The 57,131-nt window shown below is 69.0% G+C and carries 50 protein-coding genes and 1 pseudogene; 18 read left to right on the forward strand and 33 right to left on the reverse strand.

Translation table 11 applies throughout. The annotated features are described in order from the left end of the window. Positions 1 to 56: 56 nt before the first annotated feature. Positions 57 to 512, forward strand: coding sequence for a redox-sensitive transcriptional activator SoxR (soxR, locus tag OQ968_RS04585; RefSeq protein WP_324675197.1), 456 nt, complete (start codon positions 57 to 59; stop codon positions 510 to 512). 69 nt (positions 513 to 581) lie between these two features. Here soxR and OQ968_RS04590 read toward each other — a convergent pair whose 3' ends face one another. The 4 genes from OQ968_RS04590 to OQ968_RS04605 form a co-directional block, all read right to left on the reverse strand. Beyond that, a complete protein-coding gene (locus tag OQ968_RS04590; protein ID WP_324675199.1) occupies positions 582 to 2,411 on the reverse strand; it encodes a phosphoenolpyruvate carboxykinase (GTP) in 1,830 nt (609 codons plus the stop codon). Between the two features lie 183 nt (positions 2,412 to 2,594). Continuing rightward, positions 2,595 to 4,094 (reverse strand): hypothetical protein, encoded by a 1,500-nt coding sequence (locus OQ968_RS04595; RefSeq protein WP_324675201.1) that lies wholly within the window; start codon positions 4,092 to 4,094, stop codon positions 2,595 to 2,597. Next, positions 4,091 to 5,194, reverse strand: a complete 1,104-nt coding sequence (locus OQ968_RS04600; protein ID WP_324675203.1) for a hypothetical protein — start codon at positions 5,192 to 5,194, stop codon at positions 4,091 to 4,093. The genes OQ968_RS04595 and OQ968_RS04600 overlap by 4 nt, the downstream gene beginning before the upstream one ends. 142 nt (positions 5,195 to 5,336) lie before the next feature. After that, entirely contained in the window at positions 5,337 to 5,912 is a 576-nt protein-coding gene (locus OQ968_RS04605) for a hypothetical protein (protein ID WP_324675205.1), read from the reverse strand. A 114-nt stretch (positions 5,913 to 6,026) separates the two neighbouring features. Here OQ968_RS04605 and OQ968_RS04610 point away from each other — a divergent pair, with 114 nt between their 5' ends. From OQ968_RS04610 to OQ968_RS04625, 4 genes are all read left to right on the forward strand, one after another. Then, positions 6,027 to 6,380 (forward strand): hypothetical protein, encoded by a 354-nt coding sequence (locus OQ968_RS04610; RefSeq protein WP_324675207.1) that lies wholly within the window; start codon positions 6,027 to 6,029, stop codon positions 6,378 to 6,380. 103 nt (positions 6,381 to 6,483) lie between these two features. Then, entirely contained in the window at positions 6,484 to 7,290 is an 807-nt protein-coding gene (trmB, locus tag OQ968_RS04615; protein ID WP_324675209.1) for a tRNA (guanosine(46)-N7)-methyltransferase TrmB, read from the forward strand. A gap of 11 nt (positions 7,291 to 7,301) precedes the next feature. Beyond that, entirely contained in the window at positions 7,302 to 8,024 is a 723-nt protein-coding gene (locus tag OQ968_RS04620) for an NYN domain-containing protein (protein ID WP_324675211.1), read from the forward strand. Positions 8,025 to 8,073: 49 nt separating this feature from the next. After that, positions 8,074 to 10,929 (forward strand): MMPL family transporter, encoded by a 2,856-nt coding sequence (locus OQ968_RS04625; RefSeq protein ID WP_324675213.1) that lies wholly within the window; start codon positions 8,074 to 8,076, stop codon positions 10,927 to 10,929. A gap of 4 nt (positions 10,930 to 10,933) precedes the next feature. Here the strand turns inward: OQ968_RS04625 and OQ968_RS04630 are convergent, their stop codons facing one another. After that, the gene (locus tag OQ968_RS04630) at positions 10,934 to 12,091 is read right to left on the reverse strand and encodes an AI-2E family transporter (RefSeq protein ID WP_324675215.1); all 1,158 of its coding nucleotides are present in this window, start codon (positions 12,089 to 12,091) and stop codon (positions 10,934 to 10,936) included. A gap of 91 nt (positions 12,092 to 12,182) precedes the next feature. Here OQ968_RS04630 and OQ968_RS04635 point away from each other — a divergent pair, with 91 nt between their 5' ends. Beyond that, complete coding sequence (locus tag OQ968_RS04635; RefSeq protein ID WP_420715829.1) at positions 12,183 to 13,364, forward strand: lysylphosphatidylglycerol synthase transmembrane domain-containing protein; 1,182 nt, start codon at positions 12,183 to 12,185, stop codon at positions 13,362 to 13,364. Here the strand turns inward: OQ968_RS04635 and OQ968_RS04640 are convergent, their stop codons facing one another. After that, a complete protein-coding gene (locus OQ968_RS04640; protein ID WP_324675219.1) occupies positions 13,365 to 13,808 on the reverse strand; it encodes a hemophore in 444 nt (147 codons plus the stop codon). Between the two features lie 294 nt (positions 13,809 to 14,102). Here OQ968_RS04640 and OQ968_RS04645 point away from each other — a divergent pair, with 294 nt between their 5' ends. Together OQ968_RS04645 and OQ968_RS04650 are read left to right on the forward strand one after the other, a co-directional pair. Further along, positions 14,103 to 17,120, forward strand: a complete 3,018-nt coding sequence (locus tag OQ968_RS04645; protein WP_324675221.1) for an MMPL family transporter — start codon at positions 14,103 to 14,105, stop codon at positions 17,118 to 17,120. Then, positions 17,117 to 17,620, forward strand: a complete 504-nt coding sequence (locus tag OQ968_RS04650; protein WP_324675223.1) for an XRE family transcriptional regulator — start codon at positions 17,117 to 17,119, stop codon at positions 17,618 to 17,620. Before OQ968_RS04645 ends, OQ968_RS04650 begins: the two co-directional genes overlap by 4 nt. Before the next feature lie 4 nt (positions 17,621 to 17,624). Here OQ968_RS04650 and OQ968_RS04655 read toward each other — a convergent pair whose 3' ends face one another. Both OQ968_RS04655 and OQ968_RS04660 read right to left on the reverse strand, forming a co-directional pair. Then, positions 17,625 to 18,314, reverse strand: a complete 690-nt coding sequence (locus OQ968_RS04655) for a hypothetical protein (protein WP_324675225.1) — start codon at positions 18,312 to 18,314, stop codon at positions 17,625 to 17,627. Next, positions 18,311 to 18,946 (reverse strand): hypothetical protein, encoded by a 636-nt coding sequence (locus OQ968_RS04660; protein WP_324675227.1) that lies wholly within the window; start codon positions 18,944 to 18,946, stop codon positions 18,311 to 18,313. The genes OQ968_RS04655 and OQ968_RS04660 overlap by 4 nt, the downstream gene beginning before the upstream one ends. A gap of 42 nt (positions 18,947 to 18,988) precedes the next feature. Between OQ968_RS04660 and OQ968_RS04665 the strand changes: the two genes are divergently transcribed. Further along, the gene (locus OQ968_RS04665; RefSeq protein ID WP_324675229.1) at positions 18,989 to 20,998 is read left to right on the forward strand and encodes a M13 family metallopeptidase; all 2,010 of its coding nucleotides are present in this window, start codon (positions 18,989 to 18,991) and stop codon (positions 20,996 to 20,998) included. Between the two features lie 47 nt (positions 20,999 to 21,045). Here the strand turns inward: OQ968_RS04665 and OQ968_RS04670 are convergent, their stop codons facing one another. From OQ968_RS04670 to OQ968_RS04680, 3 genes are all read right to left on the reverse strand, one after another. Then, the gene (locus tag OQ968_RS04670; protein WP_324675231.1) at positions 21,046 to 23,295 is read right to left on the reverse strand and encodes a molybdopterin-dependent oxidoreductase; all 2,250 of its coding nucleotides are present in this window, start codon (positions 23,293 to 23,295) and stop codon (positions 21,046 to 21,048) included. After that, a complete protein-coding gene (locus OQ968_RS04675) occupies positions 23,292 to 23,870 on the reverse strand; it encodes a TetR/AcrR family transcriptional regulator (RefSeq protein WP_324675233.1) in 579 nt (192 codons plus the stop codon). The genes OQ968_RS04670 and OQ968_RS04675 overlap by 4 nt, the downstream gene beginning before the upstream one ends. Positions 23,871 to 23,951: 81 nt before the next feature. After that, entirely contained in the window at positions 23,952 to 24,602 is a 651-nt protein-coding gene (locus OQ968_RS04680) for a TetR/AcrR family transcriptional regulator (RefSeq protein ID WP_324675235.1), read from the reverse strand. Positions 24,603 to 24,674: 72 nt separating this feature from the next. Between OQ968_RS04680 and OQ968_RS04685 the strand changes: the two genes are divergently transcribed. Further along, positions 24,675 to 25,892 (forward strand): oxygenase MpaB family protein, encoded by a 1,218-nt coding sequence (locus tag OQ968_RS04685; RefSeq protein ID WP_324675236.1) that lies wholly within the window; start codon positions 24,675 to 24,677, stop codon positions 25,890 to 25,892. Between the two features lie 84 nt (positions 25,893 to 25,976). Here the strand turns inward: OQ968_RS04685 and OQ968_RS04690 are convergent, their stop codons facing one another. The 3 genes from OQ968_RS04690 to OQ968_RS04700 form a co-directional block, all read right to left on the reverse strand. After that, positions 25,977 to 27,023: a L,D-transpeptidase gene (locus OQ968_RS04690; RefSeq protein WP_420715830.1), complete on the reverse strand. Its 1,047-nt coding sequence runs from the start codon at positions 27,021 to 27,023 to the stop codon at positions 25,977 to 25,979. A 117-nt stretch (positions 27,024 to 27,140) separates the two neighbouring features. Then, positions 27,141 to 28,379, reverse strand: coding sequence for an MFS transporter (locus tag OQ968_RS04695; RefSeq protein WP_324675240.1), 1,239 nt, complete (start codon positions 28,377 to 28,379; stop codon positions 27,141 to 27,143). A gap of 135 nt (positions 28,380 to 28,514) precedes the next feature. Beyond that, complete coding sequence (locus OQ968_RS04700; protein ID WP_324675242.1) at positions 28,515 to 28,805, reverse strand: metal-sensitive transcriptional regulator; 291 nt, start codon at positions 28,803 to 28,805, stop codon at positions 28,515 to 28,517. Positions 28,806 to 28,933: 128 nt separating this feature from the next. Between OQ968_RS04700 and ilvD the strand changes: the two genes are divergently transcribed. Continuing rightward, positions 28,934 to 30,631, forward strand: coding sequence for a dihydroxy-acid dehydratase (ilvD, locus tag OQ968_RS04705; protein ID WP_324675244.1), 1,698 nt, complete (start codon positions 28,934 to 28,936; stop codon positions 30,629 to 30,631). A 3-nt stretch (positions 30,632 to 30,634) separates the two neighbouring features. Here the strand turns inward: ilvD and OQ968_RS04710 are convergent, their stop codons facing one another. Then, positions 30,635 to 31,072: an SPW repeat protein gene (locus OQ968_RS04710; RefSeq protein ID WP_324675246.1), complete on the reverse strand. Its 438-nt coding sequence runs from the start codon at positions 31,070 to 31,072 to the stop codon at positions 30,635 to 30,637. Positions 31,073 to 31,218: 146 nt separating this feature from the next. Here OQ968_RS04710 and OQ968_RS04715 point away from each other — a divergent pair, with 146 nt between their 5' ends. Next, positions 31,219 to 32,202 (forward strand): nitronate monooxygenase, encoded by a 984-nt coding sequence (locus OQ968_RS04715; RefSeq protein WP_324675247.1) that lies wholly within the window; start codon positions 31,219 to 31,221, stop codon positions 32,200 to 32,202. Positions 32,203 to 32,207: 5 nt separating this feature from the next. On the opposite strand, the gene OQ968_RS04720 is transcribed toward OQ968_RS04715, so the two are convergent. Further along, complete coding sequence (locus tag OQ968_RS04720; protein WP_324675249.1) at positions 32,208 to 32,867, reverse strand: O-methyltransferase; 660 nt, start codon at positions 32,865 to 32,867, stop codon at positions 32,208 to 32,210. 88 nt (positions 32,868 to 32,955) lie between these two features. Between OQ968_RS04720 and mymT the strand changes: the two genes are divergently transcribed. After that, a complete protein-coding gene (mymT, locus tag OQ968_RS04725) occupies positions 32,956 to 33,102 on the forward strand; it encodes a metallothionein MymT (protein WP_324675251.1) in 147 nt (48 codons plus the stop codon). Between the two features lie 31 nt (positions 33,103 to 33,133). Here the strand turns inward: mymT and OQ968_RS04730 are convergent, their stop codons facing one another. From OQ968_RS04730 to OQ968_RS04745, 4 genes are all read right to left on the reverse strand, one after another. Beyond that, positions 33,134 to 35,248, reverse strand: a complete 2,115-nt coding sequence (locus tag OQ968_RS04730) for a beta-glucosidase (protein WP_324675253.1) — start codon at positions 35,246 to 35,248, stop codon at positions 33,134 to 33,136. Continuing rightward, the gene (locus OQ968_RS04735) at positions 35,245 to 35,745 is read right to left on the reverse strand and encodes a TIGR04338 family metallohydrolase (protein ID WP_324675255.1); all 501 of its coding nucleotides are present in this window, start codon (positions 35,743 to 35,745) and stop codon (positions 35,245 to 35,247) included. Before OQ968_RS04735 ends, OQ968_RS04730 begins: the two co-directional genes overlap by 4 nt. Further along, positions 35,742 to 36,491: a DUF2786 domain-containing protein gene (locus OQ968_RS04740; protein WP_324675257.1), complete on the reverse strand. Its 750-nt coding sequence runs from the start codon at positions 36,489 to 36,491 to the stop codon at positions 35,742 to 35,744. Before OQ968_RS04740 ends, OQ968_RS04735 begins: the two co-directional genes overlap by 4 nt. 97 nt (positions 36,492 to 36,588) lie before the next feature. After that, entirely contained in the window at positions 36,589 to 37,428 is an 840-nt protein-coding gene (locus tag OQ968_RS04745) for a lysophospholipase (protein WP_324675259.1), read from the reverse strand. Between OQ968_RS04745 and OQ968_RS04750 the strand changes: the two are divergent. The 5 genes and pseudogenes from OQ968_RS04750 (at position 37,376) to OQ968_RS04770 (ending at position 43,304) form a co-directional block, all read left to right on the forward strand. Then, positions 37,376 to 38,477, forward strand: a pseudogene (locus OQ968_RS04750) (sigma-70 family RNA polymerase sigma factor). The gene OQ968_RS04745 and the pseudogene OQ968_RS04750 sit on opposite strands and share 53 nt — an antisense overlap. Further along, positions 38,474 to 39,901, forward strand: coding sequence for an alpha/beta hydrolase domain-containing protein (locus OQ968_RS04755; protein ID WP_324675261.1), 1,428 nt, complete (start codon positions 38,474 to 38,476; stop codon positions 39,899 to 39,901). Before OQ968_RS04750 ends, OQ968_RS04755 begins: the two are co-directional and overlap by 4 nt. A gap of 9 nt (positions 39,902 to 39,910) precedes the next feature. Further along, positions 39,911 to 40,636, forward strand: coding sequence for a pirin family protein (locus OQ968_RS04760; RefSeq protein WP_324675263.1), 726 nt, complete (start codon positions 39,911 to 39,913; stop codon positions 40,634 to 40,636). A gap of 36 nt (positions 40,637 to 40,672) precedes the next feature. After that, complete coding sequence (locus tag OQ968_RS04765) at positions 40,673 to 42,115, forward strand: YhgE/Pip domain-containing protein (RefSeq protein ID WP_324675265.1); 1,443 nt, start codon at positions 40,673 to 40,675, stop codon at positions 42,113 to 42,115. Positions 42,116 to 42,194: 79 nt separating this feature from the next. Then, complete coding sequence (locus OQ968_RS04770) at positions 42,195 to 43,304, forward strand: phosphodiester glycosidase family protein (RefSeq protein WP_324675918.1); 1,110 nt, start codon at positions 42,195 to 42,197, stop codon at positions 43,302 to 43,304. Here the strand turns inward: OQ968_RS04770 and OQ968_RS04775 are convergent. From OQ968_RS04775 to OQ968_RS04835, 13 genes are all read right to left on the reverse strand, one after another. Next, the gene (locus tag OQ968_RS04775) at positions 43,297 to 43,998 is read right to left on the reverse strand and encodes a YoaK family protein (RefSeq protein ID WP_324675266.1); all 702 of its coding nucleotides are present in this window, start codon (positions 43,996 to 43,998) and stop codon (positions 43,297 to 43,299) included. The two genes, OQ968_RS04770 and OQ968_RS04775, sit on opposite strands and share 8 nt — an antisense overlap. Positions 43,999 to 44,001: 3 nt before the next feature. Next, the gene (locus tag OQ968_RS04780; protein WP_324675268.1) at positions 44,002 to 44,691 is read right to left on the reverse strand and encodes a hypothetical protein; all 690 of its coding nucleotides are present in this window, start codon (positions 44,689 to 44,691) and stop codon (positions 44,002 to 44,004) included. Continuing rightward, a complete protein-coding gene (locus tag OQ968_RS04785; RefSeq protein WP_324675270.1) occupies positions 44,658 to 45,215 on the reverse strand; it encodes a mammalian cell entry protein in 558 nt (185 codons plus the stop codon). Before OQ968_RS04785 ends, OQ968_RS04780 begins: the two co-directional genes overlap by 34 nt. Next, positions 45,212 to 46,198, reverse strand: coding sequence for an RDD family protein (locus tag OQ968_RS04790; RefSeq protein WP_420715831.1), 987 nt, complete (start codon positions 46,196 to 46,198; stop codon positions 45,212 to 45,214). The genes OQ968_RS04785 and OQ968_RS04790 overlap by 4 nt, the downstream gene beginning before the upstream one ends. Beyond that, positions 46,195 to 46,893: an Mce protein gene (locus OQ968_RS04795; RefSeq protein WP_420715832.1), complete on the reverse strand. Its 699-nt coding sequence runs from the start codon at positions 46,891 to 46,893 to the stop codon at positions 46,195 to 46,197. Before OQ968_RS04795 ends, OQ968_RS04790 begins: the two co-directional genes overlap by 4 nt. Positions 46,894 to 46,973: 80 nt before the next feature. Further along, a complete protein-coding gene (locus tag OQ968_RS04800) occupies positions 46,974 to 48,527 on the reverse strand; it encodes an MCE family protein (RefSeq protein WP_324675273.1) in 1,554 nt (517 codons plus the stop codon). Beyond that, the gene (locus OQ968_RS04805) at positions 48,521 to 49,702 is read right to left on the reverse strand and encodes a virulence factor Mce family protein (protein ID WP_324675276.1); all 1,182 of its coding nucleotides are present in this window, start codon (positions 49,700 to 49,702) and stop codon (positions 48,521 to 48,523) included. Before OQ968_RS04805 ends, OQ968_RS04800 begins: the two co-directional genes overlap by 7 nt. Continuing rightward, positions 49,702 to 51,312, reverse strand: coding sequence for a virulence factor Mce family protein (locus tag OQ968_RS04810; protein WP_324675278.1), 1,611 nt, complete (start codon positions 51,310 to 51,312; stop codon positions 49,702 to 49,704). The genes OQ968_RS04805 and OQ968_RS04810 overlap by 1 nt, the downstream gene beginning before the upstream one ends. Then, positions 51,309 to 52,898 (reverse strand): MCE family protein, encoded by a 1,590-nt coding sequence (locus tag OQ968_RS04815; RefSeq protein WP_324675280.1) that lies wholly within the window; start codon positions 52,896 to 52,898, stop codon positions 51,309 to 51,311. The genes OQ968_RS04810 and OQ968_RS04815 overlap by 4 nt, the downstream gene beginning before the upstream one ends. Continuing rightward, positions 52,895 to 53,935 carry a virulence factor Mce family protein gene (locus OQ968_RS04820; protein WP_324675282.1) on the reverse strand — a complete coding sequence of 347 codons (1,041 nt, stop codon included), beginning with the start codon at positions 53,933 to 53,935 and terminating at the stop codon, positions 52,895 to 52,897. Before OQ968_RS04820 ends, OQ968_RS04815 begins: the two co-directional genes overlap by 4 nt. After that, positions 53,932 to 55,236, reverse strand: a complete 1,305-nt coding sequence (locus OQ968_RS04825; RefSeq protein WP_324675284.1) for an MCE family protein — start codon at positions 55,234 to 55,236, stop codon at positions 53,932 to 53,934. Before OQ968_RS04825 ends, OQ968_RS04820 begins: the two co-directional genes overlap by 4 nt. A gap of 16 nt (positions 55,237 to 55,252) precedes the next feature. Continuing rightward, positions 55,253 to 56,122, reverse strand: a complete 870-nt coding sequence (locus tag OQ968_RS04830) for an ABC transporter permease (protein WP_324675286.1) — start codon at positions 56,120 to 56,122, stop codon at positions 55,253 to 55,255. After that, positions 56,119 to 56,841, reverse strand: a complete 723-nt coding sequence (locus tag OQ968_RS04835; RefSeq protein ID WP_420715846.1) for an MlaE family ABC transporter permease — start codon at positions 56,839 to 56,841, stop codon at positions 56,119 to 56,121. Before OQ968_RS04835 ends, OQ968_RS04830 begins: the two co-directional genes overlap by 4 nt. Between the last annotated feature and the right edge of the window lie 290 nt (positions 56,842 to 57,131).

The raw sequence follows: 57,131 nt of genomic DNA on the forward strand, positions 1-57,131 counted from the left end.
CGCCCCATACTGATAGTTAAAGTAAACTTTAAGTCAAGTGTCGAGTAGGTGGGTGCATGGACAAGCGGGACCTGTTCACCGTCGGCGAGATCGCCGGCCGCAGTGGCTTCGCCCCGTCGGCCATCCGGTTCTACGAGAGCCAGGGCCTGATCACCGCGACACGGACGTCCGGCGGTCAGCGCCGCTTCGAACGGCAGATGCTGCGGCGGCTGGCGTTCATCCGGGCCGCCCGAAACGTCGGCCTGAGCCTGGAGGAGGTCGCCGACGCGCTGGCGAAACTCCCGGATGGCCGCACCCCGACGCGGGCCGACTGGGCCGCGCTGTCGAAGACGTGGCGCACCCGCCTCGATGACCAGATCGCGGGGCTGATGGCGCTTCGCGACAACCTGGACTCGTGCATCGGCTGCGGTTGCCTGTCGCTGAAGCGCTGCACCATCTCCAACCCGGGCGACACGGCCGCGGTCGCCGGACCGGGCGCGGTCTACCTGCCGAACTCACTGCGCCGCAACTGATCCGCCGAGCAGACGCAAAAGCCCCCGACACGCCGGGCGTGCGGGGGCTTTTGCGTCTGCTCGCGGGAGCTAGTCGGCGTCGGCCAGCCGCTGCTTGAGCGCCTCGAACTCGTCCTTGACACCGGTCGGCAGCTTCTCGCCGACGAACTCGAACCACTCCTCGATCAGCGGCAATTCCTTGCGCCACTCCTCGGGATCGACCGTCAGGGCCCGCGCCACGTCCTCCGCGGAGACGTCGAGGCCGTCCAGGTCGAGATCGTCGGCGGTGGGCACGATGCCGATCGGGGTGTCCTGGCCGCCGGCCTGGTGCTCGATCCGGTCGACGATCCACTTCAGCACGCGGCTGTTCTCGCCGAAGCCCGGCCACAGGAACTTGCCGCCCTCGCCGCGGCGGAACCAGTTGACGAAGAACACCTTCGGCAGCTTGGACTCGTCGGAGTTCTTGCCCAGGTCGAGCCAGTGCTGGAAGTAGTCGCCGACGTGGTAGCCCAGGAACGGCAGCATGGCCATCGGGTCGCGGCGCACCGTGCCGACCTTGCCCTCGGCGGCGGCGGTCTGCTCGCTGCCCATCGTGGCGCCCATGAACACGCCGTGCTGCCAGTCGCGGGCCTGCGTCACCAGCGGCACCGTCGTCTTGCGGCGGGCGCCGAACAGGATGCCCGAGATCGGCACACCCTGCGGGTCGTCCCACTCCGGCGCCAGGATCGGGCACTGCGACATCGGCGTGCAGTAGCGCGAATTCGGGTGCGCGGCTTTGGTTTCCGTCTCGCGGATAACCCAGTCGTTGCCCTTCCAGTCGATCAGGTGGTCCGGCTCGCCCTCCAGGCCTTCCCACCACACCTCGTCGTCGTCGGTCAGCGCGACGTTGGTGAAGACGGTGTTGCCCGCGGAGATGGTGCGCATGGCGTTGGGGTTGGACTTCCAGTTGGTGCCCGGCGCGACGCCGAAGAAACCGAACTCCGGGTTGACCGCGTACAGCCGGCCGTCCTTGCCGAACCGCATCCAGGCGATGTCGTCACCGAGCGTTTCGGCGCGCCAGCCCGGGATGGTCGGCTGCAGCATGGCCAGGTTGGTCTTGCCGCACGCCGACGGGAACGCGGCGGCGAAGTAGTACGCCTTGTTCTCTGGGGAGATCAGCTTGAGGATCAGCATGTGCTCGGCGAGCCAGCCCTCGTCGTGGGCCATCGCCGACGCGATGCGCAGCGAGTAGCACTTCTTGCCCAGCAGGGCGTTGCCGCCGTAGCCGGAGCCGTAGCTCCAGATCTCGCGGGTCTCGGGGAAGTGGGTGATGTACTTGGTGTCGCTGCACGGCCAGGGCACGTCCTTTTGGCCCGGCTCCAGCGGGGCCCCCACCGAGTGCAGCGCCTTGACGAAGAACCCGTCGTCGCCCATCTTCTCCAGGGCGGCTTTGCCCATCCGGGTCATCACCTTCATGGAGACGACGACGTACTCGGAGTCGGTGATCTCCACGCCCAGCTTGGGGTCGTCGGCGCTCAGCGGGCCCATGCAGAACGGCACCACCCACATCGTGCGGCCGCGCATGCAGCCGCGGTACAGGTCTTTCAGGGTGGACCGCATCTCGGCCGGGTCCATCCAGTTGTTGGTCGGCCCGGCGTCCTCCTCCCGCTCGGAGCAGATGAACGTCCGCGACTCCACCCGCGCGACGTCGGACGGGTCGGACAGCGCCAGGAAGGAGTTGGGGTATTTCTCGGGGTTGAGCCGCTTGAACGTGCCCGCCTCGACGAGGTGGTCGGTCAGCCGCTGCCACTCCTCGTCGGAGCCGTCAGCGAACACCACCCGGTCCGGCTGGGTGAGCTCGGCGACCTCCTCCACCCACGACAGCAGCCCCTGATGTTTGGTTGGCGCGGTGTCCAGGCCCGGAATGGTCGCTGAGGTCATCGAACTCTCCTGAATTCTTCGTCTGCGTTCTTGCGGGGCGGGGTCCTGCGATGCGTTTGCGTTCGCCCACACAACTGTTGACATGGCCGTACGTTAACTACAGGTTATCGTGATCACCTTGCTGGGGAAGGTTCGGGCGGGTATAAGCCTCCTCACAACAACGATTCAGAAACCCTAAAGACGTCAGGAAACGCCGCTTGGGTCCTCCGGCTCGGCGGTGTTCTCGGGGTGGGGTATACCCGGTTCGCCCAGTTCTGCACGCACGGCGTCGAGCGCCGCGGTTATTGTCGGCATCTCCCGGTCCCGCACGGCGGCGGCGCGCGCGGCGGCGATCGCGTGCTCGCGCAGTTCGCTGTCGATGATGCCGACCTGTTCGGTCACTCGCGCGTTCTCGGCCTCCTCGCGGGCGATCAGCGCGGTGCTCAGCACCGACTCGGCGACCAGCACGCGGGTGGCGACCATCTCCTCGACCACCGAACGCAGCGCCGACGTCGCATCGCCCGCCCAACGGTCCAGCAAAGCGCGGTCGTGCAGCAGGCCGCGGATGTTGACCACCAGGAAGGTGGCCGCCAGGCCGATCGCCACGCACGCCGCCGCCCCGGCGATCTGCGTCACGGGGTTCAGGCCGCGGGCCACCCCGGCCACCAGCCGGCTCAGCGTGAGCGCGATCCCCAGCCCGAACCCGGCGCCCAGCAGCAGCATCAGCCAGGTCTCGGCCCGCCGCGATTTCAGGTGCGGCGGCGGGATGTCCACGGCCGGCAGCTTGTCGACGGCGGGCAGCCCGACCGGCACACCCATCGCCGCGGCGACGTCGGCGAGGTGTGTCGTGATGCCGTCGCTCACCTCGGCGACCACGTCGGCCACCCGGTTGCGGGTCTGTGCCTCGAACTCGGGGATCTTGCGACGGGACAGACCGGCGATGTCCTCCTGCAGTTCGCCGCGCACCGACGAGGACCGGTTGCGCGCGAAGTAGGACAGCTGGACCCGGGCCTGCTGGATCTGGCCGCGCAGCGTGATGGTCCGCTCGGATTTCGACTGGCGCCGCTGCTGCAGGGCCGCGCTGCGCTCCTCGCGCAGCGCCTCGACCCGTACCCGGCGTCCGGCGCCCTCGGCGTCGCGGTCGAATCGCTGTGCGGCCGTCCGGAGTCGGGATTCCCACGCCCGCAACCTGTTTCGGCGCGCGATGTCGGAATCGGCGAGTTGCGCCGAGACGGTCTCGATCAGGTCGTCGACGATCGGCTCGCCCAGGTCCGGCGCGGCGGCCGCGCCCACCCAGGGCACCCGCCCGTAGCGGGGTGCGTGCGCGGACAGGGTCTCGCCGTTGGCGGACACCGTGTCGCGCCAGTTGCGGTGCACGTCGATCTTGGACACCACGCCGACCACCGTGTCGGTGTGCTCGGCCGCGCCGTCCAGCAGCACGCAGTCGGATTCGGTCAACCGGGCCGCCGCCGACACCACGAACACCACCGCGATCGGCGCGTCGCCGGGGCCCAGGTCCGCCGACTCGACGAACTTGTGCTGCGGCAGCCGTTCGCGCAGCGCGGTGACCACGCCGGTCACCCCGGCCATCCACGGGCCGGTCACCAGCACCACGTCGAGCCGGTTGATGGCGGGCGGGTCCAGCCGGGGCCCGATCGCCGCCACCAGCGCGTCCACCCGGGCGGCCGGGTCGTCGCCGCTCACCACGGCCCTCCCTTCGCGTCGGGCGCCCGGCCGCGGGTCTGCGACCACAGCCGCAGCGATCCCCTCGCGATGTCCGCCGCACACGCGCGGTGCAGGTCGCTGACCGGTCCGCGGCCGTAGCGCCGCCAGTGGGCCGCCCGCGGCAGGTGGGCGGCCGGGTCGGTGTCGGCGGGAAACCGGTCCAGCCCGGCCGCCTTGGCGAGGTCAGCCGCGGCGGCCATCCGGGCGACGACGGTGTCGTCGCGGGTGAGGAATCCGCCGATCCGCTCCCCGATCCCCCCGTCGCCGACGGCCAGGGCCTCCAGTTCCGCGACGGCGTCCAGCACCCGCCGGTAGCGCGCCTCGGCGCCGACGGCCGACAGCTTGTCGACGACCGCGTCGAGCCGGCTCGTCCGGCGCAGCAGGGCGCGCACCTGCGCCGGGGCCCCGCCGCGGCGGATCGCGGCGATCCCCAGGGCGATGCCGAACAGGTCCAGGGTGTCCAGAAGGCGCCGCCGCGCGTCGGCCGGCACCGGGTTGTCGACCGCCAGGAACCCGTCGTAGGACCCGTCCAGGCAGGCCGCGCCGCCGGGATGTGCGGCCAGCGCCCGCAGCGCGGCCCACGACGCGGCGTCCAGGTCGTCGAGCGCGGCGACCGCGAGCAGGCCGATCATCGGCTCGATCGGGACGCCGGCCAGCGCGGCCAGCCTCGCGCAGCGTGCCCGCGCGGCGGTGATCGGCCCGTCTCCGATACCCGACAGCGAGCCGGCCAGGTCCGCCTTGTTGAGTATCGCCAGCACCGGCCGCCCAGCCGCGCGGATGGCGTCGGTGTCCTCGGGCTTGATCACCTCGGCGGTGACGTGGACGACGACGTCGACGTCGAGGTCGCGCCCCGGTGGTGAGACCGCGATCGCGCTTCCGGCGCGGTCCAGTGCGCGCGCCACGGTGTCGCGCCCCACCCCCCGGCGCCCCCGGACGGCCACGCGCAGCGGCGCGGCGGCCCGTTCGGCGATCGCCGTCACGCGCGCGTCGGCGTGCTCGGCGGCGAATCGCGCCAGCTCGTCAACGAAAATTTGGTGCCCCCGTCCCTTCCGTGCCCGGTCGGTCCCGTCGCGCCCCACCGAATGGTGGCATCTGAGTCACCGAGATGCGAGCCACCACTTACCTGTTACCAGCCGAAGGCAACTATTGGGATATAGGCGTGGGCACTGTTAACAAGCTGTGACCAGGTAAAACGATGCCAAGACGTTGCGGAACCGGGGCCTAGTGACCCGGTCTCATCATTCCGCCGGGCCCCATCATCCCGCCCATCATTCCCCGCATCATGGCCGGCATCCCGTCGCGGACGAAGCCGGTGACCTCGCCCGCGTGGGCACGGATGACATCGGTGAGGGCGGGATCGTCGGCGGTCTCCTCGGCGATCACACCCGTAGGAGTCAACGTGAGTTGGCGGCGATACCCGCTGGCATGACGGAAAAGGGTCGGCAGGCTTTGGCTCATGCAGCTGATCTCGGTTCCCTGATCGAGGTGGGCGTACATGCTTGACACATGCGCATGTAGTTGGGCGGTGAGGTCTGGAGACTTCGACTCAGTGGTGGTGCGCACGCCACCGGGTATGTCCTCGACAACACGATTGATTTCGGTGTGCCGCCTGAACATCTCCATATATCGACTCATGTCCATATGACCCGCGCCCATGAAACCGCCTCCGTCGGTGAGGCGGATAGCCGTTGGGCGCGGTTCAAAGATGCTGCGAAGGACATACCCCAGGCCCAGGACGCTGCCCGCACCGATCGCGCCGACCGCCGTGAGCGCGGTCCGCCGCGTCAACCTGGCCATCGCCGCATCTCCTCCGAGACAAGCCATCGTCAAGCTGACCAGTTATGCGCCGCGCTTTCTAGGGTCGATAGTCCCTACCCCCCTTGGGTATTTGCGTGGCACAGCGTTCAGAGCATGACGCAAAGTACTGAATCGACGGCTCAGCCGACTACGGACCGGCATGGTCGGCTGGGTCAAGCCTTCGCGTGGGTGGGCATCGTCGCCGGTGTCGTGTTGGTGGTCGCGGTGATCTTCTTCTCGGGGTTCTTCCTGGGCTGGTCCTCCTCGGGCGACCACTACGGCTACGGCTGGCACCGGGGTTACGGCGGAGGGCGGTACGGCACCTGCCCCATGATGGGACCGGGCGGCATGATGGGCCCCGGCGGCATGATGGGGCCGGGCGGCATGATGGGCCCCGGCATGATGGGCCCCGGCATGATGGGCCCTCAGCAATCGCCTACGACGACGCCCAGCACACCGCACCCCTAGCGCGTATCTTCGCGGCGCAGCGCAGCCCCTATACCGGACGAGGCCGGCCGTAAGGCAACTGTTGGGTATCAATCCGGACCAGGGGCGGCTACATCGCGCGTTCATGGGCCACGATGGACGAATGCATGCGGAACCCGGAGTGGGAGTGCGTCCCCGCGCACCGGTGGAGGAGAGAACCGGAGAGGACGTGACCCCAGCACCGGAGCCGCGCGATTCCGATCGGCGGCGGCATGGCTACCTTCCGGCAACAAGCTTTCGTTCCCGACGGTCTGCCCTGTCCGACGCCCAGCGCCAGACCTGGGAACGGCTGTGGCCGCGCCTGGGGATCTCCGAGATACCCGGGCGGGTCGAGCCGCTGGACACCCGCGCGTGGTTCGGCCGCGACGCGCCGGTGGTGCTCGAGATCGGTTGTGGCAGTGGCACATCCACGTTGGCCATGGCCAAGGACGAGCCCGGTGTCGACGTGATCGCGGTGGAGGTCTACCGGCGCGGGTTGGCACAGCTGCTGTCCGCGATCGACCGCGAAGAGGTGGGCAACATCCGGTTGATCCGGGGCAACGCCGTCGACGTGCTGCAGTATCTGATCGCGCCCGGATCGCTGAGCGGGGTTCGCGTCTTCTTCCCCGATCCCTGGCCGAAGGCGCGCCACCACAAGCGCCGGTTCCTGCAGCCGAGCACGATTGACCTGATCGCCGATCGGCTACTCCCCGGTGGTGTGCTGCACGCCGCGACGGACCATCCCGGGTACGCCGAGCAGATCGCCCGGGACGGGGATGCCGAACCCCGGCTGCGCCGTGTCGAGCCGGGCGACCGAATGCCGGTGTCGATCGTCCGCCCCACCACCAAGTACGAGACCAAAGCCCAAGAAGCGGGCAGCGCCGTGACCGAGCTGATCTGGCTTAGACGATAGAGGCGATGAGCATGAGCCTGACGGAAGAGACCGCGGCGGCACCCGAACCGCTCGATTCACCGGCGGTGCTGACCGGCGGGCTGGGCGGGTTCGATGCGCCGGCCAGCCGCGTCCTGCTGGTGTGGGACGCCCCCAACCTCGACATGGGCCTCGGCTCGATCCTGGGCCGGCGCCCGACGGCCCTGGAGCGCCCTCGCTTCGACGCGCTCGGTCGCTGGTTGCTGGCCCGCACCGCGGAGGTCAGCGCCGCCCGGCCCGGCGTCGTGATCGAACCGGAGGCCACCGTCTTCACCAACATCGCCCCGGGCACCGCCGACGTGGTTCGCCCGTGGGTGGACGCGCTGCGTAACGTGGGGTTCGCGGTCTTTGCCAAGCCGAAGATCGACGAGGACAGCGACGTCGACCGCGACATGCTCGCCCACATCGAACAGCGGCGCCGGGAGGGCCTTGCGGCGCTGGTGGTGGCTTCCGCCGACGGTCAGGCGTTCCGTCAACCGCTGGAAGAGATCGCGCGGGGCGGGGCCGGCGGCGCAATCCCTGTTCAGGTGATCGGATTTCGTGAACACGCTAGTTGGGCGTTAGCGTCGGATACCTTGGACTTCGTCGACCTGGAGGACATCGCGGGTGTGTTCCGGGAGCCGTTGCCGCGAATCGGGCTGGATTCGCTGCCTGACCATGGAGCGTGGCTGCAGCCGTTCCGGCCGCTGTCCGCCCTATTGACCGCGCGTGTGTGACACTGGGAAACCAATGCGCGGGTCCCTAGAGATCCAGTAAGGAGCTTACGTGTTCGCCTGGTGGGGCCGAACTGTGTACCGATACCGGTACATCGTCATCGGGGTCACGGTGGCTCTTTGCCTTCTCGGCGGCGTGTTCGGGCTCAGCCTGGGCAAGCATGTCACACAGAGCGGGTTCTACGACGACGGCAGTCAGTCCGTGAAGGCCTCGGTTCTCGGCGACCAGACCTACGGCCGCGACCGCACCAGCCACGTGGTTGCCACTTTCACCGCTCCCGACGGGAAGACCGTCGACGACCCGGCGTGGCGGCAGAAGGTCGTCGACGAGCTCAACAAGTTCAAGAGCGACCACCCCGATCAGGTCGTCGGCTGGGCCGGCTACCTGGCCCTGTCCAACCCCGCCGACGCGCCCCCGTTGATCAAGGGGATGGCGACCGAGGACAAGAAGCACACCTTTGTTTCCATACCGCTGAAGGGCAACGACGACGACAGCATCCTCAACAACTACAAGGCGATCGCGCCCGACCTGCAGAGGCTCGACGGCGGCACGGTCCAACTCGCCGGCCTCGAGCCGATAGCGAACGCGCTGACGGGCACCATCGCCACCGACCAGCGCCGCATGGAGGTCCTCGCGCTGCCGCTGGTGACGGTGGTGTTGTTCCTGGTGTTCGGCGGCGCGATCGCCGCCGGCCTGCCGGTGATGGTGGGCGGGCTGAGCATTGCGGGCGCGCTGGGCATCCTGCGGTTCATCGCCATGTTCGGGCCGGTGCACTATTTCGCCCAGCCGGTGGTGTCGCTGATCGGCCTGGGCATCGCCGTCGACTACGGGCTGTTCGTGGTGAGCCGCTTCCGGGAGGAGATCGCCGAGGGCTACGACACCGACGCCGCGGTGCGCCGCACCGTGATGACGGCCGGTCGCACCGTCGCGTTCTCGGCGGTGCTGATCATTGCCTCCAGCGCCAGCCTGCTGGTGTTGCCGCAGGGCTTCGTGCATTCGCTGACCTATGCAATCTTCGCCGCGGTGGGACTTGCTGCGCTGCTGTCGATTACGCTGCTGCCGGCCTGCCTGGGCATCCTCGGCCGCCACGTCGACGCCCTGGGCGTGCGCACCGCGTTCCGGGTTCCGTTCCTGCGCAACTGGAAGGTGTCGCGCGCCTACCTGAACTGGCTGGCGGACCGGCTGCAGAAGACCAAGACCCGCGAGGAGGTCGAGGCCGGCTTCTGGGGCAAGCTGGTCAACTTCGTGATGAAGCGACCGCTGGCGTTCGCCATCCCGATCGCGGTCGGCATGATCCTGCTGGTCATCCCGCTGGGCAACCTGTCGTTCGGCGGCATGAGCGAGAAGTACCTGCCGCCGAACAACTCGGTGCGCCTGGCGCAGGAGCACTTCGACAAGCTCTTCCCCAGCTACCGGACCGAGCAGCTCACGATGGTGATCAAGAGCGACAACGGCGGCAAGGTCACCGATCAGCAGGTCGCCGACATCCGCAACAGGATCTCCTCGATCACCGGGTTCACCGAAAGGACCTGGCAGGAGCGGCCGTGCCCCACCATCGCGGGCAACCCCTGCGTCAGCGGCCCGAATGGCGCATCGCAGCCCAAGGACGGCTCGGTGCGGGTGATCCAGAACGGCCTGTCCAATCGCAATGACGCCGCCAAGAAGATCGGCGAACTGCGGGCGATATCGCCCCCGAAGGGCCTCAGCCTTCTGGTCGGCGGCACACCCGCGCTGGAGCAGGACAGCATCCACAGCCTGTTCGACAAGGCTCCCCTGATGCTCGTCCTGTTGCTCGGCGCCACCATCGTGCTGATGTTCCTGGCGTTCGGATCGTTCGTGTTGCCGATCAAGGCCGTGGTGATGAGCGCCCTGACGCTCGGATCCACGATGGGCATCCTGACGTGGATCTTCGTCGACGGGCACTTCTCGACGTGGCTGAACTTCACGCCGACACCGCTGATGGTGGTGCTCATCGCGCTGGTCGTCGCCGTCGGGTTCGGCCTGGCGACGGACTATGAGGTGTTCCTGGTGTCCCGGATGGTCGAGGCGCGCGAACGGGGCATGTCCACCGCGGAGGCGATCCGGATCGGCACCGCGACGACCGGGCGCCTGATCACGGCCGCCGCGCTGGTGCTCGCCGTGGTCGCCGCCTCGTTCGTGTTCTCCGATCTCGTGCTGATGAAGTACCTGGCCTTCGGCCTGATGGCGGCGCTACTGCTGGACGCGACCGTGGTCCGCATGTTCCTGGTGCCGTCGGTGATGAAGCTGCTCGGCGACGACTGCTGGTGGGCCCCGCGCTGGGCCCGGCACCTGCAGAACAAAATCGGGCTGGGCGAGATCGACCTGCCCGACGAGCGCAAGCGGCCCAGCGTCGACGGGCGGCCCACCCGGCCGCCGGTGGCGGCGGCGAGCCTGGCTGCCGCCGCGGCCCGGCCGCCGCACGACCCGACGCATCCCGGCCCACCCCCGGAACCGTCGCGGCCGTCGGGCGCCGGCACCACGCGCAGTCCGAGCAAGCCCAGCCAGCCGACGGAGGCCAAGACCTCGCGCCTGTCGGTGCCCGGCCGCGAACGGCCGGCCGAGAAGCGCGGGCCCTCGGCGCGACCCGCGCCGCCGGCACCCCCCAAGCCGGCGGCGGGCCCGTCGGCCGGTCAGACCCGGGCAATGCCCGTTCCGGGCAGCCGCGAGAAGAACAGCGACCCGGCCGACCCCACCGCCGCGATCCCGGCGTCCCGGCCGGACGAGGACGACTCCGATGCGGCCACCGAGAAGCTGAACGCCCGCGGGCAAGGCGGGCAGGGCGACAACGGCGACGGTGGCGACGGCGGTGACGATTCACGCCCGCGCCGCCGTGGCGGGGGCGGCCTGTCCGCGCAGGACCTACTGCGCCGCGAAGGACGTTTGTAGACCCTCAGGCGGGACGGTCGCCGGGGCTGTCCGGCTCGGCCTGGACGATGCCCCCGTCGTCGGCGTCCTCGGTCCGCTTGTCGGCCTCGGCGGACGGATCCCGGGCGAGCAGCACCTGCACCGCGTTGTTGAGGAACGCGACCGTCGGCACGGCCAGCAGCGCACCGACGATGCCCGCAAGCACACCCCCGGTCGCGATGGCCAGCACCACCGCCAGCGGGTGAATGGACACCGCGCGACCCATCACCAACGGCTGCAGCAAATGGGCCTCGAGCTGGTTCACCGCGATCAGCAAACCCAGCGTGATCAGCGCGTAGACGATCCCCTTGGCCAGCAAGGCCACCACAACGGCCAGCAGGCCCGAGACCAGCGCACCGATGAGCGGGACGAAGGCGCCCAGGAACACAATCGAGGCCAGCGGCAGCGCGAGCGGCACGCCCATGATCGCCAACCCCGTGCCGACGCCCGCGGCGTCGGTCAGCGCCACCAGAAACGTGGCCCGCACGTACCCGATCAACGACCCGTACCCGGCGCGGCCCGCCTCGTGCACCCGCTCGCGGACGTCGGCCGGGAAGATCTTGACCACGTACTGCCAGATGTTGCGGCCGCCGTAGAGAAAGAAGATCAGCGTGAACAGCACCAGCACCGCCCCGGTCACCAGCTCGGTGATGGTGGCCGCGGTGGACAGCGCGCCGCTGGTCAGCTTCGACTGATTGTTGTGCAGCGCCTGGATCGCCGCGTTGCCCGCGTTGGAGATCTGTTCGCCGCGCAGGTGCAGTGGCCCCTCGATCAGCCACCTGCGGGTCGAGTCGATGCTGCGGGTCACCTGGTCGGTCAGGTCGGGCAGCCCGTAGACGAACTGGATGATGACGAACGCCAGGATGCCGCCGACGATCGCGAATCCGCTCAGCAGGACCGCGGTCACCGCGGCGCCGCGCGGCAGGCCGCGGCGGTCCAGCCAGTCCACCGCCGGCACCAGCAATGCGCTGATCATCAGGGCCAGCAACACCGGGACGACGATGACTTCGAGCTTTTTCACCACCCACAGCGCGGCGACCGCCGCGGCCAGGATGACCAGCAAACGCCATGCCCAGGCGGCGGCCTTGCGGACCAGCGGTTCGACTGACTCGGCCGCCGAGGCCTCGCCGGGGTTTGCCGCCATTGGGCCAGCGTATCTGCGGCACGATCCGGTTACGACGACGACACAGTCGGAGCTGCGGCTCGATGGCCGCGCCACCTGCGCGGTTACCCTAATGCACGTGTCGCACGACGCACCCGCCCGCAAGCTCGACTTCCCACGCCAGGACGCCCTGCGCGGGAAGTACTGGTGGGTGCGATGGGTGGTGCTCGCGATCGTCGCGGTCGTGCTCGCCGTCGAGATGGCGCTGGGCTGGGACCAGCTGGCGAAGGCCTGGACGAGCGTGTACGAGGCCAATTGGTGGTGGCTGCTCGCGTCGGTGCTGGCGGCGGCCGCCTCGATGCACAGCTTCGCCCAGATCCAGCGCACCCTGCTGAAATCGGCCGGCGTGCACGTCAAGCAGTTGCGCTCGGAGGCCGCCTTCTACGCGGCCAACTCGCTGAGCACCACCCTGCCCGGCGGGCCGGTGCTGTCGGCCACCTTCCTGTTCCGCCAGCAGCGGCTGTGGGGCGCCTCGACCGTGGTGGCGTCGTGGCAGCTGGTGATGTCGGGCGTGCTGCAGGCGGTCGGGTTGGCATTGCTCGGCCTGGGCGGCGCTTTCCTGCTGGGCGCGAAGAACAACCCGTTCTCGCTGCTGTTCACGCTGGGCGGCTTCGTCGCCCTGTTGCTGCTGGCGCAGGCGGTGGCGTCGCGGCCCGAGCTGATCGACGGCATCGGCAGCCGGGTCTTGTCGTGGGTCAACTCGGTTCGGGGCCGGCCCGCCGACTCCGGTCTGGAGAAGTGGCGCGAGACGCTGCGGCAGCTCGAGTCGGTGAGCCTGGGCCGGCGCGACCTGGGGGTCGCCTTCAGCTGGTCGCTGTTCAACTGGGTCGCCGACGTCGCCTGCCTCGGCTTCGCCGCGTACGCCGCCGGCGACCACGCGTCGGTGGCCGGGCTGACCGTCGCCTTCGCCGCCGCCCGGGCGGTCGGCACGATACCGCTGATGCCCGGCGGGCTGTTGGTCGTCGAGGCGGTGCTGGTCCCCGGCCTGGTCTCCAGCGGCATGTCGCTGCCCAGCGCCATCTCGGCGATGCTGATCTACCGGCTGATCAGCTGGCTGCTCATAGCCGCGGTCGGCTGGGTGGTGTTCTTCTTCGTGTTCCGCACCGAGAACACCGCCGACGTCGACGAGGACGAGCCGATCACCGGCCCGCTGCCCGTCGTGCGGCACCCGGGCGAGCCCGTCGCCGATCCGGCCGAGACCGCCCTGCAGGGACCCGTGCCGCCGTCCGACCCGACTCCGGAACGCGACCGCTGATCAGCCGGCGTTGTTCTGCCGCGACGGCCCCGGCAGCCCGCCCGCCGCGCCCTGCGCCTGCTGCGCCAGGCCCATCGCCTGCGGGAGGGTGATCGGCAGCTTGCACTGCATCGACAGGTTGGTCAGCGGCTGCGCGATCGACGCCATGTCCCCGGCGACCTTCGGGTTGGACTCGAAGTAGGACTTCATCGACGTCAGCGACTGCGGGCCGGCCTGCTGCCGCAGCATGGTGGTCATCGCCTGGTTGGTCTCGGGATGCGAGTCCAGGTAGTCGCCCATCGACTTGGACACCGAACCGATCGTCCTGGCGACCTCACTGGCCGCGCACGGGTCGTTGGCACCGGTCGCCGGCGGCCCCGCCGCAAGTGCGACGGCGACACAAGGGGCCGCGGCGGCCACCAGCCCGGCCAACAGCCTGCGGTGTCGGCGCGCGAGTGTCTTCATGGACAACTCCTCAGGAGTTTGCGAGAGCGGCCCGATTCATCGCGAAGTTCCCTTGATTCCCCCGGGGCTCCGCACGGCAAGCGACATCCTGCCATTCCCGACCTCGCGGCGGCCAGCCGATGTGACCGACATCCCCATCGATCACCAATCGGCAACGGCTTCGCTGCGTCTTGGCAACATCGGTGTCTGCGCAGCTCAGGAACCAGATAAGCCGCCCTCGTCCACAGCGTCCTGCGGTATCCTCGCCCTCACGCATTACGCGAGAAGACCGGGGAGCACAAAATCCAGCAGTTCATGATGCGCCTAAGCCGCAGCCTGCGCAGATACCGCTGGTTGGTCTTCACCGGCTGGTTGCTGGCGCTGGTCCCGGCGGTGTACCTGGCGCTGACGCAGTCGGGAAACCTCACCGGCGGCGGTTTCGAGGTCGCCGGCTCGCAGTCGCTGCTGGTGCACGATCAGCTCGAGGAGCAGTACCACGAGCAGGGGGCGTCCTCGCTGGCCCTGGTGGCGGCCCCGCGACCGGACGCCAGCTACGCCGACATCAACGACGCGGTGGCGCAGCTGAGGCAGATCGCCGGCCAGCTGCCCGGCGTCACCGAGGTGCCCAACCCCACCCAGCGGCCGCCGCAGCCCGACCGGCCGTACGTCGTGTCGCTGCGGCTGGATTCCCGCAACACCAGTGACATCGCCAAGCAACTGCGCAACAAGGTGGGCATCAAGGGCGACCAGTCCGGGCAGACCGCGAACGGCCGGGTGCGGCTCTACGTCATCGGGCAGGGCGCGCTCAGCGCGGCCGCGGCGGCGAACACCAAGCACGACATCGCGGCGGCGGAGAAGTGGAACCTGCCGATCATCCTGATCGTCTTGCTCGCGGTGTTCGGTTCGCTTGCGGCGGCGGCGATCCCGCTGGCCCTCGGCATCTGCACGGTCGTGGTCACGATGGGGCTGGTCTACCTGTTGTCGGCGTATACGACCATGTCGGTGTTCGTGACGTCGACGGTGTCCATGTTCGGCATCGCGCTGGCCGTGGACTATTCGCTGTTCATCCTGATGCGCTTCCGCGAGGAGCTGCGCTGCGGTCGTGAGCCCCGCGAGGCCGTCGACGCCGCGATGGCCACCTCCGGCCTGGCGGTGGTGTTGTCCGGGTTGACGGTCATCGCCTCGCTCACCGGGATCTACCTGATCAACACCCCGGCGCTGAAGTCGATGGCCACCGGGGCGATCATGGCCGTCGCGGTGGCGATGCTGACGGCCGCCACCCTGACGCCCGCGGCGCTGGCGACCTTCGGCCGGGCGGCCGCCAAGAGGTCGGCCCTGCTGCACTGGTCGCGCAACCCGGAGTGCACCCAATCGCGATTCTGGAACCGCTGGGTGGGCTGGGTCATGCGTCGGCCGTGGATATCGGCGCTGGCGGCGGCGCTCGTCCTGCTGGTCATGGCCGCGCCGGCGACGTCGATGGTGCTGGGCAACAGCCTGCTGCGCCAATTCGACTCGTCGCACGAGATTCGCGCCGGGGTGGGCGCGGCGTCCGAGGCGCTCGGGCCGGGTGCGCTGGGCCCGGTTCAGGTGCTGGTCACATTCCCCGACGGCGGCGCCTCGGCGCCCGACCACGGCCCCTCACTCGCCGCGATCCGGCAGCGAATCGCCCAGGCCCCCAAGGTGATATCGGTGACGCCACCGCAATTCGCCGACGACAACAACAGCGCCCTGCTGTCCGCGGTGCTGTCGGTCGATCCCGAGGACCTGGGCGCCCGGCAAACGGTCAACTGGCTGCGCGCCGAGCTGCCCAAGGTCCCCGACCGGGGAGCCGCCCGGGTGGACGTCGGCGGCCCGACCGCGTTGATCAAGGATTTCGACGACCGGGTGTCGGCGACCGAGCCGCTGGTGCTGCTGTTCGTCGCGCTCATCGCGTTCGTGATGCTGCTGGTCTCGATCCATTCGGTGTTCCTGGCGCTCAAGGGCGTGCTGATGACGCTGCTGTCCGTCGCCGCCGCCTACGGCAGCCTGGTGATGGTGTTCCAGTGGGGCTGGCTGGGCGATCTCGGTTTCACCCACATCAACTCGATCGACAGCACCGTTCCCCCGCTGGTGCTGGCGATGACCTTCGGCTTGTCGATGGACTACGAGATCTTCCTGCTCACCCGCATCCGGGAGCGCTTCCTGCACACCGGAAACACTCGCGACGCGGTGGCGTACGGCGTGAGCACCAGCGCGCGCACGATCACCAGCGCCGCCCTGATCATGATCGCGGTGTTCATCGGCTTCGCGTTCGCCGGCATGCCGCTGGTGGCCGAGATCGGGGTGGCGTGCGCCGTCGCGATCGCGGTGGACGCCACCGTGGTCCGGCTGGTGCTGGTGCCCGCGTTGATGGCGATGTTCGCCCAGTGGAACTGGTGGCTGCCCCGGTGGCTGTCCCGGGTGCTGCCGTCGGTGGACTTCGACAGGCCGCTGCCCGAGGTCGACCTCAGCGACATCGTCGTCATCCCCGACGACATCTCGGCGCTCACCGCGCCCAGTGCGGACCTGCGGATGGTCCTCAAGTCGTCCGCGAAGCTGAAGCACCTGGCGCCCGACGCGATCTGCGTGGCGGATCCGCTGGCCTTCACCGGTTGCGGGCGCAACGGCAAGGAGGCGGAGGCCGGCCCGGCCGATGCCCCCGACGACGGCCCCGCGGACGGTCGCGGCCGGGGCCCCGGGCAGATCCCCCACCGGGTCGACATCGACGACGGCGGCGCGGGCACCAACGGTCACTCGGCGGCCAGGAAGCTGGTCGGTGGCCTAGCCTCGCGCAACGGCATCGCCCGGGTGATCGCCGGGGGCGGGCGGGGAGTCCACCCGGTCACGCTGTGGCGGGGGCGGCTTTCGGTCGCCATCGACGCGCTGGAGACCGGCCTGGAGACCGGCGCCGGCGAGGAGCCGAAGTACGCGCGCCGCAGCCCCGTCGAGACCACCAACGTGCAGCTGCCCACCGGCGACCGGTTGCTGGTCCCGACCGGTGCGGAGGCGCTGCGCCTCAAGGGCTACCTGATCATGTGCCGTAACAGCAGCCGCGACTACGCCGAATTTGCTGACATGGTGGACACGTTGGAACCCGAAACCGCCGCTCTCGTGCTGGCCGGAATCGACAGGTATTACTGTTGTCAACCACCCCGGCAGCAGTGGATTGCCACCCAGTTGGTCCGCCGGCTCGCGGATCCGCATCCGTCCGACCTCGACGAGCAGTGGTCCGAACCGGACGCCAGGGCGGAATGGGAAGAGATCAGGCAGCGCTGCCTGTCGGTGGCCGTGGCGATGCTGGAGGAGGCGAGGTGACGTTGGCACCCGACCGACGCCGCGTCCCGCCGCCGCGGCCCCCCGCTGAACAACGCCAAGACCCCGACCAGCCGGTGGAGTTCTGGCCGACCTCCGCGATCCGCTCGGCGCTGCAGAGCGGCGACATTGACACCTGGAAGCGCATAGCCGCCGCCCTCAAGCGCGACCCGTACGGGCGGACGGCCCGTCAGGTGGAAGAGGTCCTCGACGGCACCCGGCCGTACGGCATCGCCAAGGCGTTGTGGGAGGTGCTCGAGCGCGCCCGCGCCCACCTCGAGGCCAACGAACGCGCCGAGGTGGCCCGCCACGTGCGTCTCCTGATCGACCGGTCCGGCCTGGGCGAGCAGGAGTTCGCCTCCCGCATCGGCGTGGCCCCCGAGGAGCTGGTCGCCTATCTCGACGGGAGCCGGTCCCCGTCAGCCTCGCTGATGATCCGGATTCGACGGCTGTCGGACCGGTTCGTCAAGGTGAAGTCGCCGCGCTCGGCCGAAGCCAACTGATCGGTCAGATCGCGTTGAGCGGGACCACGTCCGACACCAGCCAGTCGCCGCCCCGCTTGGCCAGCGTCACCCGCAACGCGGGCCCCGCCTGACCGGGCGGCTGGCCGGGCGTGTTCAGGGTCAGCCGCAGGATCACGACCACACTGGCCGCCGAGGAGCCGATGGCCTCGACCCCGGCCGCCAGCGTGGAGGCCTGCGCCGTGCCGTTGTGCTGCATCAGGTCGGCGTTGAGCTTCTTGTACACCTCTTTGAACGCGCCCACCTGCTCGGGCACCATCATCGCCGCGGCCCGGTCGATGGAGCTCGTCGGGGCGCCGGGGGCGAACGACTCGATCGCCTCCGCCATGCCCGTGGCGGTCTGCACCACCTCCCGGGAATCCTTCTTGAGCTGGCGGTCCGTCGTCGTCCAGTGCAGGTAGCCGGTGACCACCGCCGCCGTCAGGGCGGCCGTGCACAGGAAGACGACGGCCAATCGCAGACCCGGGGCGTCGTCGTCGGTGCCGACGCTGACCGAATCGCGCCGCAGCAGCCAGAAATTGACGCCCACGCCCTCGGCGATGAGCACCAACAGCACCGAGCAGGCGGACACCCACCACAGCGGCCAGCCCAGCACCACCCCGATCGCCAGCAGCGCGGCGATCGCGGCGGCCGGCGCCGCGATGTCGAACGCCAGCAGCCGCCACAGGTTCCTCATTTGATCGACTCCACGTGCGAGATCATCAGCTTCCCGTCCACGTCGGCGACGTCGAGCCGCAGCCGCCAGTGCACCGTCGTCGGCTTGGCGCCCGCGTTCTGGCTGACCGACGTCGCGACCACCATCACCGAATCCGACCGGCTGGCGAACGGCGGCAACTTGGTGGTGACTATTTCTCTTGGAGGCCTTGCGCCCTCCGGCTGGGTGTCGAGGTCGCGGTGCACCGTTTCGACGGCCACCGCCTGGATCTGGCCGACGCTCTGGGACTGCAGCTTCTGCACCACCTGGCGGTAGGGCTGCATGGCGGCCTCGAAGTCGGTGTTGAGTTGGCCGACCGTGCCGTCGTGCAGCTTCTGCAGGCTGGCGTCGATGTTGCCGGTGTTCATGTTGATCAGCACGCCGGTCCAGTCGGCGGCCGTCTGCATGACGCGGGTCAGGTAGCTGCGCTCGCCCGCCTCGTCGCGGTGCGCGGACCAGATGAGCACCCCGAGCACCACCGCCGCGACCGACAGCAGGCCCAGAACCGTCGACGCGATGCCGTACGGGGAAAACATCCCGTCGGCCGCGGCCTCCTCCGCGGGCTCGTCGGCGGAATCGTCGTCGGGTGCTTCGGTTGGCTGGGCGTCGGACATGGGCCGATCGTTGCACCCGAAAACAGATGGAAGGATGGCGGGGTGACAGTAGAGGCCATCCGCTCGGGCATCGACCTGAGCCACGTCGACGAGAATGCCCGCCCCCAGGACGACCTGTTCGGTCACGTCAACGGCCGCTGGCTGGCCGAATACAAGATACCCCCGGACCGGGCGACCGACGGCGCCTTCCGCCAGCTCTTCGACCGGGCCGAGGAGCAGGTGCGCGACCTGATCGTCGAGACCAGCCGCGCAGGCGCAGCTTCCGCGGTGGCAACCGCGGACGATGATGCGCAGCGCATCGGCGACCTCTACGCCAGCTTCCTCGACGAGGAGGCCGTCGAGCGCAGGGGCACCGGGCCGCTGCACGACGAGCTGACCACCATCGACGACGCCGCCGACGCCGCGGCGCTGGCGGCGGTGATCGGAGCCCTGCAGCGCACCGGGGTGGGTGGCGGCGTCGCCGTGTATGTGGACACCGATTCGAAGGACTCGACCCGCTACCTGACGCACTTCACCCAGTCCGGCCTCGGGCTGCCCGACGAGTCCTACTACCGCGACGAGCAGCACGCCGAGGTGCTGGCCGCCTACCCGGGACACATCGCGCGGATGTTCGGCCTGGTGTACGGCGGCTCGGAAGACTGCGCGGCCGACCACGCCGAGACCGCCGCCCGCATCGTCGCGCTGGAGACCAAACTCGCCGCGGCGCACTGGGATGTGGTCAAGCGCCGCGACGCCGAACTCGGCTACAACCTGCGCACCTTCGCCGAGCTGCAGACCGAGGGGGCGGGTTTCGACTGGACCGGCTGGGTGGGCGCGCTGGGCGGCACCACGGAGGCGTTCGCCGAAATAGTTGTGCGCCAACCGGATTACCTCAGCGCATTCGCGGCACTCTGGCACGGCGAGGACCTCGAGGACTGGAAGCGCTGGGCGCGTTGGCGGTTGATCCACGCTCGCGCCGCCTGGCTGACGGACGCCATCGTCGCCGCGGACTTCGACTTCTACGGCCGCCTGCTCACCGGTGCCGAGCAGATCCGCGAGCGCTGGAAGCGGGGGGTGTCGCTGGTGGAGCACCTGATGGGCGACGCGGTCGGAAAGCTTTACGTGCAGCGGCATTTCCCACCTGACGCCAAGGCCCGCATCGACGAGCTGGTGGAAAACCTGCAAGAGGCGTACCGGATCAGCATCGGCGAGCTGGACTGGATGACCCCGCAGACGCGGGAGCGCGCGCTGGCCAAGCTGAAGAAGTTCACCGCCAAGGTCGGCTACCCGAAGAAGTGGCGCGACTACTCCAGGCTGGTGATCGACCGCGGCGACCTCTACGGCAACTACCGGCGCGGGTATGCGGTCAACCACGACCGCGAGCTGGCCAAGCTCGGCGGCCCGGTGGATCGCGACGAGTGGTTCATGACGCCGCAGACCGTCAACGCCTACTACAACCCCGGCATGAACGAAATCGTCTTTCCCGCAGCCATTTTGCAGCCGCCGTTCTTCGACGCGGAGGCCGACGACGCCGCCAACTACGGCGGGATCGGCGCGGTGATCGGGCACGAGATCGGGCACGGCTTCGACGACCAGGGCGCCAAGTACGACGGCGACGGCAACCTCGTCGACTGGTGGACCGACGACGACCGCACCGAGTTCGGCGCGCGAACCAAGGCGCTCATCGAACAGTACGACGCGTACACGCCTCGTGGTCTAGACGGGAACCACCACGTGAACGGCGCCTTCACGGTCGGCGAGAACATCGGCGACCTTGGCGGGCTTTCCATCGCGCTGCTGGCCTACCGGCTGTCGCTGGGCGGCCGGCCCGCTCCGGTGATCGACGGCCTCACCGGCGTGCAGCGGGTGTTCTACGGCTGGGCGCAGGTGTGGCGGACCAAATCCCGTGCGGCGGAGGCGATTCGGCGGCTTGCGGTGGATCCGCATTCGCCGCCGGAGTTCCGCTGCAACGGCGTGGTGCGCAACATCGACGCGTTCTACGACGCGTTCGGCGTTACCGACGCCGACGCGCTGTTCCTGGAGCCACCGCGCCGCGTCCGCATCTGGAACTAGGGTCACCTTTATCGCGCGAGCAGACGCAAAAGCCCCCAATTTGGGCCCTAATTGGGGGCTTTTGCGTCTGCTCGGCAGGCTTCGATCCTGGCGGGCACGTGCTTGTGCCACGGCGTGCCGGCGTAGCGGTCGCGCCAATTCGTGGACGTGAGCATGTTCGGCGCGACGCCGGGAACGACGGTGCGGCCGTCGTCGTCGACGTAGTCGAGGCCGAAACCGTTGGGCAGGGCCGCATGCCCGGCGAGCATGGTCTCGGTGATCTCGACGGTCGCCTCCGCGGCGCCGGCCGCCGTGCTGACCCGGGCCCGGCCCCCGTCGACGAGGCCGAGCACCTGGGCGTCCTCGACGCTGACCCGCAGCGCCCCGTCGGCGTCCCGTTTGCGCCAGGACGGGTCGCGGAAGATGTCATTGGCGGTGTAGGCGCGCCGCTCGCCCACCGACAGCACGATGGGGAACTCCGGTGTGGTCAGCCGCGGTGGTGCTGCGCCCAAAGCCGTTAAGTCGTCCAGCATTTCGGGGATTTCCAGCGCGATCTTGTGATCGGCGTGGCCGATCAGCGCGAAGTCATCCTCGTAGTCGTGCACGGTGAAGGTGATTCCCGACGGGCTGTCGAGGATGGCGTCGAACAGCGCGTTGCCGTCGGCGTGGCCGGCGCGCCGCACTGCGTCTGGGTAGGTCATCGCGGCCTTCTGGGCCAGCCCCCACAGCGCGGCCGCGCCGGACAACCCCTCCGGCAGCGTGGGCCCGAGGGTTTCGTAAAGCACGTAGGGCAGCAACTTCGCGATGGTCGGGTTGCCGGCCGCCGCCGGCAGGAACGCCTCGGTGTAGGCCTGGCGGCCGCGCCGCGCGGCTTCGCGCAGGGGCCGCAGGTCCGCCTCGTCGACCACTCCGAGCGCGCGCACCAGCCGGGCCCAGATCTCCGGTTCGGGCAGGGTGCCGGGCAACGGCTCGAGCAGCGGCCGGCGTAGCTGAAAGCCGTTGTGCGGGAACTCGAAATTGAAGAACGTGGCCTCCGGCTTCTCGAACTGGGACGCCGCGGGGAGCACGTAGTGGGCCAGCCTGGCGGTCTCGGTCATCGCGACATCGACGACCACCATCAGCTCCAGCGCCTGGAACGCCTTCCGGCACGCGGCCGAGTCGGCCAGCGAGTGGGCGGGGTTGCCGCTTTCGACGATCATCGCCCGGAACCGGTCCGGGTGGTCGGTCAAAATCTCTTCGGGAACGGCGTTAGCGGGGATCAGCCCGGCGATGATGGGCGCGCCGGTGACCGGCGTGCGGCCGGAGACCGTGCTGAACAGCGGGGCGAACGTCGAATGCAGGTGCTGGCCACCCTTTTTCGCGAAGTTGCCGGTCAGGATCCACAGCAGCTTGTTCAGATACGAGCACAGCGTGCTGTTGGGCCCCTGCTGTATGCCGAGGTCTTCGAACACCGCGACGCTGGCCGCGGTGCCGATGCGCCGCGCGGCGGCCCGCAGCAACTCCTCGTCCACCCCGCAGCGCTGCGCGTAGTCGGCGACCGGGACGTCGCGCAGCGCGGCGCGCACCGCGTCGGCGCCGTGCACGTGCTCGGCGAGAAACACGTCGTCGCAAAGGTTTTCCTGGACGAGGATGCCGGCTAGGGCGGCCAGGCACCAGGCGTCGGTGCCGGGGCGCACCCGCAGGTGGAAGTCGGACATCTTGGCGGTGTCGGTCAGCACGGGATCGATGACGATCATCGACCGGTTCGGGTCCTTGGCGATCTCGTTGAGCACCACCCGGGCCCGGGGGAAACTCTGCGACATCCACGGGTTCTTCCCGACGAACACCGACACCTCGCCGTGCTCGAACTCGCCGCGGGTGTGGCCGCCGTACAGGCGCGCGTCCACCCATGCCTCACCGGTCTTCTCCTGCGCCAGCGCATTTGACCGGTAGCGCGACCCCAGGGCCTTCAGGAACGCCCCGCTGTAGGCCCCGCCCAGGTGGTTGCCCTGCCCGCCGCCGCCGTAGTAGAAGATCTTGTCCCCGCCGTAGGTGTCGCGGATGTGCTTGAAGCCCTCGGCGATCTCGACGATGGCTGTGTCCCAGTCGATCTCCTCGAACGTTCCGTCGGGCCGCCGGCGCATCGGGGACGTCAGGCGCGCGCGGTTGTTCTGGTAGTGATCCAGCCGCAGCGCCTTGTTGCAGGTGTACCCCTGCGACCCAGGATGCTCCTTGTCGCCGCGGATGCGCGCCAGCCTGCGGTCCTCGACCTGAACGACGATGCCGCAGTTGCATTCGCACAGGATGCAGGCGGTGGGCTTCCAATCGGTGCTGGTCATCGCGGGTTCCCTTCTGTCACAAGCAGATCGCGCAGCTGGCGATGGACGGCATCAAGGGGTGCCGAATCGCGCCGCACCCGGGCCAGCACGATCGCGCCCTCGAGCGCCGAGGTGGCCAACAGCGCCAGTTCGCGGGCCCGGTCGGGCCCCATGCCGTCGTCGATGAAGCGCCGCGCGATCAGGTCGGTCCAGCGGTCGAACACCGCCGCCGCGCGCTCGACCACCGGCGCCATGCGGTCGCGGTCCTGCTCGTCACCCGCTTCGACGGAGACCGCGACGATGGGGCAACCCGCGCGGTAATCGGTCTCGAGGAGCTGGCGCCGGTACGTGTCGATCAGCGTGTCCAACAGCTCGAGACCGCCGTGCGCCCCGGCAATGATGGCGCCGACGTGATCGCCGGCGAAATCGACCGCCTCGCAGAGCAATTGGGTCCGCCCGCCGGGGAAGTAGTGGTACGCCGAGCCACGGGGCGCCCCGCTGTGCTCGAGGACGTCGGAGATCGCGGTGGCGTGGGCACCGCGCTCCCTGATCAGCAGCGCGGCGGAGATCACCATCCGCTCGCGTGGGCTTCGCATCGCCGCTCCTCGGTCCGGGCTGTATGTATGATACTATACATAATCGTCGGCGCGAGGGAAGCCCCGAGCGCCGGCCACCTGTTACGGCGCCAGTTGTTCGTGTGACCGGTTCACGCCGCGGACCACGGCGACGCACAGGTCGGCGCAGACGGCCGCCAGTTCGGCAGTGGTTTCCCGCGGATCATCGAGCCAGGATTCGATGATCTGGTTGACCCCGCCGACCATGAACAGCGCGCCCCGCCGCAGCTCGGTGGCACTCGGCGTGTCGGCGCCGAGAACGTCCGGGCTGTGGCGGATCACCTGCTCGGTGATCATGTCGAGGATGTGTTTGCGGTGGCTCGCCAGACCCGGAACGCCGGTCACGTCGCCGGTGGCGATGCGGTGGACATGGGGGTCGGCAGCAATGATGTCGAGGAACGCCGTCAGGGCCGAGCGCAGTTTGTCGGTGAGGGTGCCGGGGTCACCGACGCCGGCGGCGACCATCGCTTCGAGCAATTCGTCACGAACGTCGTCGGCGACGGCGAACAGCAGCGCGTCCCGGTTCGGAAAGTGCTCGTAGAAATAGCGCGGGATCAGCCCCGCCGCGTTGCACACGCCGCGGACGGTCACCTCGGTGATTCCCGATTCGCCCCAGATCTGCCGTCCGGCGGCGAGCAGTTTGCGGCGGCGTTCGGCCCGGCGGTCGGCTGCGCTGATGCCGCCGTAGTCGCGCACCACGTCCGCGCGTTTCATTGACAGCACCATACCCGCAGCCTACATTCGGATCACATACGTTATCCAAATTCGCGCCCGAGGAGAGCGGCGATGAATGTGTCGATTCCGGCTCGCCACCCCGACCAACCTCGCGCGGTTCCGGCTGCCGTTCGGTTGTTTGCAGCATCGCTGGGCGTCCGCAAGCCCACCCCGGATCAGTGGCGGATACTCGGCGAGCGACTGACCGCCGGCGACGAGCCGATGGACCGCCTTGTCGAGTGGATGGCCGATGCCGGGATGGAGCGGACGCGCCCACTATTCGACCGGGCGCTCGCCCATGGCATCGACAATGTGCCCGAGGCACCGGCATCGTTGCGCGAGTTCTTCCTTCGGGTCGAGGCGACTCCGGACTGGGTCGACTGGAATCAGCTGCGACGAGGACAACGCGCGCTGCGCAGGGGTGGCGCCGACGGAATGTACGTCGCACGCGACGTCTCCCTCCTTGGCGGATATCAGTTCTCGGGCTTCAACAAGACGCTCCTGCGGACGGGCGCGCTGGAGAAGGGCTCGAACCAGCGTTTCGCCGAGACCATGCAGTGGGCGATGGATGTCATCGCCCCAGGCGGCTTGGCGCCGCTCGGGGTAGGCTACCGGTCCACGATCCGAGTTCGGCTGATCCACGCGTTGGTACGCCGACACGTGGCGGCAATGCCCGACTGGCGCGCCGACGAATGGGGTGTGCCGGTCAACCAGACCGATATGGCTGCCACGCTGGTCGGCGCGCTCATTGCGCCGCCTGCGGGCGCGATGGGGATGGGAATCCTGCCTGCGCCGGGAGAACTCGACGCGATCGCACACGTGACCCGGTACGTCGGCTGGCTGATCGGCGTGCGCGACGAGTGGCTACCCCACAACTTCCGCGACGGCATCCGTGTCCTCTACCACACGCTTACCGCACTCTCCAATCCCGACGAATCCACAAAACAGCTGGCGGTCCCGATGGGAGACGACCCGTTGATCTGGCACTACCGCACGCTTCCGAAGCTGCGCCGTCGTGTTGCGCGGGCCCAGCACCTATCGGTGACGAGCGGCTTCTTGGGCCCCCGCGCGATGCGCAGGCTCGGCCTGCCCTACATGCCGCCGTGGTATCCGTTGCTGCGGATACCGATCAACATGACCCGCAGCCTCGCCGCCGTGACCATCCCTGGCGGGCTGGACCGCGCAGCCGCCCGCGGCGCGCAGGAGCAGGAAACCTTGCTGCACATCATGATCGGCGACGGAAAGGCAGCGATCGGCGACTCCGCCGTGCATGTAAGCAGGGTCGCTTGACACGGGTCTAGCGGTGAGCAGACGCAAAATCGCCCTATTTCCAAGGGAAATGGGCGATTTTGCGTCTGCTCGGCGAGATAAGGGTTACGTCTGCCAGTCGTTGGACCCGTCGTTCTTGGAGTAACTCCCACCGGTGGAGTTCTTCACGATGATCGGGTCGCCCGCGCCGAAGTTGTCGTAGAACCACCTCGCGTTGGCGGGACTGATGTTGATGCAGCCGTGGCTGACGTCGCGCTTGCCCTGGTCGTCCACCGACCACGGGGCGCTGTGCACGAAGTCGCCGCTGTTGTCGAACCGCACGGCGAGGTCGACGTTCACCTTGTAGCCGTACGTCGAGTTGACCGGGACCCCGTAGGTCGAGGAGTCCATCACCACCGTGGGCATCTTCTCCTGCACGTAGTAGGTGCCGTTGGGGGTTTGGTGATTGCCGGCCGACATGCCCATCGACATCGGGATGGTCTTCTCCACGGTGCCGTTGCGGGTGACCGTCAGCTGGTGCGTGGCGTCGTCGGCGGTGGCGATCAGCGTGTCACCGGTCCGGAAGGTCGACACCGCCCCGCCCGCGTCGACGGTCACCGCGGTGTGGGCGGGCCAGAAGCTCAATGGGCGCCAGCGCAGCTGCGTTGGCGTCATCCAATAGAACTTGCCGGGAACCGGTGGGACCGACGAGACGTGGACGGCGTCTATGGCCGCGCCGGCGTCGTCGACCCGGCTCGGGAAGTTGATGATGATCGGCTGGCCCACCCCGACGGTCGAGCCGCCCGCGGGCAGGATTTTCGGCGGCCCGAACGGGGCCGTGCCGGTGAACGGCGTCGGGTTCTGCCCGGCCACGGGACCGGCGGCGGCCGGCTGCGCGAACGGGTTGGCCGCCGGCGGCGGAGGCACCAACGGATTGGGCGGCGGCGGGGGCGCCAGCGGGTCACCCGGTGGCGGCGGTGGCGGCGGCGCCACCAGCGGCGGCGGCGCGGGCGGGTCCGCGGGAGGCGCGGCAACCACGCCGGGATCGCCGGGCGGCGGGTCCGGATCCGCCACGGCGGGGCCGGCGCCGAGCACCAGCAGGGCGGCGATTCCGGCTGCGTTCAGAGCCGCGAAGAGGCCTCTCCCAGTCCAGGCCGTCATCCAGCTCGGCATATGCATCCCTCCAGTCAGGTGTGGCAACCAGTGTCGCATAGCGCGGTGGCCAGCTATCTAATCCGTGCCCGGGCAAGGCCGTTCAGCGGCGCAATTCATGCTCGTTGAGCTGGGAGTTTATGAATCGCGTGAGCTTGCCGACGGAACAGCCAGCATATGCCGGTAGGCCGCGATGCCGGCCAGCGCGGCCCCCATCAACCCGGCCGACGCGGTCAGCATCAGCGCGATGCTGCGCTCATACAACAACCCGCCCGCCAGCGAGCCGGCCATGATGCCGACCTGGAACGCCGTCACGTACACGCCGGAGGCCCCGTCGGGGTCGTCGGCGCCGCTGCGCATGGCGGCGGACTGCATCATCGGCGACACCGCCGTGGCCATCGCGCCCCACAGCACGATCGCGGCGGTGCCGATCACCGCCGTCGCCACCGAGGTTCGCCCGGTGAGCGCCAGCGCGGTCAGCACCACGAACGCCCCGGTCAGCCCCGCCATGCACAGGATGATGGCGCCCCGGGGACGGCGGTCCAGCGACCGCGCCGCCAACGGCACCGACAACAGCCCCGCCACCCCGTAGGCCGCCAGCACCCAGGCCAGGCTGGCCCCGCGCACCCCGACGACGTTGCGGATGATCACCACGATGAAGGTGTAGGACACGAAATGGCCCGTCACCGCGACCATGGCGAGCAGGCTCACCGTCAGCAACCGCCGGTTGCGGTGATGCCGCGACCGGCGGCCGACGTGCGCGAGCTGGTGCTCGGTGAGCACCATCGCCGGCAGCGTGATCCGGGCCGCCACCGTGACGATGGCCGCCGCGACGGTCACGCACACCACCGCCAGCCGCCAGCCCCACATCAGGCTCATGGCCGCGGTCAGCGGGCTGCCCACCACCAGCGCCAGGCTGGTCCCGATGTACATCGACGTGGTGGCGCGCCCGGCATGGCTGGGCGGCACCAGCCGGATGGCGATCGGAGCGATCACCGACCACAGCACGCCGTGGGTGACCGCGCAGAGCACCCGTCCCGCCGCCAGCACGGCGAAGTTGGGCGCCAGCGCCGAGATGAGCTGAGAGGCGGTCAGGCAGGTCAGGCTCATGACCAGCGTCCGGCGCCGGGGCCAGTGCGCGGTCCAGCGCACCAGCGGAACCGTGGTCAGGGCCGCCACCAGCGCGTACCACGTCAGCAGGGTGCCCACCACGACCAGGCTGACGTGCAGGTCGCGCGCGATCGCCGAAATCGCGCCGACGGGCAGGATCTCGGCGGTCACATAGACGAAGGCCGCCGCCGCCAGCACCGCCAGCTGCGCGGCGACCCGCGGCGTCCACGTGCGCGCCGTAGGGGTGGTTCCGGTTTCGGCAGTCATAGCGGCGGCATCGGCCGGGCTTTCCGGTATCTGGGGAATAGTTGCTGGCGCGCTCACAATGCCCTCACGGTACGCACCGCCGCAACGGGTTCAGCCAATCTTGGGTTTCAACACGGGTATCAACAAAGTCACCGATTAGGAACGAACGAGGCGCGCGATGGCCGCCGACGCCTCGGCGAGCTTGTCGTCGGCCTCGTGCCCGCCCTCGGCGACGGCGCGGGTGACGCAGTGGCCCAGATGCTCGTCGAGCAGGTTCAGCGCCACCGACCGCAAGGCGCTGTTGACCGCGCTGATCTGAGTCAGGACGTCGATGCAGTATTTGTCTTCCTCGATCATCCGCGCGATTCCACGCACTTGACCTTCGATGCGCCGCAGCCTCTTGGCGTAATTGTCTTTCTGCTGCGAATATCCGTGTGCCGTCGTCATTTTTTCTCGAAATCCCTCTCGAAATCCCTCTCGAAACCCCTCGGCCGATTTATCGCCAGTCTACGCTATACCCCGCTGGGGTATAACCCGCGCATTTGCGGCGCGACCGGCCCCCGCATACTTGAAAAATGCCCGCCACCCCCGACATCAAGCCGCGCAGCCGTGACGTCACCGACGGCCTGGAGAAGGCCGCCGCCCGCGGCATGCTGCGGGCGGTCGGCATGGGAGACGAAGACTTCGCCAAGCCGCAGATCGGGGTCGCGTCGTCGTGGAACGAGATCACGCCGTGCAACCTGTCCCTGGACCGGCTCGCCAAGGCGGTCAAGGAAGGGGTGTTCGCTGCCGGCGGCTACCCGCTCGAGTTCGGGACGATCTCGGTTTCCGACGGCATCTCGATGGGCCACGAGGGCATGCACTTCTCGCTGGTGTCCCGCGAGGTGATCGCGGACAGCGTCGAAACCGTGATGCAGGCCGAGCGGCTGGACGGGTCGGTGCTGCTGGCCGGGTGCGACAAATCGCTGCCCGGAATGCTGATGGCCGCCGCCCGACTCGACCTGGCGGCGGTGTTCCTCTATGCGGGCTCCATCCTGCCGGGGGTGGCCAAGCTGTCCGACGGCAGCGAGCGCGAGGTCACCATCATCGACGCGTTCGAGGCGGTGGGCGCATGCTCCCGCGGGTTGATGCCGCGCGAGGACGTCGACGCCATCGAGCGGGCGATCTGCCCCGGCGAGGGGGCCTGTGGCGGCATGTACACCGCCAACACCATGGCCAGCGCCGCCGAGGCCCTCGGCATGTCCCTGCCCGGCAGCGCCGCGCCGCCGGCGACCGACCGCCGCCGCGACGGCTTCGCGCGGCGCAGCGGCCAGGCCGTCATCGAGTTGCTGCGCCGCGGCATCACCGCCCGCGACATCCTCACCAAAGAGGCGTTCGAAAACGCGATCGCGGTGGTGATGGCCTTCGGCGGCTCGACCAACGCGGTGCTGCACCTGCTGGCCATCGCGCACGAGGCCGACGTCGAGCTGACCCTCGACGACTTCAGCCGGATCGGTTCCAAGGTGCCCCACCTGGCCGACGTCAAACCCTTTGGCCGCCATGTGATGTTCGATGTCGACCACATCGGCGGCGTTCCGGTGATCATGAAGGCGCTGCTGGACGCCGGCCTGCTGCACGGCGACTGCCTGACGGTGACCGGTGCGACCATGGCCGAGAACCTCGCCGCCATCGCCCCGCCCGACCCGGACGGCAAGGTGCTGCGGGCGCTGGACAACCCGATCCACCCCACCGGCGGCATCACGATCCTGCACGGATCGCTGGCGCCCGATGGCGCGGTGGTCAAGACGGCCGGCTTCGATTCCGACGTGTTCGAAGGCACCGCAAGGGTTTTCGACGGCGAGCGAGCCGCGCTGGATGCCCTCGAGGACGGCACCATCACCGCGGGCGACGCCGTGGTGATCCGCTACGAGGGGCCCAAGGGCGGCCCCGGGATGCGCGAAATGCTCGCCATCACCGGCGCGATCAAGGGCGCCGGCCTGGGCAAGGACGTGCTGCTGCTCACCGACGGCCGGTTCTCCGGCGGGACCACCGGCCTGTGCGTGGGCCACGTCGCGCCGGAGGCGGTCGACGGCGGGCCGATCGCGTTCCTGCGCGACGGCGACCGTGTTCGGCTCGACGTGGCGGGCCGAACCCTGGACGTGCTGGCCGACGCGGCCGAATTCGCCGCGCGGCGAAAGGGTTTCACCCCTCCCCCGCCGCGCTACAAGACCGGCGTACTGGCCAAGTACGTCAAGCTCGTCGGCTCGGCCGCGATCGGCGCGGTCTGCGGTTAGGTATTAGGAGCCGGTCTCCGCGCGCGTGCGCATGCCGAAGTAGGTGGCGTTGAGACCGAGGAACGTCATCAACGCGCCCGCAACGACATTCGACCAGATCATGCCGGCGGTCAGCGCGATGCCCGGCAGGATCCACGGCGAGACGATGACCCACACGCCCAGTACCGGCAACGTCCAGGTCATGCCGTGCGCGCGATCCAGCGTGGTCGCGAACCCGTACGCCAAGAACGCCACCGCGATCCCGGCGATCAGGTCGGAGGTGGCAAGCGATCCCGTCCCGCTGAACCCGACGATCCACGGTGACGCGGCCACGTACAGGCCCGTCAGCAGAGCCAGGCCGAAGGTGAAATGCGCACTCATCGACTCGGCAACGCGCTCGTAGCGCGCCCGCAGAGCCAACAAATCCGGATGGTGATCGATTGATGAATGGACTGTGCTCATTTTGTGACCTTTCTGTTATGCAGCAAGCCTTTTGGGCTGGCTGCAAACCACCCATCTGCTGCCAGATTACGCTCGATCGGCAACCGCCAGCAACGAAAATGGGGTCGCCGGGGGCGCACCGCACCGGCCGCGTAGCGTCGTAGCACATGGACATCGCGGACCGGCTGCACCTCGACGTTCCGATTGGGCAAGCGGGAATGGGCGGCGGGCTGGCGGACGCGGCGCTGGCGGCCGCGGTCGCCAAGGCGGGTGGATTGGGAACGCTGGGCATCACCACCCCCGCCCGGCTATGGGCGTCGATCGAGCGGGTGCGCGAAGAGGCGCCGGGGCGCGCCGTCGCGGTAAACCTGTTGATGCCCTTCGTCCGTCGTCCCCACGTCGCGGCGTGCGTCGACACCCGGGTGGACGCCGTCGTGCTGGCCTTCGGGGAAAAGCGGGGGCTCGTCGAGCACCTGCACGAAGCCGGGATCTTCGTCTTCGTGATGGTCGGCACCGAAGCGCAGGCGCGTGCCGCGATCGACGGGGGCGCCGACGGCCTGATCGCCCAGGGGCGCGAGGCGGGCGGCCACCTGGTCGGCACCATGCCGGCGCTCGACTTCCTGCCGCACGCCGTCGGCGCGGCCGGGAAGCGCCCGGTGTTTGTGGCCGGCGGCATCGCCACCGCCGCCGACACGCGCGCCGCGCTGGACGCCGGAGCCGACGGTGTCATCGCGGGCACGCGATTCCTGCTGACGCACGAGGCCAACGCGAGCCGCGAATATCAGCGACGAATCATGCAGGCGGACAAGACGATCGAGACCAACCTGTTCGGCTTGAGCTGGCCGCTGCGCCACCGCGTGGTGCCCAACGCGGCCACCCGCCGCTGGTGTGGCGACGACGGCAAGGCCAAGGCACTGCCCGCCGCCCTCAACGCCGTCAGCCGCCCACTGTCGGTGTTGGGGTATTTCGATGCGGGCGCGCTGATGCGCCTGCAATCGCCGGCCCTTCCGTTCTTCACACCGCTGGCGCCGGTAGCCGGGGTTCCCGACTCCTGGTTGGAAAGCGCCGCGCTGTATGCCGGCGAAACCGTGCTGCGCATCGACGAACTCAGCTCCGCCGCGCAGGCCGTCGCCGACCTCACCCCGCGCTGAGCGCCCTACCGCACCAACGCGAACGCGAAACCGTCCCATTCCTTGGCCCCGACCGTCTGGATCACCGCCGTGTCCAGCCGCGGGTGCTCACCCATCGCCTGCAGCGCCTGCCGCGTCGCCCGCACCCTGGCGTCGTCGCAGTCCGGCTCGAGGATCCGGCCCTCCCGAATGACGTTGTCCAGCACGATGACTGAACCCGGGCGAGCCAGGCGCACCGCCCACTCCAGGTACGCCACGTTGTTCTCCTTGTCGGCGTCGATGAACACCAGGTCGAAGGGGCCGCCGGTCACCGTGGGCAACGTGTCCAGCGCGGCCCCGACGATCACCTCGACCCGGTCGGCGACGCCGGCCCGCCGCAGGTTGGCCCGCGCGACCTCGGCGTGCTTCGGCTCGTACTCCAGCGTCACCACCCGGCCGTCCGGTCCCGCGCCGCGTGCCAGCCAGATGGTGCTGTAACCGCCCAGCGTGCCGATCTCGAGGATGCGCCGCGCCGCGATCGCCCCGGCCAGCAGGCTCAGGAACTTGCCCTGCTGGGCCGACACCGCGATCTGCGGCAACCCCGCCGCGTTGCTGGACTCCACCGCCGCGGCCAGCGCGGGGTCGTCGCCGACCACCGTGTCGTCCAGGAAGGCGTCGACGTCTTGCGGGGTTGGTTGGTGCGTCATGCCGCCCACGCTAGTCGAGGGTATTTACGGGATACCCGTATGGGGTATATAGTGGGAGTGTCCACGAAACCGGGAAGGGTGATGGGAAATGACAAACTACGAAGCAGGAACCCAGCTCACCTGCGGCCACGAGGGCTGCGGGTGTCGCGTTCGCATCGAGGTTCCCTGCCACTGCTCCGGTGCGGGTGAGCCCTACCGCTGCACGTGCGGCGACGAGCTGACCCCCGTCCAGTAACCGCCGCGGCCGGCCGCACGTCGGGCCTCGATCAGCGCCCGAACGTGCGACCGGCCAGCTCCACCTCGGCATCCAGCCGCAGCGCGACCGCCGACACGCCCACCGCCACCGAGTACGCGCCGGGCGCGACGCGCCAGCCGCCACGGGCGCCGTCGTAGCGGGCGAGCAGTCGCGGATCGGCCTCGATGGTGACCCGCCGGGCCGCACCCGGCTCCAGCTCGACCCGCTCGAATCCCAGCAACCGCAGGCATTTCCCGCCGGGGACCGCCGTCAGGTACAGCTGGGGCACGTCGGCGCCGGCGCGATCGCCGACGTTGACGACGGTGAACGTGGCCTCGACGGTGTCGCCACCGGTCACCACCAGGTCGCGGTACTCAAAGCTGGTGTAGGACAAGCCATGTCCGAAGGCGAACATCGGCGTCCGGCCCGTCCTCGCGAACCAGCGGTAGCCGACGTCGGCCCCCTCGAAGTAGTCGATGGTGATCGGCGTCCCCCAGCCGGCGCCGGGGTCGGGCAGTTCCGGGCGCGGCGTCTGGCCGAGGTCCGCGGGGAAGGTGATCGGCAGCCGTCCCGACGGATTCACCCGGCCCGCAAGGACTTCCGCGATCGCCTGGCCGCCGGTTTGGCCCGGGTACCACGCCTGCACGATGGCGGCCACCGAGTCCCGCCAGGGCATGGCCACCGGGTTGCCGGTCTCCAGCACGACGACGGTGTTCGGGTTGGCGGCCGCCACGGCGGCGATCATCGCGTCCTGACCCCAGGGCAGCGACAGGTCGGCGGCGTCGAAGCCCTCCCCCTCGGCGCGGACCGCGAACACGATCGCGACGTCGGCTCGCCGCGCCGCCCGCAGCGCCTCCGCCGCACCGACGCCGGGGTCGAACTCGATCTGCGCGTGCGGAAACTGCTTTCGCAGCTCTTCCAGCGGGCTCGACGGCAGTAGGTAGAGATTGCGCAGCGAGCCCATCAGGCCGTTACCCCCGATGGGCACCACGCCCGCGTAGCCGCCGGGCGGAACGACGGCACTCGAACCGAAACCGGCGGCGACGCCCACCTGTGCGTATCCGCCGATGACCGCGATGCGCGCCGTGCCGGGCGGCAGCGGCAGCACGCCGCGGTTGGTCAGCAACACGATGCCCTGCCGCGCCACCCGCAACGCAATCTCGTTGTGCGCGTCCAGGTCCGGGGGCGGCGACGGCTCCCCGTGGTCGACTCCGACGGCGAACATCGACCGCAGGATCCGCCGGACCATGTCCGAGAGACGCGCCTTGGAGAGCGCCCCGTTCGCGTACGCGGTGCGCAGCTGCTCGGAGAACGCCTCCGACTGCCAGAACATGACGTCGAGCTGGGCTCCGCACTCCTGGTCCAGCCCGGCCAGCGCGCATTCCCAGCCCGGGGTGCCACCCCAGTCGGACATCACCCAGCCGCGAAACCCCCACGCGCCCTTCAGCACCCCGTTGATCAGCGCGTCATTCGCGGACGCGTAGGCGCCGTTGACCTTGTTGTAGGCCGTCATCACCGCGCCGGGCTGCGACCGCTCGACGGCGATCTCGAAGGCCAGCAGGTCGGATTCGCGGTGGGCGTCGGGATCGATGACCGCGTCCAGCCAGTGCCGGTTGGTCTCGTTGCAGTTCAGCGAGTAGTGCTTGACGGTCGAAATGACGCCCTGCCCCTGTATCCCGTTGACCGACTCGGCGGCGATCGTCGCGGTCAAAAGCGGGTCCTCGGAAAGGTATTCGAAGTTGCGGCCGTTGCGCGGGTCGCGTGCCAGGTTCATCGACCCGGCGAGTTGCACGTTGATCCCCCGGGTGCGCGCCTCGCGGCCGATCACCTCGCCGGCGGCACGGGCGAGCGGCGGGTCGAAGCCCGCGGCCAACGCCTGCCCCGAGGGCAGCGCGGTGGCGGTGTCGCCCGGGCGATAGCCGAGGTTGGCGACGCCGAGCCCGGCGTCGTTCATGCGTAGCGCCGGGATGCCCAGGCGCGCAACGCCCGGTGTGTAGCCCGAGGTCGTCGCGACGTCGGGCGGGATGCGCTCGTCGCGCAGCGGCCACATTTCGCTTGGGCCGATCACGCAGACCAGCAGGGCAAACCGCTCGTCGTCGGTCATCCGGGATTCGACCTCGCGCGCCCGCGCGTCGGGATCGCTCACCGCGCGCCCTCTTTCGCGTACACGACGCGCAGCACGTGCCCGAGCTCCGGCCCCATCACCAGCTCCGCCAGCTCGCAGATGGTCGCGACGAACTCCGGCCCGTGCGCCGGCTCGGCCCGGCACAGGTGATGCGCCACCTCGTGCAGCACCACCAGCTCGCGCAGCGCCCAGTCGGCGGTGTCGCGGTCGGGAACCGCGATAACGCCTGCGCCGTCGTGGTTTTCGTAGTGCGCGGCGGTGGCGGCCCGCCGCGTCCGCACCCGCAGCGGCGACACGTCGGGCCAGCGTTGCCGCACCGCCGGTAGCGCAAGCACCTCGTCAACATAGCGCTGCGCGGACGCGACCGAGCCGAATCGGGCTTCCGGCGGCAGCGTCAGCTGGGTGCCGAAGAACTCGACGACGGGCGATCCGTGCTCGGCGGCGCGGTCGAACAGGGTCCGGACGAACTCCTCGGCGGCGTACACCCTGGCGCGCTGGGAGTCCCGGGCACCGATCACCGGCGCAATGCGCCGCGGGCACCGGGCAGCTCGGGGCTGTTGCCCAGCCGCGCCCGCCTGCCCGCCCGGTCACCCGCGCGGCGCGCCGCCGACGAATACCCCGCCGTCGCGCGGCTGACCTGATAGGTGCCCCGCGCCTTGGACGCGCTGCGATAGTAGTCGCGCAGCTCGAGCTCCTTGTCGCGCAACGCGATAGCGGTGCCCGGCGGGCGGCGGCAATCCTTGGTGGCGTCGCGCCGGGCCTCGTCGCGGGCCTCGGCCAGTCGCTGGCCCACGCGGGCGCCGAACGCCAGCTGGAAGTTGAGCCGGGCGGTGATCGTCGGCGTGGGCCGGTGCGCGCCCGAGGCGAGGTAGGCGTCCGACGCCCGCACCATCTGGACGACCAGGCTGGCGTACAGGGCGTGGGTGGCGTCGATGTCCTCGGCGAACCCGTACGCGTAGACGAACGTCGAGTTGGACGCCACGTCGCAGCGCACGTCGTTGGCCGCGGCGATCACCACGAACAGCTGCACGTAGGTCCGCAGCCCCTTGCTGCCCGCCGCCCCGATGGTGATCGTCCGCTGCGTCGGGGCCTGCGCCGCCGACCGGTTGGCCGAATGGGACCTGGCCACCGCCAAATCGATGGAGGCCGCCGTCGCCAGCCGCTGCGCGGCGCTCATGAACGCGTCCGCCTCGTGCGGGTTGTCGGTGCCCTCGGCCTGACGCAGCAGCGCGGCGATGCGCGCCAGCATCTTGTCGTCAGTCATAGCGCCGCTCCTCCTCATCGCTACGCTCTGCATCGTCGCCGGCGCGCGTCACCTGCGCCAAACTACCGGAGCCCTACGACATCTCGCGGACGGCCACTCACAGCCGTTCGGTGATCCAGGAGACCACGTCGTCGAGGACCTGGTCGCGCTCCGGCTCGTTGAACACCTCGTGGTACAGGCCGGGGTAGACCTTCAGCGTCACGTCGGTGGACCCCACGCATTCGACCAGGCGGCGGCTGCCCTCGACGGGAATCAGCCGGTCGTCGGAGCCGTGCACCACCAGCAGCGGCGCGGTCAGCGCCGGCGCCCGCCGCGGCATGGTCTCGCCGACCTGCAGCAGCGCGCGTCCGATGCCCGTCGGCACCTTGCCGTGGTACACCAGCGGGTCGGCGTTGTAGGCCGCCACCACCGCGGGGTCCCGGGATATCGCGTCGACGTCGAGTTCCTGCACCGGAAGCCCGGGCGCGACGACACCGAGGACCTTGGCCGCGACCGCCATCACCGGGTTCACCTGCTCCTGTGCGGCCACCGCCGGGCCCGACAGCACCATCATGTCGTAGTTGTCCGGGCGCTCGACGCCGTAGGCGAAGACGATCGCCCCGCCCATGCTGTGCCCGAGCACGATGCACTTGAGGCCGTGGTGCTCGCGGTGGGCGATGCCGACCAGGGTGTCGAAGTCGGCGGTGTACTCGGAGATGTCCCGCACCACCACCCGCTTGCCGCCGGAGCGGCCGTGGCCGCGGTGGTCCAGCGCGTAGGTGACCAGCCCGGCGTCGCCGAAGCGCCGCGCGACATGATCGTAGCGGCGGGCGTATTCGCCGAGGCCGTGCGACAGCACGACCACGCCCCGCGGCGGGGTGTCCGGCGTCCAGACGTCGTAGACGATGCGCACGCCGCCCAGGCCGTCGAAATTCCGTTCGCTGCGGGTCGTACTCATCATGTGGCAGCGTAGTGGCCACCTCGGCCGGGCCTGTCAGAGGCTCTGCGTAGGCTCGTGGCGTGACCGTGCTCGCAGAAAACCCTCAGCGCGAGCCCGACGGGGATTTCTCGGCCCATGCCGAGCCATTCCGCCGCGAGCTGCTGGCGCACTGCTATCGGATGACGGGGTCCGTGCACGACGCGGAGGACCTGGTGCAAGAGACCCTGCTGCGGGCCTGGAAGGCCTACGACCGTTTCGAGGGCAAGTCGTCGATACGGACCTGGCTGCATCGCATCGCCACCAACACCTGCCTGAGCGCGCTGGAGGGCCGGCAGCGCCGGCCGTTGCCGACCGGGCTGGGGAGTCCCAGCTCGGATCCCACCGCGGAGCTGGTGGAGCGCGGCGAGGTGCCCTGGCTCGAGCCGCTGCCCGACCCGGCGGCCGACCCGGCCGACCCGTCGGTCATCGTCGAGTCCCGCGAGTCGGTGCGGTTGGCGTTCGTCGCTGCGCTGCAGCACCTCTCGCCGCGGCAACGGGCGGTGCTGCTGCTTCGCGACGTGCTGCAGTGGAAGGCCGCCGAGGTTGCCGACGCGATCGGCACCACCACGACCGCCGTCAACAGCCTGCTGCAGCGGGCCCGCTCGCAGCTGGAGGCCGTCGGCCCCGGCTCCGGCGACCGGTTGGCGGCGCCGGAATCCGCGGCGGCCCAGGACCTGCTGGCCCGCTACATCGCGGCGTTCGAGACCTACGACATCGACCGGTTGGTGGAGCTGTTCACCGCCGAGGCGGTCTGGGAGATGCCGCCGTACACCGGCTGGTACCGGGGCGCGCGGGACATCATCACCCTCATCCACCAGCAGTGTCCCGCGGAATCGCCCGGCGACATGCGCATGATCCCGTTGACGGCCAACGGCCAGCCCGCCGCGGCGATGTACATGCGCGCCGGCGAGGTGCACGTGCCGTTCCAGTTGCACGTGCTGGACGTGCGCGACGATGGGGTCTCACACGTGGTGGCCTTCCTCGACGACGCGTTGTTCGCGAAATTCGGGCTGCCGAAGGCGCTATGAGCCGATCCCCCGTCGTCGAACCCGTGCCGGGGCACCCGCTGCTGCTGTTGGGCGCCTTCCCGGTTCACGACGTGGGCTACGGCGCGCAGGAGTTCTTCGTCTCCGGCACCGCGTCGTCCTACACCCCGACCGGGGACCTCGGCCCCGAAGGCGTATGGAGCGTAACACCAAGCGGCACAGCTGATTTCACGACCCGGATCGTGGCGCTGACGCCGGCCGACCGGGCGCGGTTCAACGGCACGGTGCTCGTCGAATGGCTCAACGTGAGCGGCGGGATCGACGCGCCGGCCGTCTGGATGATGGCCCATCGCGAGATGATCCGGGCGGGCTACGCCTACGTCGCGGTCTCGGCCCAGCAGGTCGGCGTGCACGGCGGCGCGAACCTGCTCGGGATCGACATGTCCCTCCAGAGTCAGGACCCGGACCGCTACGGGCGCCTGAGCCACCCGGGCGACGCCTTCGCCTTCGACATCTTCTCCCAGATCGGCGGGCTCGTGCGAAGCGCCGACTCGGGCGTCCTCGGCGACCTGCGCCCGCAACACGTCATCGCCATCGGCGAGTCGCAATCGGCGATGTTCCTCACCACCTACATCAACGGTGTCGATCCGCTCGCCCGGGTCTACGACGGCTTCCTGGTGCATTCCCGATTCGGGCCGGCCGCCCATTTCGACAGCAGTTCCCTGATCACCGAACTGGAATCGTCCGACGCGCAGCTGCCGGTGCGGTTCCGCCCGGACCTGCGCGTCCCGCTCATCACGATCATCACCGAAACGGACCTCGTCGGCCACGTGCCGCTGGGCTATTACTTCGCAAGGCAGCCCGACGACGAGTGGCTGCGGGTCTGGGAGATTCCCGGCGCCGCCCATGCCGACAACTACACGATCCACGTGGCGCCGATCGACACCGGCTCGGCGCCCCTCGACGACATCGTGGCGGCCTACGCGCCGACGAAGATGCTGATGGGTCAGCAACTCGGGCACTACATCAACTTCTCGCCGCAACACCACTACGTGGTGCAGGCCGCACTGGCCGCGCTCGCCGAGTGGGTGCGAACCGGGCGGCCGGCGCCCGGCGCCCCGCCCATAGAGATGCGTGAGACCCACGAAGCCGAAGAGCCCCAACCGATTCTGGATCGCAACGGCCTGGCCCTGGGCGGCATCCGGACACCGTGGGTGGATGTCCCGACCGCGCGGACGTCGTCCGTCGTCCCCGAGGACAACATCATGGCGGCGATCTTCGGCTCCGGCGAACCGTTCGACGACGCCACCCTGCGCCGGCTCTACCCGGGCGGCGCCGGCGAATACCTCGATCGGTTCACGGCCGCGCTCGACACCGCGATCCGGTCCGGGTTCATCCTGCCGGCGGATCGCGAGGAGATCCTCCAGCTCGCCGCGGCGACGTACCCGGGCAAGGCCGAACATTAGGCTGGGGTGATGCCCGCCAACTCCGAGATTCGGCGTGCGGCCGACCGGGCCGTCACCACCACGTCGTGGCTGAAATCCAGGCATTCGTTCTCGTTCGGCGACCACTACGACCCGGACAACACCCACCACGGGCTGCTGCTGGTGAACAACGACGACATCGTCGAGCCCGCAAGCGGATTCGACACCCACCCGCACCGCGACATGGAGATCGTGACCTGGGTGCTGCAAGGCGAACTGACGCACCAGGATTCGGCCGGCAACCGCGGGGTGATCTACCCGGGCCTGGCTCAACGCATGTCGGCCGGCAGCGGGATCCTGCACTCGGAGAAGAACGATTCGTCCACGGAGCCCGTGCATTTCGTGCAGATGTGGGTGATCCCCGACGAGACCGCGATCGCGCCCAGCTACCAGCAGCACGAGATCGGCTCCGAGCTGCGGGGCGCCGAACTTGTGACCATCGCCTCAGGCATCCCCGGTCGTGAGGCGGCCATCACGTTGCATAACCGCAGCGCCGCGCTGCACGGCGCGCGGCTGGCGCCCGGTGCCGCGGTCGAGCTGCCCGAGGCGCCCTACCTGCATCTATTCCTGCCGCGCGGGCGGGCGACGGTGGAGGGGGTGGGCGAGCTGGACCGGGGCGACGCGGTCCGGTTCACCGACGCCGGCGGCCGGCGGGTGACCGCGAGCGAGCCGACGGAACTGCTTGTCTGGGAGATGCATGCCGGGCTGGGCGGCTGAGACCACATAGAGTGGGCTCGACAGACAGGAGCCCGCATGTCTCAATCGCAGCCGCGGCACGCGGCGCCGAACCCCAAGCGAAACATAAAAGCGCTTCGGACCGTGCGGTTCTGGGCGTTGCCGATCGTCGTCACGCTGGCCCTCATGTCGGCGCTGTGTGCGCTGTATCTGGGCGGCATCTTGAACCCGACGACCAACCTGCGGCATTTCCCCATCGCCGTGGTGAACCAGGACGCCGGTCCGGCGGGCAAGCAGATCGTCGACGGCCTGGTCGCCGGTTTGGACAAGGACAAGTTCGACATCCGGGTGGTGTCCCGCGACGAGGCCAAGCGCCTGCTGGACAGGGCCCAGGTGTATGGGGAGGCGGTGATACCGCCGGGCTTCTCGTCGTCGCTGCGCGACTACGGCACGAGCGCGGTCATGCCCACCCGCGCCGAGCGCCCGGTGATCTCGATCTCGACGAACCCGCGCGCGGGAACCCTCGGCTCCAGCATCGCCGGACAGACCCTGACCCAGGCGATGGGCGTGGTCAATACCAAAGTGGGTCAACGACTTACGGCCGAGGTGGCGGCGCAAACCGGCGGGGCCCCGTTGGCGGGCGCTTCGACGATCGGGCTGGCCAGCCCGATCGACATCAAGTCCGGCGTGTACAACCCGCTGCCGAACGGGACCGGAAACGGGCTCTCCGCCTTCTATTACGCGCTGTTGCTGTTGCTGGCGGGTTTTACCGGCAGCATTGTGGTGAGCACGCTGGTGGACTCGCTGCTCGGCTACGTGCCGGCCGAATGGGGCCCGGTGTATCGCTTCGCCGAGCAGGCCAACATCTCGCGATTCCGCACGCTGTTGGTCAAGTGGGGAATCATGGTGATCCTGGCGCTGCTCACCTCGGCGGTGTACCTGGCGATCGCCCACGGCCTCGGGATGCCGATCCCGCTCGGCTGGCAGCTATGGCTGTACGGCGTTTTCGCGATCGTCGCGGTGGGCGTCACGTCCAGCTCCCTGATCGCGGTGCTGGGCTCGATGGGTCTGCTGTTTTCCATGCTGATCTTCGTGATCCTCGGGCTTCCGTCGGCGGGCGCCACCGTCCCGCTGGAGGCGGTGCCGTCGTTCTTCCGCTGGCTGGCCGAGTTCGAGCCGATGCATCAGGTGTTCCTGGGCGTGCGGTCGCTGGTCTACCTCGGTGGCCACGGGGACGCCGGGCTGGCACAGGCGTTGCTGATGACGTCCGTCGGCCTCGTCATCGGCGTGCTGGTGGGAGGCATCATCACAAACCTCTACGACCGCAAGGGTTTTCACCGGATCCCGGGGGCGGTCGAGCTGGCGATCGCCGCCGAGCATCAGGCCCAGCATCAGGCGCGCGCCAGCAAGGAGAGCGCGCGTGCCGCCAAGCCCGAGGGCGAGCAGCAGCCGGCCGACGGCAGCGAGCCGGATGACGGCAGGGAGCCGGACGCGGACGAAAGCTCAAGCGAGCGAACGTAATTCCCGCGCGGCCGAACCGTCACGCGTTTGTTACTTAAGTTGACAGTGTGGCCCGTGTGGCCGATGCTGTGCATGTTGCATCCACACTCGGTCCGAAAGGGCAACCGTGCTGACCCGCCCCCCAGGTTGGCGCCGATTGGCCGCCTGCTGCGCCGCCGTGGCCGCGTGCGCGACACTGGCGTTCGGCACCGGAGCGCCCGTCGCGCGCGCCGCCGATGGCCGGGAAATGCTCGCCGGCGCCATCAGCGCCACCCAGGGTTCCTACCTGGTCTACAACTTCGGCCCCGGCCATCCCACGCCGATGCTCAACGCCGGCGGCAACTGGTACGAGATGAACAACGGCGGCCACCTGATGATCATCAAGAACGCGTCCGGGCGGCTCGCGCCGCACCTGTTGGTGGACAGCCACCAGGGCGACCAGGCGCGCTGCGAGAACAATCCCGCGGCCCGCACCGCCGAGGGACTCTGGCAGGCCTCGGAGATCTACACGCCGCTGCAGGCGTGGCAGCGGATGGGGCAACCGACGATCGCGATCAACGCCAACTTCTTCGACGTGCGCCCGCAGCGGGGCGGCTCCTGGCGGCAGACCGGCTGCAGTTCGCCGCTGGGCGCGTTCGTGGACAACACCAACGGCCAGGGCCGGGCCAACCAGGCGGTCACCGGCACCGTCGCCTACCCGGGCAAGCAAGGCCTTTCGGGCGGCGGCGAGAGCTGGAGCGCGCTGACGACGATGATCCTGCCCTCGGGTGGCGCGCCGTATGTGGTGTGGCCCAAGGGTAAGAACGACTACGACTCGGCGACCCCGGTGATCCAGGATCTGCTCAACAAGAACGCGCGGTTCGTCGCGGTGTCCGGCATCGGGCTGCTGGCCCCCGGCAACACCGGCCAGCTCCACGACGGCGGACCCAGTGCGGCGCGCACGGCGCTGGCCTACGCGAAGCAAAAGGACGAGATGTACATCTTCGAGGGCGGCAGCTACACGCCCGACAACATCCAGGACCTGTTCCGCGGCCTCGGCAGCGACACGGCGGTCTTGCTCGACGGCGGTGGATCGTCGGCCATCGTGCTGCGCCGCGAAACCGGCGGCATGTGGGCCGGCGCCGGGTCGCCGCGGGGATCGTGCGACACCCGGCAGGTGCTGTGCGACTCGCACGAGCGCGGGCTGCCGAGCTGGCTGGCCTTCAACTAGCCGCGGCCGCAGCGGTTTTCGTGACGGTCGGACCGAACCGGAAGATCAGCAGGCTCGCGGTCACCACCGCCGCGGTCACCCCGAACACCGGGGCCACCACGAACTGCGACATCGTGGCTCCGGCGAATGCGCCGGCGCACATGGTGGAAACGACGCTGAAGCGCAGCCTTTCGCGGGCGCCCGTGCCACCGGCCAGGCGGCTGTCCAGGCCGAGGCTGACGATCGTCGACGTCAGGACCGTGGTCGACAGTTCCTGAATCCCGAACTGCCGGGCGCTCGAGTGCTGCAGGCCGAACGTCACCGCGAGGACCCCGATCAGGATCAGCTTGGTGTTGTCGTGATAGCGCAGCGCCCCGGTGCCGCCCAGGATCGACAACGCCGTCAACAGCGTGATTTCGGTCGCCAGCACCGTGGTGATCCACGACCTGGTCCGCTCACCGAAATGCCGCAACAACCGACCGCTGAGGATGGTGGTGCAGACGAAGGTGGGCAGCGCCACCACGACCGCGGTCAGGTCGATGCTGGTTTTCGGGACGAGCCAGAAGCCAAGGAAGATAACGTTTCCGGTCATGTTGGCGACGAAAACGTGGCCGAGCACCAGGATGCTGATCGAGTCGGCAAGGCCGGTGGCGAAGGTCAGCAACAGCAAGGCCGCAACGGTGAGCCGCTCCGACACCGGTGAAGTAACGGCCATGGGCTACGGGTGCGGCGTCAGATCCAGTGAGGTGATGGTCGTCATCCTGGTGACCAGCCAGCGCCCGTTGATCCGCTTCATGAACAAGCGGTAGGAGTAGTACTTCATCGACGGGATGTTCTTGGTCAGCGGGCTGGTCGACGTGGTGTTGGTGTACACGATGACGACGGCGTTGGGGTCATCCAGCGACTCGACCGCCGCGCCGGTGACCTGGGTGTTGCTGGTGACCTTGGCCTGCCTGGTGGGCGCGACGATCGAGTCCGCGAATTTGCGGTACTGGGCCTGGAAGTCGCCGCTGAGATAGGCCGCCGCGCGATCGGCCAGGCGATCCATGTTCTCCGGCGTGTAGGTCCACAGCGCCGTGATTGCGTTGGCCGCGGTCCGCGCCACGTTGAGTTTGGTTGCGTCGGCGGCGCGGTCGGTCAGGTAGGGCTGCAGGGTTGCACCCGCGAACGCCGCGGAGCCGACGAAGAGCACCGCCGCGATCGAGATCGCGATGGCCCTGCCCTTTCCGGCGAGCCACCCGATGCGGATGCGCCTCGCCCTGGCCGGCTTCTCGATCTCGGCCGTCTCCTCGGACTCACTCGCCTCTTCTGACGCCTCCTCGGAGGCCGCTTCCGTTGCCGCGGGGGCGGTTTCGTCCTGCGCCGCTTCGTCGGTCAGATCACCTGCAGCAGGTTGCTGATCTTCCACTGCTTCCCTTCCTGCGTTGCGGTTACCGTCCAGCGATTCGTGTTCTCGATGACCTGTTTCTCGTCGGGCGACTTGGAGGTGACCGCGGTTGCCACCATGACGGTGACGCTGCCGTCGTCGTTCCACCGTTCGACGCCGGTGCCGAGCACGGTGCCCGTCGCCGGTTCGGCGCGGGCCACCTGCAGCAGGATCTCGTTCGCCTTGGCCGTGTACTGCTTGGCGAATTCACCGGTGGCCTGGGCCAATACCCGGTCGATGTAGTTGTTGGCGTGAAACGGGTCGATGGAGGTGAACTCCGTCATGAAGCCCGTCACGTAGCTGAGCACCTGGCGGTCCCTCGAGGCCTGGCGCTCCCTGGACTGGTGAGAGATCAGCATCAAGGCGGACACCGTGATCGCCGCCACCATCAGCAGCGCGGCAAAGGTGAGCGCGAGCGGGTATGCCCACGACCGGGATCGCGGGGGCGGCGGATGGGCGACGAGCAGCGCCTCCTCGCCGGGCCGAAACTTGCGGCGGGGACTCATTTTCCGTTCCCCGGCGGCTTCGGTTTGGTCAACACGGTGAGGTCGTCAACGAGCCAATGGTCGTTCCCGGATTTGGCGAAACTGACCCGAACGGTCGCGCTGATGTACCGTTCGCCGGGTGCCGCGCCGCGCCGGCCCTGCATGAACAGCAGCATCGTCGCCCGGTCCGGCGTCGCCGATTCGACGGCGCCGTCGGTCACCCAGTACTCGTTGATGACCGGCTTGCCCTTCTCCACGACGTCCTGCTGTTCGGCCAGCTTGTGCCGATACTTGTGGGTGGCGAGCGATTGGGCGCGGGCGAAGTCGTCGTGCAACGATTTGGGGTCGTACGTCAGCATCTGCGCGACGATCTTCGGTCCCTGCGTCTCGATCTGGGCCCGGGTGTGTTCGGTCGCCCGATCGCGGGAGTACACCACGGCATAGCTGACGTGGGCGCCGTCCAGGCACAGCAGCGCCGCGATCAGCGCCGTCACCGCGGTCCAGTCCCGTATGTTGCGCGGCCGCCCGTCGGTCTCGACGCGCCGCACCTCGGTGCGCAGCAGCATGTCGGCGAACGTGCGGCGGCCCGAATCCCACAGGGGCCACAGCCATCCCACCACCGATGCGGTGTCGAGGAGGTGGGCCAGGTCCCGGAGTAGCAGCCCCCACGCCCCGACGGTCTCGCCGTCGCGGCGCACCACCGCGATCCCGCACAGCGCGCGTCCCAGGCTCCAGCCGGTGACGGTCGGCAGCACCAACCGGTTGACCAACGTCAGCAGGATGGCCAGCCCGCCGACCGAGGCGCACACCCACAACCACACGCTGTCCACCGGCACCGTGAACGACACCAACGCCATCGTCGTCGCCACGGCGGCGCCGGGCAGCACGTCGACGGCGAACGCTCCCACCCGAACATGCCAGGGCGCCAACGCATTCGGCGGTGCCTCCGAAACGGCCGCCGTGGTCTGGATCTGGGTCGTAGTCTCCTCGACCACCACCGTCACTTCGTCACCTGGTCGAGCTTGGAGATCTTCCACTGGCCCTCGGCGGTCGCCATCTTCACCCGCAGCCGGTAGCCGGTCTCGTTGTCCGCCTTGTCGCTGACCACCTTGACGCGCATCGCGACGAGCACATCGACGGAACCGTCTTTGTTGTTGCGCTCGACGGCGGCGCGCACATCGGACACCTGCACGTGGATGTTGGACGCCTGATACGCCTGGACCAGCATGCTCGTATAGAGCAGCGCCTGGGAGCGGAAAGCGTCCGTGCCGCAGTCGATGATCTTCTGCTCGCTGGCGATCATCGCGTTGGTGTCGGGCGCCTGGGTCGCCGAAACGCACTCGACCGCCGCCTTGAGCGCCGCGGCGTTGCTGCGCGCCGTCACTTGGCTTTCGTGGTGGTAACGCAGCGCGAAGTAGCCACCGGCCCCGATGCCGCCGGCGGCCAGGACCAGCACCGCCGCGATGGCGGCCAGCCACCCGCGGCCCATCCGCGACGGCCGCCGTTCCACACCGGTGTCTCCCGCGTCGGCCGCAACCTCGGCCGCAGCCTCGGCTTCACCCGGCTCCTCGGGCTCCGGCGCGGCCTCGGCCGTCGCCTCGGTGCTGGTTTCCTCGGCGCCGGGTTCCACCAACTTCTCGGGCTCCGGCGCGGCCTCGGCGGTCACCTCGGTGGCCACCTCGGTTTCGTCGGCTCCCACGTCGGAGTCCTGGCGGTTCTTCCGCCCTGACCTTCTGGAGAGGCTGCGCAGACGACGAGCAAGCGGCATTCGTGGGGGGTTCAGCCGGCCGGTGCCAGCATCTCCTTCCATCCGTCGTCTCCTGTTTTGGTCGAGTTTTCGACGGACCATTTGACTCCGTCGGGCCCTACCAGTTGACCGCTCTGCGGACTGTATACCGCCGAGGGGGGCCCGCTCGGAGTGTAGACACACGGGTTGGGCTGTTGTCCGTTGCACTGCACGCTACCGCTTCCCGGCCGCGACAGCGGGTCGCTGACCGGTGGGGGTGTCCCCGCCACCCGGTCCGCCGGCGCCGGGTTCATCCCGTTGTTGACCGACGGCGCCGGGATCACCATGCCGGGCCGCACCGACTGGTCGCAGCGCGCCGCAGGCGCGGGGCAGGTCAGGATCTGATTCGGGTCCCCGTACCAGGGGTTGGTTCCCGCCGGAACGTACGGCTTGGGGTCGCGGCACTCGCGCGGCGTGGCTGCCCGCTTGCCGGGGATGTCGATGCACGGGATGTTGCGCGATCCGCGCACCCCGTTGGCCGGCGTTTCCATCGGGATCTTGCAGTAGGTGCCCGACGGCAGCGGCTGCACGCTCGTGTCGGCCGGGGACCGCCACTCCGAGGCCGGGACGAAGCCCGTCAGGCACGGCGGCGGCCAGTTGATCGACAGGGCCAGGTCGAGCGCCGCCTGGTTGGGGAACGGCGCGGCCACCGTCTGCGCGATCGACGCGCCCTGCGGCAGGAACACCAGCACCTGCTCCAGCCCGGTGTGGTAGCGCTTCAGCAGGTCGAACACCACCTCGAGGTTCGCCAGCGTCTGCGGCAGCGAATCCCGGACGTCGTTGAACACGTCGTTGACCTGATCGGCGGTCGGCGCCGCTTGGGACAGAATGCTTTTCACGTGCGAGTCGTTGGCCGCCGACTGCGCGGCCAGCGTGTTCAGGTTGCGCGCCCAACGCTCGATCGCCGCATTCGAGTTGACCTGGCTGTCCAGGATCGGCCCGGAGTTCTGGATGATGTCGTTGACGTTGGTGATGTTGGTCCGGAAGTCACCGACGATCGCCTGGGTGGAGTCCACCAGCCGCTGCAGCGCCGGTCCCAGGCCGCCGACGGATTCCGCCGTCTCGTCGAGCAGCTGGCCGATCTTGTCCTTGGGCAACACCGCGAGCCCTCGGTTCGCGGTGTCCAGCGCCGGCCCGATCTCGGAGGGCACCGTGCCCAACTTGGGCATCGTTTGGCCCGGCGACAGGGACCTGCCGGGGTTCCCGCTCGGCACCAGGTCCAGATACTGCTCACCGACCGCGGACACCGAATGGACGTTCGGCACCGCGTCGACGGGGATGCGGTAGCGACTGTCGATGCTCATCGTCGCTTCGGCGCCCTGCTCGGTGGGCTGCACGTCGGTGACCTTGCCGATGGTGATGCCGCGGTAGGTCACGTTGGCCGTGGGGTACAGCCCGCCCGACGCGGGCAGCTCGGCCTTGAGGGTGTACCGGCCGACCCCCATCAGGCTCGGGATCTGCAGGTAATAGATGCCCAGCACACCAAGCGAGATCACCGTCAGGATCCCGAACAGCACCAGCTGGCGCCGGACGAAGGGAGTCAGCATTGGCTTCTGTCCGCCCTTTCCACCAGCGGTCCGCCGGGCGCGTCATTCGGGTTCGGCGTGTAGCGGACGTCGGGAATCATCGTCTCGGGATCACGCCCGAACGACTGCTCGAGCGCGCGCAACGCGCCCGACAACCCGGTGCCGGTGAGGAATGCGTTGTCGATGGCGCTGTAGGTCAGGTCGAGCGTCAGCGACACGTTCATGTAGTCACCGCGGACCACCTTCGGCACGCTGTCGATGTCGAACGGCTGGGTGAGGATCAGCTTCAGCGCCCCGATCAGCATCGGCGAGGCGCGGCCGAGTTCCCGCAGCGGGCATTGCAGCGATTCCAAATCCTGATGCAGGGGCCCGCGCGCCTCGGACAGGTACTTGTCCGCGGCCTGGCTGAGCCGTCCCACCGAGTCGACGGCGTTGATGAGCAGCTGCTTGGTGTCCGCGAAATGCTTGATCAGCGGGGGGATGTCGGTCAGCACCCGGTCCAGGACGTCCGCGCGGCCACCCACGTAGACCAGCAGCCGGTTGGTGGAGTCGATGGCATGGGTGATGTCGTCGCGCTGCTGGTTGAGCTGGTCGGTGAAGGTGTCCAGCTTGCCGAGGAAAGCCCGGATCTGCTCCCCGCGCCCGTGGAAGATGTTGTAGACCTCGTTCTGCAGCACCTCGAGGTTCGGGATGCCGCCACCGCGCAGGATCAACGCAAAACTGGCCAGCGTCTCCTCTGTCGAGGGGTACGCCGACGAATTCTTCAGCGGAATGGTGTCGCCGTCCTTGAGCAGCTGCGGCGACGGGTTCGGCGGTGCGGCCAGCTCCACGTGCTGCGAACCCAGCAGGGAGGTCTGGCCGATCTTGGCGGTGGCGTTCTTGGGCAGCTTGACGCTCTTGTCCAGACCCAGCGCAAGGGTGGCCACCCAGTTCTTCAGCTTGATCTCTTTGATCGAGCCGACGAGGACGTCGGCCACCATGACCTTGCTGTTGTTGTTGATCGCCAACGTGTCCGGCATCTGCACGTAGACGGTGTAGGACCCCGCCCCGGTTCCGGGACCGCCCGGGATCGCGACGTTGGAGATGCCGCGCCAGCCGCACGAGCTCAGCACCACCGCGGCCACCGCCAGCACCAGCCCCTGCCACGCCCGGTGGCGGATCAGGTGCGCGATCCGTCGCGCGCTCACGCCGCGCATTACTGGCCACCTCCTTCAGCGGGTACCGGCGGGCCGCCGGCGTTGGGTGCCGGCGCCGACACCGGTGCCGGCGTCGGGGCGATCGGGCCGGGGGCTACCCCCGGTCCGGGCGGCGGCGGCGAGATCGGCACCGGCGCCTGCACCCCGATCGGCGGCACTATCGGGTTCTCGTCGTAGGAGTTCGGCGGCCCCGGCGGCGTCTGCAGATTCGATTGAACGGGTTCGATGTTCGGCCCGCCCATGAGCTCGGCCAGCGACTCCGGCGTCATCAGGCCCGCGGTGATCGGCCCCACCTGCTGACCCTGCATGCCCGGGGCGACGATCCAGCCGGTCTGGGTGTTGCGGTGCGACGTGGGTGTGTCCGGCACCCAGATACCGGGGACGGTGGTGTCCTTGTACCCGGGGGGAGGCTGCAGCCGCGGCTCGGAGTAGGCGATCTCCTTGGGCAGCGTCTCCGCGGTGCTGAACAGGTTGATGCCGAACGGCGGGTAGTTGAACTTGATCGCGTCCAGGATCGGCGCCAGATACTGCGCGCACAGCTCGGCGGACTCCTGGTAGCCGAGCCGGCTGCCGGCCTGAATCGAGCTGCAGATGAACTGCATCGGGTTGGCGAAGTTGGTGATCGCGGGAATGGCGACCACCGCGCCGTGCGACGGGTGGTAGATCTGGTTGATGTTGGCCGCGGCCGTCGGAAGGACGTGCAGGGAGGTTTCGATCCCGTTCAGCGAATCCGGTTGCAGCAGCGTGTTCGTCGCGGTGGCCAGGTTGTTGACGTCGGTGGTCAGCACCTCGCGGTTCTTGTCGAGGAACGGCCGCAGGGTGGAGAGCAGGCTGTCGAACTGCTGAGTCGCATTGGCAAGGTCGCTGTCGTTGTGCGCGAGCCGGGTGGTGAGATCCGCCAGGTTCTGGTTCAGCGCCACGAACTGCTGATCGTCCTGATGCAACGCGTTGACGAAGAGCGCGAGGCTGCGCACCACCGCGAAGAAGTCGCCGCGGCCCTCGTTGAGCGCGTTGAGCGCCTGCGACAGGTTGTTCAGCGTCGTGTTGATCTGCTTGCTCTTGCCGGCCAGCCCGTTGGCGAAGGACGTGATGACCTCACCGAACGGCCCCGTCGGCTGCTCCTTGGTCGGGCCGAGCTTGGTGATGATGTTGGTGATGCTGTTGCGCAACTGGTCCCACTCCACCGGGACCTGGGTGCGCTCCTCCGGGATCACCGCGTTGTCGGCGAGCACCGGGCCGCCCTTGTAGACCGGCTCGAGCTGGATGGCCCGCGACGCCACCAGGGTGGGGTTGAGGATCACCGCCGAGGCGTTGGCCGGAACCTTGTACTGGTTCTGGTAGTGGAAGGTCACCTTCATCTTGTCGCCGGTCGGCTCGATCTTGTCGATCGCGCCCACCGGCAGACCCATGATCTGAACCTTGTCGCCCGGGTACAGCGCGTTCGCCGCCGGGAAGTAGGCGACCACGGTGTTGTTGGTCAGCTTCTCGTAAAGCCGGTAGCCGACATAGCCGACGACGAGCGCCAGCACCACCACGAGCGACCCGATGATGACCGTCGTGCGCGACAGCTTGGGTAGCCGCAGGTTGCGGATGTCAAAGACGGTGCTCAATTCTGAGTACCTCCCATGACGCCGCTACCTCCTGCTCCACCGGGGTTGATGAACGGAGCCGGCAGCTGGTCCCCCGGCCCGGGTGGCGCCGGCGGGCCCGGCGGCAGGCCCGGCGCGAACGTCGACGGTGGTGGCGCCGGCCCGGCCGGTGCCAGGTTCTCGGTCCGCGCGCCCGGCGGCGCCTGCGGCGGCAACGGCACCGGGGTGCCCGGAACGTTCGGCGGCGGGTCGCCCGGGCGCCCGGCGATCGGCATGCCCGGCGTCGGCGGCAGCCCGTTGGGGTTCGGCGGGGACGTCTCGACATCGATGGGCGCGGGGAAGCCGACGCCGCCGAACGGGCCGATTGCCGTGCCCGCGCAGGGCAGCGGATTCCACGGCCGCGGCAGGCCCTCGTCCCCGACGGTGATGTTGCCGCCGGGATTCGCCGGGCTGTACGAGCACGGTGACCCGGGCGGGACGGCCGGTCCCGGATGGTCCGGGGTGCCCTCCAGCACCGGCGGGGCCGGCGGCGGTGCGCCGTTGGGGAACCGGGTGCCGTTGGGGTCGGGCCACCGGAAGGACGGCAACGCCGCGCTGCGCCAGAAGTTCTCCGGGTCGAGGCCGCGCTTCTTGAAGGCCGCGTCGACCCACGGCTGAACGATCTGATACAGGGCCAGGTTGTGCAGCACCACCTTGAAGAACGGGCCCGACGCGATGGCCTCGTTCAGCGAGGGCAGGAACATGCCCACCTCGGTGAGGCCCGCGGCCAGGTCGTCCTTGCGCTCGACCAGGATCTGGCTGACCGTGCGCAACTGCTCGAGCACGTGATTGAGGTTCGGGTTGTCGTTGATGAAGCCCTTGACCTGCTCCGAGAACGCGGCGACGTTGGCCAGCAACGCGTTGATGGCCTGGCCGCGCTCGTTGAATGCGGCCAGCAGCGTCTTGGCGTTGACCAGCGCACGGTCGATCTGCTCGCTGCGGTCACCGAGGACGCTGGCCACCTGGTTGGCCTGGGCGAGCAGGTGCTTGACCTCCTCGTCGCGCTTGCCGATCGTGTCGGAGAACTTCGCCACACCTTCCAGCGCGGGGCTCAGGTGCGGGTAGGTCTGGTCAATGGTCTGCGACAGCACATGCAGCGATTCCTTGACGGTGTCGATGTTCCAGCCCTGGGCGGCCTTGGTGACGTCGAAGAACGCGTCGTAGATCTGGTACGGGGTGGTGCTCTGCCCGGCCGGGAGGGTGGCCCCGGGCCGCAATTGCTGGTTGCCGCGCGGCTCGATCTCCATCACCTTGCGGCCGAGGATGGTGTCGGTGCGGATCGCCAGCCGGCTCTCGGTGCCGATCTTGTTGGTGCCGATCGAGAACTTCATCAAGATGTGGTCGCCATCGATCTTGAGGCTCTCGACCTTGCCGACGTCCATGCCGGCGATGCGCACCCGGTCGCCCGTGCTGATGCCGCCGGAGTCGGTGAACTGCCCGTAGTAGGTGGGCCGGGCCATCAGCATCGGGATGTTGGTGAAGCTCTGACCCACGCCGACGACGAGCACCGTGACGATGATGCCCATGAGCCCGATGCGCAGGCGGTTCGGGGGTTCCAGCGTTCTCATTGCGGCGTGCACCTACCCGTCGGCTGCTGGAAGAGCCGGACCGTGCGGATGGGCCCGCCGGGCTGCAGCCCGTTGATCTTCAGCGTGATGTCGCAGGCGTAGAAGTTCACGAAGTCCCCGTAGGACCCGATGGCGCGCCCGATCATGTTCAACCCGTTCGGCACCTTCTTGAGGTAGTCCTGCAGCTGATCCTGCTGGTCGATGAGGGGCTGCTGAACGGCGTCCAGGTAGTTCAGCGTCTTGTGCAGCAGGCCGCGGTCCTCGGCCAGCAGGTCGGCGACAGTGCCGGCGGCGTTGCTGATGTGCGCGGTGCCGGCGGCCAGCGGATCGGCGTGGTTCTTCAGCCCGGTGATCAGCACCTCGAGGTTGTTGATGGTCTGGTCGAATTGCTGGCGATGGCGGACCGTGGTGTCCAGCACGATGTTCAGGTTCTTGATCACCTCGCCGATCGCCTGGTCGCGCTGCCCGAGCTGGTTGGTCAGCTGCGCGGTGTTGTCCAGGATGTCGTTGATGGTGCCGCCCTGGCCCTGGAACACGGTGATCAGCGCCGACGCGATCGTGTTGACCTTCTCCGGGTCCAGCGCCCGGAACAGCGGCTTGAACCCACCGATCAGCGCGTCCAGGTCCAGCGCAGGCGACGTGCGCGACACCGGGATGAATCCGCCCGGCGGCAGGATCCGGTCGGAGCCCTCGCCCTCGCCGCGCTTGAGCTCCAGGTAGCGGTCACCGATCAGGTTGAGGTACCGGATCTGCGCGGTCGTCGACTGGTACAGCGGCACCGAGCGGTCGACGTTGAACTTCACCCGGACCCGCTTGCCGCCGTCGACCAGCTCCACCGAGTCGACCTTGCCGATCTCCACCCCGGAGGCGCGGACGAACTGGCCCTGCCGCAGCCCGCTGATGTTGCTGAACTCCGCCGAGTACGCGCTGGTGCGGTCGAACCGCATCTGACCGAACACCACGATGATCATCGCGGTGAACAGCAGCAGCACCAGCGAGAAGATGCCGAGTCGGACGATGGTACCGGTGATTTTCATGGGTTGATCGTGTTATCCCCTACCTGACGGCCCCACACGAACTCCATCGCATAGGGCGAACCGGTGTCGATGTGGTTGTACGGCGCGATGCTGTTGCCGGTGTCCATCACCAACTCGGGTGCGGGCCAGAGGTCATGGGTGATGTGCTGCCAGCAGCCCGGCGCGCCGCCCGGCCCACCGCGGGCGTTCACCCGCGGCAGGTTTTCCGGCCAGGTGTACGGGTTCGGCGCGCCGCCGACCAGGCCGGCCAGCCCGCCGACCAGGGAGGCGATCAGGACCGTCGCCGACAGTGGGTTCAGCAGTGCGCTCAGCCCCGACAGCGCCTCGGTCTCGGTGTTCAGCGAGTAGCCGTTGCCGCCCAGGAACGTCCGGACCGTGGGTTCGACGTCGTGGTAGTTGCGGATGGTGCAGAACAGCTCGGGGCTGTAGGTGTCCAGCAGCTGGGCGGTGGGCACCAGGTCTTCGGCGCCGCGGGCCAGGTACGGCCCACCCCGCTCGAAGATGTCCGCGCCGGTGTTGCCGAACCCGGCCGCCGACAACAGCGCCTGGTCCAGGTCCTTCTGCTGGGCGTTGATCGAGCGCGACGTGACCACCGCGTTGTTGAGGAAGTCGAACAGGTCCGGCGCGGCGTTGGCATAGGTGTCACCCAGGCCGGCCAGCTGCTGGATGTCGTGGCGGGCCTGCGGCATCTGCGGGTTGACGTCGTCGAGGATCGCGTTGGCGTTGACGATCGACTGCCCGAACCGATCGCCCAACCCGGCCAGCGACTGCGCGGCCGCGCTCAGCGTCAGATTCAGCTTGACCGGATCCACCTTCTGCGCGATGTCGGTGATTGTCTGGAACAGCGTGTTGATCTCCGTGGTCACCGACCGCGCATCGATCACCGTGTGCGACGTGATCCGTTGCGGCGACGGGTTTTTCGGCGTGGTGAACGACACGTACTTCTGGCCGAACACCGTGGTGGCCACGATCTTCGCGTCCACGTTGGCCGGAATCAGCCTCAGATACTTGGGATCGATGTCCAGGACGAACCTGGCCGCGGGCCTGCCGTCCTGCTGCACCTCGGAAATGGTTGCCACTCGGCCGATCTGCACCCCGTTGAGGGTGACCTTCGCCCCCGGGTCCATCACCAAGCCCGCCCGCGAGGACAGCATCGTCACCGGAGTTTTCGCCGTGAAATCCCCCCGGAACTGCTGGTAAACCAACCACAGCACCAGCGCGGCGATCAGGAACACCGCGACACCGACCAACCTGTAGGGCCGGGTCGGCGGCTTGTTCACCTTCACTCGCGGAGTCGTCATGGCGTATCCCGTTGCCTCACACCGTAAAAGCGAAGTTCGGGTTGACGCCGTAAAGCGCCATTTCGGCCAACAGGACGACGACATTCACCGAGACGAGCGAGAAGCGCATCGAGCGGCCGACGGCCTCACCGACGCCGACCGGGCCGCCGCTCGCGTTGTACCCGTAGTAGCAATGGGTGAGCATCACGACCGCCGCCATGATGATGACCTCCCCGAACGACCAGAACACGTCGTTGGGGCGCAGGAATGTGCGGAAGTAGTGATCGTAGGTGCCGGTGGCCTGTCCATACAGCACCGTGGTGACGACCGCCGGAGACAGGAACGACATGATCAGTCCCAGCGAGTACAGCGGGATGATCACCACCAGCCCGGCCAGCATCCGGGTGGACACCAGGTAGGCCACCGAGTCGATGCCCATGACCTCCAGCGCGTCGATCTCCTCGCTGATCCGCATGGCGCCCAGTTCGGCGGTGGCGCCGGCGCCGACAGTGGCCGCCAGCACGACGCCGGAGACGACGGGCGCGACGAGACGCACGTTGATCAGTGCGGCGACGAACCCGAGGAGCGCCTGGATACCGATCTGGCTCAGCGACGCGAAACCCTGGAGGGCGACCAGCGAGCCGGCGGACAGCGTCACGAACGAGATGATCACCGCGGTGCCGCCGACGACCGCCATGGCGCCGGTGCCCATGCCGACCTGGGCGATCAGCCGCAGGATTTCGGTGCGGTAGCGGGTCAGCGCCCACCCCATGCCGCGAGTGCTGGTGACCGTGAACCAGCCCAGCTTCCCGGCTTCTTCGAGCGATCCGGTCGCGGCGCCACCGACTCGACTGATATCGGCGGCCAACCGTGGGAAGCGGGAGCGGAATACTGCGGCTGATGTCATTTCACTGCGCTCGTTCCGAATTTCACACCGATGGTGGTCAGCACCACGTTGACCGCGTACAGCGCGACCACGGCCATCACCACCGTCTCGTTGACCGCGGTGCCCAAACCCTTGGCGCCGCCGCGCACGGTCAGTCCCCGGTAGCAGCCGATCAGGCCGGCGATCAACCCGAACGTCGCCGCCTTGACCGTCGAGATGATCACCTCGGGCAGTCCGGTGATCAGGGTCAGCGTGGCGAGGTAGGCGCCGCCGGACACGTTCTGCAGGTAGACGCCGAAGAGGAACCCGCCGACCAGGCCGACCATGCTCACCAGGCCGTTGAGCATCATCGCGACGGTCGCGCAGGCCAGGACCCGGGGCACCACCAGCCGGTGGATCGGGTCGATGCCCAGCACCTCCATCGCGTCGATCTCCTCGCGGATGGTGCGGGCACCCAGGTCGGCGCAGATGGCCGTGGACGCCGCGCCGGCGACCACCAGCACGGTCACGATCGGGCCGATCTGGGTGACCACGGCGACGCCCGCGCCCGCCCCCGAGATGTCGGCGGCTCCGACCTGGAGCAACAGGATGTTGAAGGTGAAGATGAAGAGCACCGTCACCGGCACCGAGACGGCCATGGTCGGCAGCAGCGCGACCCGCATGATGAACCAGCACTGCAGGACGAACTCGCGCCACTGGAACGGCCACCGGAATACCGCCCTGCCGGTCAGCACGCACATCCGGAAAAAGCCGCCGACGAGCGTCAGGAACGGCGCCACCCGGTCGCGGGCGTAATCGGCCAGCCGTGGTTCGGTCGCCGTCGTCGTCACCGCTGCCCCCTCCCACAGGCACCGCGCGCCTCCCGGCGCCGCGGCGAATCGTGTCGCACGCCTTCTCCTTGCCCAGAACCTCCGTGTGTGACCATCGGCTCCCTACTCGCAAGTAGTAACGGAGACCACAGGAATGTACCCGATGGTCGTGCACGTGTGAACCGACATCTGCACAATTAACCCTTCGTCAATAACGGGCG

Source organism: Mycobacterium sp. 663a-19, assembly GCF_035616495.1.
GTDB lineage: Bacteria > Actinomycetota > Actinomycetes > Mycobacteriales > Mycobacteriaceae > Mycobacterium.

Coding starts and splice junctions, on each gene's coding strand:
- soxR (WP_324675197.1), top strand. CDS start 57: ATGGACAAGCGGGACCTGTTCACCGTCGGCGAGATCGCCGGCCGCAGT.
- OQ968_RS04590 (WP_324675199.1), bottom strand. CDS start 2,411: ATGACCTCAGCGACCATTCCGGGCCTGGACACCGCGCCAACCAAACAT.
- OQ968_RS04605 (WP_324675205.1), bottom strand. CDS start 5,912: ATGGCCAGGTTGACGCGGCGGACCGCGCTCACGGCGGTCGGCGCGATC.
- OQ968_RS04610 (WP_324675207.1), top strand. CDS start 6,027: ATGACGCAAAGTACTGAATCGACGGCTCAGCCGACTACGGACCGGCAT.
- trmB (WP_324675209.1), top strand. CDS start 6,484: ATGGGCCACGATGGACGAATGCATGCGGAACCCGGAGTGGGAGTGCGT.
- OQ968_RS04620 (WP_324675211.1), top strand. CDS start 7,302: ATGAGCCTGACGGAAGAGACCGCGGCGGCACCCGAACCGCTCGATTCA.
- OQ968_RS04630 (WP_324675215.1), bottom strand. CDS start 12,091: ATGGCGGCAAACCCCGGCGAGGCCTCGGCGGCCGAGTCAGTCGAACCG.
- OQ968_RS04635 (WP_420715829.1), top strand. CDS start 12,183: ATGCACGTGTCGCACGACGCACCCGCCCGCAAGCTCGACTTCCCACGC.
- OQ968_RS04640 (WP_324675219.1), bottom strand. CDS start 13,808: ATGAAGACACTCGCGCGCCGACACCGCAGGCTGTTGGCCGGGCTGGTG.
- OQ968_RS04645 (WP_324675221.1), top strand. CDS start 14,103: ATGATGCGCCTAAGCCGCAGCCTGCGCAGATACCGCTGGTTGGTCTTC.
- OQ968_RS04655 (WP_324675225.1), bottom strand. CDS start 18,314: ATGAGGAACCTGTGGCGGCTGCTGGCGTTCGACATCGCGGCGCCGGCC.
- OQ968_RS04660 (WP_324675227.1), bottom strand. CDS start 18,946: ATGTCCGACGCCCAGCCAACCGAAGCACCCGACGACGATTCCGCCGAC.
- OQ968_RS04670 (WP_324675231.1), bottom strand. CDS start 23,295: ATGACCAGCACCGATTGGAAGCCCACCGCCTGCATCCTGTGCGAATGC.
- OQ968_RS04675 (WP_324675233.1), bottom strand. CDS start 23,870: ATGCGAAGCCCACGCGAGCGGATGGTGATCTCCGCCGCGCTGCTGATC.
- OQ968_RS04680 (WP_324675235.1), bottom strand. CDS start 24,602: ATGAAACGCGCGGACGTGGTGCGCGACTACGGCGGCATCAGCGCAGCC.
- OQ968_RS04685 (WP_324675236.1), top strand. CDS start 24,675: ATGAATGTGTCGATTCCGGCTCGCCACCCCGACCAACCTCGCGCGGTT.
- OQ968_RS04690 (WP_420715830.1), bottom strand. CDS start 27,023: ATGCCGAGCTGGATGACGGCCTGGACTGGGAGAGGCCTCTTCGCGGCT.
- OQ968_RS04695 (WP_324675240.1), bottom strand. CDS start 28,379: ATGACTGCCGAAACCGGAACCACCCCTACGGCGCGCACGTGGACGCCG.
- OQ968_RS04700 (WP_324675242.1), bottom strand. CDS start 28,805: ATGACGACGGCACACGGATATTCGCAGCAGAAAGACAATTACGCCAAG.
- ilvD (WP_324675244.1), top strand. CDS start 28,934: ATGCCCGCCACCCCCGACATCAAGCCGCGCAGCCGTGACGTCACCGAC.
- OQ968_RS04710 (WP_324675246.1), bottom strand. CDS start 31,072: ATGAGCACAGTCCATTCATCAATCGATCACCATCCGGATTTGTTGGCT.
- OQ968_RS04715 (WP_324675247.1), top strand. CDS start 31,219: ATGGACATCGCGGACCGGCTGCACCTCGACGTTCCGATTGGGCAAGCG.
- OQ968_RS04720 (WP_324675249.1), bottom strand. CDS start 32,867: ATGACGCACCAACCAACCCCGCAAGACGTCGACGCCTTCCTGGACGAC.
- mymT (WP_324675251.1), top strand. CDS start 32,956: ATGACAAACTACGAAGCAGGAACCCAGCTCACCTGCGGCCACGAGGGC.
- OQ968_RS04740 (WP_324675257.1), bottom strand. CDS start 36,491: ATGACTGACGACAAGATGCTGGCGCGCATCGCCGCGCTGCTGCGTCAG.
- OQ968_RS04745 (WP_324675259.1), bottom strand. CDS start 37,428: ATGAGTACGACCCGCAGCGAACGGAATTTCGACGGCCTGGGCGGCGTG.
- OQ968_RS04755 (WP_324675261.1), top strand. CDS start 38,474: ATGAGCCGATCCCCCGTCGTCGAACCCGTGCCGGGGCACCCGCTGCTG.
- OQ968_RS04760 (WP_324675263.1), top strand. CDS start 39,911: ATGCCCGCCAACTCCGAGATTCGGCGTGCGGCCGACCGGGCCGTCACC.
- OQ968_RS04765 (WP_324675265.1), top strand. CDS start 40,673: ATGTCTCAATCGCAGCCGCGGCACGCGGCGCCGAACCCCAAGCGAAAC.
- OQ968_RS04775 (WP_324675266.1), bottom strand. CDS start 43,998: ATGGCCGTTACTTCACCGGTGTCGGAGCGGCTCACCGTTGCGGCCTTG.
- OQ968_RS04785 (WP_324675270.1), bottom strand. CDS start 45,215: ATGAGTCCCCGCCGCAAGTTTCGGCCCGGCGAGGAGGCGCTGCTCGTC.
- OQ968_RS04800 (WP_324675273.1), bottom strand. CDS start 48,527: ATGCTGACTCCCTTCGTCCGGCGCCAGCTGGTGCTGTTCGGGATCCTG.
- OQ968_RS04805 (WP_324675276.1), bottom strand. CDS start 49,702: ATGCGCGGCGTGAGCGCGCGACGGATCGCGCACCTGATCCGCCACCGG.
- OQ968_RS04815 (WP_324675280.1), bottom strand. CDS start 52,898: ATGAGAACGCTGGAACCCCCGAACCGCCTGCGCATCGGGCTCATGGGC.
- OQ968_RS04820 (WP_324675282.1), bottom strand. CDS start 53,935: ATGAAAATCACCGGTACCATCGTCCGACTCGGCATCTTCTCGCTGGTG.
- OQ968_RS04825 (WP_324675284.1), bottom strand. CDS start 55,236: ATGACGACTCCGCGAGTGAAGGTGAACAAGCCGCCGACCCGGCCCTAC.
- OQ968_RS04830 (WP_324675286.1), bottom strand. CDS start 56,122: ATGACATCAGCCGCAGTATTCCGCTCCCGCTTCCCACGGTTGGCCGCC.
- OQ968_RS04835 (WP_420715846.1), bottom strand. CDS start 56,841: ATGTGCGTGCTGACCGGCAGGGCGGTATTCCGGTGGCCGTTCCAGTGG.